Below are 56,814 nucleotides of genomic sequence, written 5' to 3'. Positions count from 1 at the left end.
TCGCGACGGACCTGATCCGGTTCGCGGCCATGGCGACGATCCCGGTCGGGTACGCCCTCGGCCGGCTCGGCTTCGTCCACCTGCTCGTGGTCTCGGTCGTGATCGCCGCGGCCAAGATCGCGTTCGGCGCGGCCGGCGGGGCCTACCTCAAGGCGCTGGTGCGGCCGGAGGACCTGCTCGTGGCCAACGCGCGGTTCGAGTCCACGAACTGGAGCTCCATCGCGATCGGGCCGCCGCTGGGCGGGGCGGCGATCGGCTGGTTCGGGCCGGTCACCACCGTGGTGGCCGACGCGCTCAGCTACCTGCTGTCCGCGCTGGGCATCGCCGCGATCCGCGGCCGGGAGGAGGCGCCGGTCCGGGCCGGCGGGAGCCCGGGGTCGACCGGCGGGAGCGCGGCGCCGACCGGCGGGAGCGCGGTCCGGGCCGGCGCGGTGTTCGACGGCTGGCGGCACATCCTGGGCGACCCCGGTCTGCGGGCGCTCTACCTCAACAACATGCTCGTCGCCGGTCTGATCATGGCCACCGAGCCGGTGCTCGCCGTGCTCATGCTGCGCCAACTCCACTTCGCCCCTTGGCAGTACGGCCTCGCCTTCGCCGCCCCCTGCCTCGGCGGGCTGATCGGCTCCCGGCTGGCCCGGCGGGTCGTGGAGCGCCACGGCCGGGACCGGGTCCTCCGGACCGTCGGCACCCTGCGCGCCGTCTGGCTGATCGGCCTGGCCTTCGTCCGCCCGGGCGTGGTCGGCCTCGTCACCGTGATGGCCGTCGAGCTGGCGATCATCATCAACATGAGCCTGTTCAACCCGGTGCTCGCCACCTACCGGCTCGAACGCACGCCCAGGCACCTCGTGGCCCGCACCCTGTCGGCCTGGTCGATCGGGCAGCAGGCGTCCATCGCCGTCTGCACCGCGCTCGGCGGGCTGCTCGCCGGCGTCACCGGCCCGCGCACCGTCCTCACGGTCGCGGGACTGCTCATCCTCGCCACCCCGCTGCTGCTTCCCCGGCCGGACCGGACGCGGCCGGGCGCCGTACCGGGCACCCCGCCGGCCGCACCACCGGTACGGAGGACACCCGCATGAGTGCCGCCGCCACCGCCGCCACCGCCGCCACCGCCGCCACCGCCGCCACCGCCGCCACCGCCGCCACCGGCGCCGGGCCGGGTGCCCGGCTCCGGAGCGACTGAGCGGGCGCCACGCACCGGGCCCGGGGCGGGGGTTCGTCGAAGTGGCCGAGATCGATCTGGTTGCCGAGTGCGTCCGGCTGGTATCCGGCGGGCGGAGCCGGTCGGCGGAGGCGCGCACCGGGCGACGGCCCCGCTCGGCTCGGCCCGGTCCTGTTCGGTCCCGCTCGGCTCGACCCCGTCGCCCGAAGACAGCCGACGGCCGCAGGTCGGTCGACCTGCGGCCGTCGTGTCCTGCCCGGGTGCGCCGGGTGCGCCGGGTGTCCCGGAGGTGGCGGTGGATCAGCGGCGGTTGGCGAGGTCCTCCAGGGCGGGGACCAGGGCGGCCGGGCTGGGCAGGGCCGCGTTCTGGGCCTGCAGTCGGCGGGCGGCGTCGCGCAGCTCGGCGTCGCCGAGGAGGCGGGAGAGCAGCTCGGTGTCGACGGCGTCGGAGGCGGAGCGCAGGGCGGCGCCGGTGGCGGTGATGGCCTCGGCGTTCAGGAAGTGGTCCGCGCCCTGGGGAAGCAGCAGTTGGGGCAGACCGGCTTGGAGGGCGGTCAGCATGGTGCCCGAGCCGCCGTGGTGGATCAGCGCGTCGGCACGGCCGAGCAGCTCGTTGAGCGGGACCCAGGGCAGGGCACGGACGTTGGCGGGCAGGGTGCCGAGCGGGGCGAGGTCGGCGCCGCCGACCGCGAGCAGGAAGTCGGCGTCGACCTCGGCCGCCGCCTCGACCAGGCGGACCACCGCTCGGACGCCGTCGAGCTCGGCGAGCACGGTGCCCAGGGTGACGACGGCGCGCGGGCGGTCGGGCTTGCGGAGGAACTCGGCCGGGACGACGCCGCCGCCGTTGTACGGGACGTAGCGCATCGCCAGGCCGTCCGGGTCGCCGCCGAGCGGGCCGAGGTTGAGCACCGCGGCGATGTCCGGGCCGCTCAGGCCGCGCTCCTCGTACAGGTCGGACACGTGCGAGGCCACCTGCTCGGCCATGGAACGGCCCGGGCTGGCGCCGAAGTTCTGCACCACCGAAGGGATCTTGAGCTGGGCGGCGACCAGCGGTGCGGGGGAGTGGAAGGAGTCGTGGACGATCAGGTCGGCGCCCCAGTCGGTGGCGGCCGCCAGCAGGCCGTCCAGGTCGGGCCGCGACGAGTACGCGAACATGGCGGCCGCCATGTCGAAGATCTCGTCCTGGGTCTTGTCCTGGTTGACGTACTCGACCTTGCCGCCGAGACGCTCCTCGATGATCTCCCGCAGGCTCCGGCCGTCACCGATCTCGACGACCGGGAAGCCCGCGGAGCGGATCAGGTCGACCGGCTGTCCGACGGCGAACAGGACCTCGTGCCCGACGGCGCGCAGCGCCTGGGCGGTGGGAACCATCGGGTAGAGGTGACCGGCCGCGGTGGGGCCGGTGAAGAGTATGCGCATGGTGATCTCCTTGCGGATGTCGCTAACAAGGCAGTCTCACCTTCGGAGTTGACGTTCAGTCAATTTGATTTGAATCACCATGTGCGGTAATCGGCCGTTCTGGAGCGGGCCTTGTCTCGCGGGCGACGGTGTGCTCCACGCGCCGGAGGCCCCGGCCGGTGCGACCCCCGTCCGCACCGTCCGCGCGCCGTCGTCCGCGCCGTCCTGTCGGTCGGTCAGGCGGCGGCGAGGAAGTCCCGGACGGTGTCGGTGAACGCCCCGGTCTCCTCGGCGATCACGATGTGGCCGGTGTCGAACTCGGCGTAGGCGCTGCCGGGCAGGGCGGTGTGCAGCCGGCGGGCGTTCCCCACCGGGACGGTGGCGTCCTGGGTGCAGCCGATCACCAGGGCGGGGGCCTGGACGCGCGGGAGCAGCGGGCCGAGGTCCAGTCCGAGGTTGAGGGCGATGTGCCGCAGGGTGCCCGGAGTCGGTTGCATGTAGGCGGTGTTGGCCTGGACGGCGGCGCGCCCGATCCGGTCGAGGAAGCCCGGGCTGAAGGCGGTGAGGGTGGCGTAGCCGCCGAACGCGGCGGGGTGGTCGGCGAGGGAGAGCCAGGTGGCCATGGAGAGCCGCAGGTACTCGTCCTGTTCGGCGCTGATCCAGCCGGCGGCGGCGACCAGCCGGTGGACCCGTTCGGGGTGCAGGGCGGCGGTCGCGGTGGCGACGACGGCGCCGAGCGAGAAGCCGAGGATGTCGGCGGGGCCGCGGCCGGCGCTCTCGATCACGGCGGCGACCTGGCCGGCCAGGGCCTCCAGGGTGAGCGGCGCGCCGTCGTCCTCGGCGGCCTCGCTGCCGGAGAGGTCGGGGAGCAGCACGGTGTAGCGGTCGGTGAAGGAGCCCAGCAGGTCGTCCCACATGGCCGAACCGGGGCCGGTGCCGTGCACCAGGACGAGGGTGTCGGGGCCGTCGCCGACGACGCGGTAGGGGATGCGGGCGGTGCCGACGGTGATGACGGGCATGGCGGGTCCTTTCGAAAGGGGTCGGACGGCGGGTCGGACGGCGGGTCGGAGGGCTTTCCGTGGACGGCCGGTCGGCGGTCTCCGTCCGGCCGGTCGGCGTGAGAAGTAAACTACACGGTGCAGATCAGTGGTTCAACTGCACCGTGCAGTGCACTTCGAAGGTGAGGGAACGGTGAGGGAGGGAACCGGGAGGGGAACTGCCCGTACCCGCCCGCCGTCCAAGCAGTGACGGAATGCCTGCCCGGGTTGAACACCGGGAGGAGTACGGAGGGGCCCTGTGCAGTCAGGTGGTGCCGAACTGAACGTCGGACGCCCGGGCGGTGGTCCCGGAAGCGCGGGGGCCGCGCGGGTCCGGCGGTCGGGGTCCGGGGCGGAGCCGGGGGTGGCGGTCGATCAACTCGACGCCGCCGAGCGCTGCGAGACGCTGCTCCAGGACACCCTGGACGCCGTCCGGCCGGCGCCGGTCTGGCAGGGGGCGCCCGCCCGGGCGGGGGCGCGACTGCCGCTGCCGGGGCGCGAGTCGGAGCTGCTCTGGTACGTCACCCGGGGCCGGGACCTGCTCACCGTCGTCTCGCTGCCCCGACGGGCGGTGCTGGCCGACGTGGTGGAGCGGCACTGGCGGCGCTGCGGCTGGACGATCACCTCGCTGAACGCCGGTCGGGAGTGTCCGGGCGTCGCCGCCACCACTCCGGACGGCTACCGGCTGGCACTGCGCTTCGGCGAGTCGGGCGAGGTCGGGCTGACCGCGAGTTCGCCCGGCGTGGCCCGCTCGGAGCGGGGCCCGGTGCTGTCCGGGAGCGTCGACCAGTGCGCGCCGCCGCTGCCGTACGTCCGCTGTCCGTACTGGAGCGCCCTGGCGTAGGCGCCGGAGAGCGCCGGAGAAGCCGGACGCTCTGTCGGAGGAGACCGGGGGAGGCGTGGAGCGAGTCCCCCCGGACCCGCTCCACGCCGCCTCGTCGCGCGGCTTCGGCGCTGCCGCTCCCCCCGACACCCCGGCAAACCCGCCGTCCCCCTGGCCACACCCTCCGGCGAGAGCGGTCCGCACAGGCCCCGGCGAGCCCCCACCCCGGGGACGTCGTTGATCTCAAACTAACAAACCGCGTGGTTGGTTTGTCAATAGCGGAATCCACGAAACGTCCACATTGTGACGGGGCCCTCGGTGAGCGTCGAGAAGGCCCGGGACCAGGGGTTTGGGGTCGCGTCAGGGCGTCGGCGCCCCGAGCCGACCTCGCCGGGACGTCGGAGTCCGGAGGCGGAGACCGGCCCGGAATCCGACATTCCGAGCATCATGGCAGCACGCAGTGACACCGGGTGGACGCCCAGCGCAGCCGAACGAGGGGAGCGGGCCGGCTCAGCGCAGCAGCCGGCGCTCCTTCGCCACCGCCACCGCGCCCGCCCGGGTGTCCACGCCCAACTTGTCGTAGATCCGGCCGAGGTGCGTCTTCACCGTGGCCTCGCTGATGAACAGCGCCCGGGCGATCTCCCGGTTGCCCAGCCCCTGCGCCAGCTGTTCGAGGATGTCCTGCTCGCGTTCGGTCAGCTGTGGCGCGGGCGCCCGCATCTGCGCCATCACCCGGGAGGCGACCGGTGGCGAGAGCACCGTGCGGCCCTGCGCGGCCGCGTGCACGGCGGCGAACAGTTCCTCCGGCCGCTCGGCCTTCAGCAGGTAGCCGGTGGCGCCGGCGGCGATGGCCCGGGTGATGTCGGCGTCGGTGTCGTAGGTGGTGAGCACCAGGACGTGCGGCCCGCCCGGGACGGCGGAGATCCGCCGGGTGGCCTCCACCCCGTCGATGCCGTCGCCGAGCTGGAGGTCCATCAGCACGACCTGCGGCGCCAGCCGGGCGGCCAGCGCGACGGCCTCCTCACCGGTGCTCGCCTCCCCGACCACCTCGATGTCGCCGGCGCTGGCCAGCAACGCCAGCAGCCCGGCCCGCACCACGGCGTGGTCGTCGCAGACCAGCAGGCGGACGGGAGCCGTCCGGACGGGAGTCGTGCTCATTTCCGCTCCAAGGTCGTTTCCGCTCCGGGTCGTCGGTGGCCCCGACTCACCGGCGCCCCGGGCCATCAGTGTTCCCGACCCACCGCTGCGCCAGGGGGATCGCGGCGGAGACGACGGCGCCCTCGCCGGGAGCGCTCTCCACGGTCAGCCTGCCACCCAGCTGCCGCAGCCGGGCCCGCATCGCCGGCAGGCCGTACCCGCGCCCGCCTCCGGGTCCGGTCGCCTCCGGGTCGAAGCCCTGTCCGTCGTCGGCGATGTCCAGCACGGCCTGGTCGCCGAGGAAGGACAGCGTGATCGCGGCGGCCGAAGCCCCGGCGTGCTCGCGGACGTTGGCCAGCGCACCCTGGGCGATCCGCAGCAGCGCGGACTGCGCGGCCGTGGGCAGCGGTACCGGCGTGCCGTCCAGGTGGAAGCGGACCGGCAGTCCGCTCTCGGCGGACTCCCGTTCGGCCAGCGACCGCAGCGCCCGGTCGAGGGTGCGGCCGTCGGACAGCTCCGCCGGGGCGAGGTCGTGGACGAAGCGGCGGGCCTCGGCCAGGTTCCGGGCGGCCACCTCGGCGGCGGTACGGACGTGGGTGCGGGCGGTCGCCGGGTGGGTGTCCCAGGTGCGCTCGGCGGCCTGGAGCAGCATCTGCTGGCTGGACAGGCCCTGCGCCAGGGTGTCGTGGATCTCCATCGCCAGCCGCTCGCGCTCGGCCAGGGTGCCCTCCCGCCGTTCGGTGGCGGCGAGTTCGCGCCGGGTGCGGACCAGATCGGCGATCAGCGCGCGCTGCCGGGCGGCCTGCCGGGCCATGAAGAGGAAGACCCCGGTGGCGAGTCCGGCCACCGCGGGCGGCAGCAGGACGAGCGTGGCGTCGGCGCCGCCGGGCAGCCGGATCTCGGCGATCACCACCAGCAGGGTCAGCGCGCCGACCAGCGGGATGGCCGCCCGCGCGGGCAGCGCCCGCAGCACGGTGTAGATCAGCGGGACGGCGCACCACGCGAAGCTCGGCGCGAGCAGCACCAGCACCACCCAGAGGACCACCACCAGGGCCAGTGGCCACCGGCGGGGCCGGCCCGGGGCGAGCGGGTGGCGGTGGTCGAGCCAGGACCCGGCCGGCTGGGCGACGGCGAGGGCCGCGCTCAGCCCGATCACCCAGGGCGCCTGCGCGTTGCCGGAGTGGTGGGTGAGGTAGCGGTTGAGCGAGGCGGCGAGCAGCACCAGGAAGGCGGAGTCCAGCAGTAGTGCCAACCGGCCCGCGTCCGGGTCGCCGGTGTCGCGGCCGGCGGTCGGGCGGGGCTGCTGCACGGGTGGCTCCTGGCTGAACGGGTGGTGCGGGCGCGGTCGGCTCCGGCTGGTACCGGCCCGCTCCGGCGGGTGGACGGGCCCGCTCCGGCGGGTGGACGGGCCCGCTCCGGCGGGTGGACGGGCCCGCTCCGGCGGGCACCGGCCCGTACCGGCTCGTACCGGCCCGTTCGGTCCGTACCGACACCGACCTGCGTCGATCCCTCGATGGTGACCCGTCCGGCCCGGGCCCGCATCAGCCGATCGGTTGACGCCGCCGTCCACCATCATGCCCGGACGTCCGCGCCGGACCGTCGATGTGGCGGCCCCTTCCCCGGGCGGAGGATCGAAGCACGCCGCCGGGCGATCCCCCCAACGGTCCGGCGGCCCCCGAACCCCCCCGCCCCGTCCCACCCCACCCCGCAGATCCGTTGAGGAGCCCGACCATGAAGAAGACCTCCGTGCGCACCCGGGTGCTGACCGGCACCGTCGTCGCCGCCGCGCTCGCCGCCGCCACCGTGGGCGCCGTCTCGGCCAGCGCCGAGTCCACCGACACCCCGGCCGTCCCGGTCGCGGCGAAGGCCGACACCCAGAACAAGAACCTGGCCCAGAGCAGCGGCCTGACCATCGACGCCGCCACCCGCGCCGCCCAGGCCGCCCTGGACGCGGCCACCAAGGCCGGCCAGCACGTGTCGGTCGCGGTCGTCGACCGCGACGGTGTCACCCGGGTGCTGCTGAAGGGCGACGGCGCCGGCCCGCAGGCCCCGGTCTCGGCCGAGCGCAAGGCCTTCACCGCGGTGTCCTGGAACGCCCCGACCTCGGAGCTGGCCAAGCGGCTGGCCCAGGCCCCGAACCTGAAGGACATCCCGGGCACCCTGTTCCTGGCCGGCGGTGCCCCGATCCAGTCGAAGGGCGCGCCGATCGCGGCCGTCGGTGTCGCGGGCGCGCCCAGCGGCGACCTGGACGAGCAGTTCGCGCAGGCCGGCGTCGCCGAGCTGGCGAAGTGACGCGAGCCCGGCCGGTCGGCCCCTCCCTGTGACCGGGGCGGGGCCGGGCGGCCGGGCATGGTCTCGTTCGGGTGAACGCAGGGAGGGTCGCCGCAGAACACGGGATGACCCTTCGAAAAGCCGGTGCCGCTGTCAGTGGCGCGTGGCAGGCTTCCCGGTATGACGGCGTGGACCCTCAACGACATCGAACGTGCGATCCGCTCCTCCTGGGGTGTCGACACCTGTGCGCCCGAGGATCTGGCCCACTGGCGTCCCGACAATCCCGCCCGCGGCCAGTGCGGGGTGACGGCGATGGTGCTGCACGACCTGCTCGGCGGCGAGCTCATGATGGGCGAGGTGTACATCGACGGGGTGCGGACGGACCTCCACTGGTGGAACCGTTTCGCCACCGGCTTCGAGATCGACCTCACCCGTGAGCAGTTCGGGCCGGAGGAACTGGTCGGCCCCGGCCGCCCGGTGGCGCGGCCGGCCCGGCCCGGCCGGCTCCAGGCCCAGTACGAGCTGCTGCGCGGGCGGGTGGTCGCCGAGTTGGAGCGCGGCGCGGCCGCCGACGGCCCCCGGATGCCGGCCCGCGCCTGCGCGTGAGCCGCCGCCCGCTCGCGGGTGCGCCGCCCGGTTCACCGGTGGTCCGCCGACCGGTCTGCCGACCCGTCCAGTGGCCGGTTCACCGGCCGGCCCGCCGGACGATCTGACGTACAGTCGGGCGCACGCGAGCAGGTGCGGCGACGGGAGTGCGGCGGATGACCGGGCGGACGATCGGCTTCGTGGGGCTTGGTGCGATGGGGCGCGGCATGGCCGGCAGCCTGTTGCGGGCCGGCCACACCGTACGGGTCTGGAACCGTTCGCCCGAGCCGGTGGCCGCCCTGGTGGCCGAGGGCGCGGAGGCGGCCGACTCGCTCGCCGACGTGTTCGCCGCCGACACGGTGGTCTCCATGCTCGCCAACGACACGGCGGTCGAGCGGATGCTCGACCCCGAGCTGCTGGCCGGTGCCGCGGCGACCCTGCACGTCAACATGGCCACCGTCTCGCTCGCCCTCGCCGAGCGGGCCGAGGCGCGGTACGCCGAGCACGGCATCGGCTACGTCGCCGCGCCCGTCCTCGGCCGTCCGCCGGTCGCGGCGGCGGGGCGGCTGAACATCCTGGTAGCGGGCGCGCCCGAGCTACTGGAGCGGGCCCAGCCGCTGTTCGCCGCGATGGGCGAGCGCACCTGGCACTTCGGTGAGAGCCCCCGGCAGGCCAACACGGCCAAGATCAGCACCAACTTCCTGATCGCCTGCGCGATCGAGTCCATGGCCGAGGCGTGCAGCCTGGCGGAGGCGCACGGCGTACGGCCGACCGACCTGGTCGAGATGCTCAGCGGCACGCTCTTCCCCGGGCCGATCCACAGCGGCTACGGCTCGATGGTGGCCGAGCGCCGCTACGAGCCGGCCGGGTTCCGGCTGCCGCTCGGGCTCAAGGACGTCGGCCTCGCGCTGGAGGCGGGGACCGCGCGCAACGTCCCGCTGCCGTTCGGCAGCATCCTGCGGGACGCCTTCCTGGACGCGCTGGCGCACGGCGACGGGGACAAGGACTGGGCGGCGGTCGCGGCCGTCGCCCGCCGCCGCGCCGGACTGCCCGACTGACCGTCGGCCCTGGCTGCCCGGTTGACCCGGTTGACCCGGTCGGAGCGGAATAAACCGGCGTTCGGCGGCGGCTCACTCCTGCGTCCGCACCGCACCCACGACGGAGGAGTCCTGATGGCCGACCAGACGTCCGGCACCGAGGCGCCGCGTCGTTTCCTGTTCCTGGACGCCAGCGCGCGCACCGACGGCAACTCGGTTCGGCTCGCCCGGCTGGCCGCCGAGTCGAGCCTGCCGCCCGGGGCCGAGCAGCGCTGGCTGCGGCTGGACGAGCACCCGTTGCCGCCCTTCCGGGACCTGCGGCACACCGGCGACGGCGGCTACCCCGAGCCGACCGGCCACGAGCGGACGCTGCTGGACGCCACCCTGGCGGCCACCGACCTGGTCTTCGTCGCGCCCCTGTACTGGTACTCGCTGCCGACCAGCGCCAAGCTCTACCTCGACCACTGGTCGGCCTGGATGCGGGTGCCCGGGGTGGACTTCCGGGCCCGGCTGGGCGGCGGCACGATCTGGGGCGTCACCGCCCTCGCCACCGGGGACGACAAGGCGGAGCCGCTGATCGGCACCCTCCGGTTGACCGCCGAGTACATGGGGATGCGCTGGGGCGGGGTGCTGCTCGGCAACGGCAGCCGCCCGGGCGAGGTGCTGGACGACGAGCGCGCGGTGATCGCGGCCAAGTCCTTCTTCGCCGGCTGATCGGCTGAACGGCTGAACGGCTGATCGGCTGAGTGGCCGAAGGGTTGAGTGGCCGAGCGACTGGGTAGTCGAGCGGCTGAGCGGCAGAGCCCACCGGGGGCCGTGCGTCCCCGTCCCCGGGCGTGGACCCGTGATGCGGGGCCCGGCGGTCGGCTCGGCGGGTGGAGTGCAAAAGCCTTATGAGTGCCCAGAGTTGGATGATTCGGGCACCCCTTCCCTGAGACCGGGTAGTAACGTGCCACCCGCCTTCCGGACCGGTCGGATCGTTCGGTACTCTCCGTCGGACTTTCAGCTTCGCGGGGGGTACGCGGCGCGTCTGCGGCCGCCCCCTCGCGCCCGGGCCTCGCCCGGACACTTCCGTGAGGTCTCCTTGTCCATACGTCGCACTCTTGCCCTTGCCGGAGCCGTCGCGCTCACGTCCTCGCTCGTGCTGGCCGGCGCCCAGGGCGCCATGGCCGTCGGTGCCACCGGCACCCCGTCCGCCGTCGCGCAGCCGGCCGACAAGGCGTCGCACGCGAGCCTCGACCTCTCGCTGAACGGCGTGCCCGGCACCTTCATCGCCGGCGGTGACGCCCGCGAGTTCACGTTCAAGATCGACAACCGGACGAAGCACGACTTCGTCTTCATCCCGCTGCTCAAGTTCAAGAACAAGGCGGGCTCGCTCCAGGCGAAGGACCTCAAGGTCCAGTACCGCCTCCCCGGTGGCGAGTGGCAGACCGCCGTGGTCGCCCCCGACAAGAGCGGCGAGAAGAACAGCTCCGTCCTGATGATGCTCGGCACCCTCGATGCGGAGGGCAACCCGGTCGCCGACGACCTGCTCGGGGTGAACCGCGGCAAGAACGTCCCGATCAAGGTCCGGGCGTCCTTCGCCGACGGTGCCCCGCTCGGCCGGGCCGGCGTCGTCCCGGTCGTCTTCGCCGCCCAGCTCGACGACTCCGACCACCAGCCGGTCGACAACGGCCACCTCAGCTGCGACGGCGGCGTGGGCTTCGTCATCAAGGCGCCCGGCGGCAAGCCGACCCCGACGCCCACCTCGTCGCAGACGGGCAAGCCCAGCCCGACCCCGACCCAGACGGGCAAGCCCAGCCCGACCGCGAGCAGCTCCCCGTCGGCCACCACCACCGCCACGCCGACCGAGAAGCCGACCGAGACGCCCACCGGCAAGCCGAGCGGGACCCCGACCGAGAAGCCCACCGAGAAGCCCACCGAGAAGCCGACCACTCCGGCCACCGGTGAGCCCTCCGGCTCGGCCACCGCCCCGGCCCCGGCCGAGAGCAGCGGCGACACCGCGGGCCCGATCGGCTTCCCGGTGGAGCCCCCGGTCATCACCCCGCCGCCGCTGACCCCGGCCGCCGTCGACAAGGCCAAGGCCGCCGCGGACGGCAACGACAAGGCCCTGGCCCAGACCGGTGGCAGCGGCAACACCACCGCCATCGCGGCCACCGGCGGCGCCGTCCTGGTGGCCGGTGTCGGCACCCTCGTGGTGCTGCGCCGCCGCAAGTCCGCCCAGCAGGGCTGACCGGAAGCGCACCGATCGGAGCGCACCGAACCCGAGGGGGCGCTGCCCGGGAGGGCCGGGCCACGGCTGACGTCGGCCCGGCCCTCCCGGCGTTCCCTCCCGGCGTTCCGCGCCGCCCGCGCCGTCCCGTCGGGCGGGCCCGCGGGCGGCACGGACGGTTCTCCTCCGTCACATAGGATGTCCGGCCGGAGGGGGGCGGAACGGCGGGGAGAGGACAGGTGCGGGTAGCACGCACGGCACGGGCCACCACCGACTACGAGGCGGCGACCGGGCGGATAGCCGGACTGCCGCTCCGCAGGCACCACGTCCTGCTGACCGCCTGGACGGTCCTCTGGTTCCTCCTGGTCGAGCCCAGCGGCGGCTTCTCCTGGCACTACCTGCGCCAGGGCGAGCAGCTGCTCTTCAGCGACCAGCCCGACGGCGGCCTGTCGCTCTACGCCCACCACCCGGAGCTCCAGATCGGCCCGGTGAGCCTGGCCGCGGCCAGGCTCACCGCCCCGTTCGCACCGCACACCGGCGAGCTGATCGCCGAGGCGGTGAGCGCCGGGCTGGGCCTGGTGATGCTGGTCGTGATCGGCCGCACCGCCGCCCTGTACTACCTCGGCACCGGGATCAACCACCGACGGCTCCAGCAGCGGCTGCTGATCGCAGGACTGGCCTTCATCCCGATGTGGGTCGAGGTCTCGGTCCGCTTCGCGCACCTGGACGACGTCCTCGCCCTGTTCTTCACCACCCTCGCCGCGCACGCCCTGGCCCGCGGCAAGCCCACCCAGGTGGCGGTCTTCCTGGCGCTGGCGGTGGACTCCAAACCCTGGGCGATCGCCTTCGCCCCGCTGATCCTGGCGTTGCCCCGGCGCACCTGGCTGCGCGCCGGACTCTGGTTCTGCGCCCTGGTGGCGATCGCCTGGCTGCCGTTCTACCTGGGCAACCTGGACACCATGGCGGCCGCCAAGTTCACCATCCCGAACCAGCCCGCCTCCGCGCTGCGCTGGTTCGGGGTCACCGACCCGTCCACCCCCTGGTGGGACCGCCCCACCCAGTTCGCGCTCGGGATCGGGCTCGGCTGCGTCGCCGTCTGGCGCGGCCGCTGGCCGGCCGTGGTGCTGCTGGGCGCGGACGCCCGCGTCCTGCTCGACCCGAGCGTCTACACCTACTACACGGCCTCGATCCTGCTCGGCACCCTGCTCTGGGACACGGTGGGGCAGAAGCGGCTCGTCCCGTGGTGGAGCTGGATCGCGCTGGTCGCGCTGTACGGCGGGACGCTGTTCCTCCCGTCCGACGCGGCCCGCGGCTTCGTCCGGCTCGCCTTCGTGGTGGTGTCCGCCGCGTACGTGCTGTTCTGGCCCGCCCAGCGGTCCCGTCGGCAGCGGCCGGGTGCCCCGGGCGTCGGCGAGGGCGGTGCCGTCGGCCGCCGGGGCGGTCGGCGGCGCGAGCGGGTGGCGGCCGGCGCCGGGGTCTGAGTCCGGAACGGGAGCGCCCCGCGCCCGTTCGCCGCTCGAACACCCGCCGTCGTTCGCCGCTTGACCCTCACGCGACGTGAGAGCCGAGGGTGGTGGTCAGCACCAGGGAGGAACTCCGATGACCAGTGAGGGCTACTCGGTCGGCGCCGTGGCGAAGATCGCCAGGGTGACCGTCCGCACCCTGCACCACTACGACGAGATCGGCCTGCTGTCCCCGGCCGGCCGTACCCGCGCCGGCTACCGCCGGTACGTGGACGCCGATCTCGACCGGCTGCAGCAGATCCTCTTCTACCGAGAACTCGGCTTCCCCCTGGAGGAGATCGCGGCGATCCTGGACGACGAATCGGTCAGTCCGACCGAACACCTCCGGCGGCAGCACCGACTGCTCACCGACCGGATCAGTCACCTCCAGGAACTCGCCTCAGCCGTCGAACACGCCATGGAGGCACGGAGAATGGGCATTCAGCTGACCCCGGAGGAGAAGTTCGAGATCTTCGGCGAGGGCTACCAGGAGGAGTGGGAGCAGGAGGCGGAGCAGCGCTGGGGCGACACCGCGGCCTGGGCCGAGTCGCAGCGCCGCACCGGCGGCTACTCCAAGGCCGACTGGCAGCGCGTCCAGGCCGAGATGACCGCGCTCAACGACCGCCTGGCCGAGGCGATCACCGCCGGTGAGCCCGCCGACGGTCCGGTGGCCACGGAGCTCGCCGAGGAGCACCGGCAGCACATCTGCCGGAACTTCTACGACTGCACGTACACCATCCACCGCGGCCTGGCCGGCCTGTACGTCTCCGACCCGCGCTGGACCGACACCTACGAGAAGATCGCGCCGGGCCTGGCCCAGTGGCTGCACGACGCCATCGTCGCCAATGCGGACCGCCGCGAGCAGGAGCAGTAGCAGGAGCGCGAGCAGTGGCGCGAGGCGCAGGAGCCCGCGCGCTCAGGCCACCCCGCGCCCGAAGGAGCGCCGGTAGGCGGTCGGGGAGGTGCGCATCACCCGGCCGAAGTGGTGGCGGAAGGTCGCGGCGCTCTCGAAGCCGACCGCCGTGGCGATCTCCTCCACCGACCCCTCCGGCGACTCCAGCAGCACCAGACTGGCCGCGATGCGCTGGGTGACGACCCAGCGCATCGGGCTGGTCCCGTTGCGGGCGGTGAAGTGCCGCAGGTACGAGCGGTCCGACATCCGGGCGGCGGCGGCCAGTTGCGAGATGGTCAGCGGGAAGGACAGGTGGTCCAGCGCCCACTGCATGCTGCGGGCGATCCCGTCGTCCTCCTCCTCGACCGGGCGGACCGCCGCCTCGATGAACTGGGACTGCCCGCCGTCGCGGTGCGGCGCCACCACGAAGCGCCGGGCCACCGTGTTGGCCACCTTGGCGCCGTGGTCCCGCCGGACCAGGTGCAGGCAGAGGTCGATGCCGGCCGCGCTGCCCGCGCTGGTCAGCACGTCGCCGTTGTCCACGTACAGCACGTCCGGGTCGACCCGCACCGCCGGGTAGCGCTGCTGGAGCAGCTCCGCGTACCGCCAGTGGGTGGTCGCCCCCCGGCCGTCCAGCAGCCCGGCGGCGGCCAGGGCGAAGGCGCCCGAGCAGATCGACACGATCCGGGCGCCGCGCCCGTGCGCGGTGCGTAGCGCCTCGACCAGGGCGGGGGAGACCACGCCGCCGAACGCGTTCGGCACCCCGGGGACCACCACGGTGTCGGCCGCCGCCAGCTCGTCCAGCCCGTGCCGGGCGGTCAGCGTGAAGCCGCCCACCGCGTCGAGCGCCGTCCCGGGCCGGTCGGCGCACACCTTCAGCCCGTACCAGGGCGCCGCCAGCAGGCCGGTCAGTTCGGGCCGCGCCAGCCCGAACACCTCGACCACCACGCCGAGCTCGAACGGCGCCATGCCCGGGAAGGCGTACACCGCGACGTCGTGCACGGGCTCCGGGCGCCGGCCGATGGTGACGGGCACCGGTCGCGAGACGGTACCGGGCCGGTCCTCGACGTTCTGCTCGGCCATGCGAACCCCCTGCTCACGGGTGGCGGAATGCCGGTGAGTGTAGCCGTCCCGGCCCCTTCGGAACTTTCTTCGAACCCGCCTGCAACCTTCACCTCCGTCACACGTCCTTTGGTACGGGGGGCGGGAGGAACCCGGCATGAGGGCAGCTGGAATGATCCCCCCGATCACGATCTTGATCAGGTGACCTGACGGAACGGCCGGCGCCGTCACCGTCCCGGGGGAAAGCGGAATCGCACATGTCCATGGCCATCGGGCCGACCGTCGGGCAGGCAGGGGGGCGTGGCTTCTCCGTCCGCGGAGTGGTCGCGGCACTGTTCGGCGCGCAGGAAGCCGGCGAGCCGCTCGCCGGCGTCACCGAGCAGGAGGCGAAGCAGCGTCGCTCCGGCTTCCGGCTGCTGCGCGGCGGCCGCAAGCCCGCCGAGGACCGGCCCACGCTGACCGACCTCTACCACGCCCACCGGCTGGGCCTGGTCCGGATGGCCGTCCTGCTGGTCGACCACCAGGACCTGGCCGAGGACGTCGTCCAGGACGCCTTCACCCAGCTCTACCAGCGCTACGGCGAGCAGCTGGACGACCTCGACAACGCCCTCGGCTACCTGCGCACCTCGGTGGTCAACGGCGCCCGCTCGATGCTGCGCCGCCGCAAGACCGCCCGCGAGTACGTGCCGCCGCACGTGGCCGACGCCCCGTCCGCCGAGGACCACGCGGTGCTCAACGACGAACACCGCCGGGTGCTGGTGGCCCTGCAGGAGTTGACTCCCCGCCAGCGCGAGGTGCTGGTGCTGCGCTACTGGTCCGACATGTCGGAGGCGCAGATAGCCGAGACCCTGGGACTGTCCCGGGGTGCCGTGAAGTCCACCGCCAGCCGCGCTCTGGACGCCTTGGAAAAGCACCTGGAGAAGGTTCGATGACCGACAAGCTCCCCCGCCGCACCGGCGGCGACGGCGACGGGCCGGACGAGACACCGATGGAACGGCTGCTCCGCGAGGCGATGACGGCCCGGGCCTCCCTGGTCACGGCGGACGGCCTGCGACCGGCGGCTCCCCCGAAGAACCGGGTCCGCCGGCTGCGCCCGGTGTACGCCGTCACCGTGCCGCTCGGCCTGGCCGCCGCCATGGCGCTCGGCGTGCTCACCTTCCACGGCGAGCCGGTCGCCCAGGACCAGGTCCCACCGCCGCCGGCCGCCACCCTGACCGCCGCGCCGAGTCCGACGCCCGAGCCGACGGGCACCCCCAGCCCGACGGCCTCCCCCACCGCCCAGGGCGCCCCCACCAGCGACGCCGAGCCCGAGGTCCCGCTCGCCGACGACGTGCCGTCCACCAACCCGTCCACCGCCAACACGGCCGGTGGCACCGCGAGTTCGTACACCTTCCGGGGCGTCAAGTTCAAGGTCCCGGCCGGCTGGAAGGCCGTGCCGGCCTCGGACAGCCAGGTCTGCGTCCTGAGCCCGGGCGCGCCGACGGAGCCGCAGCAGGGCTGGACGGCGGCGAAGTGCGAGCCGTACGGCGTCCTGGTCGTGGCGTACAACAGCCCGAGCGAACTCGAAGGCGGCGCCTGGCCGACGATGGCCGACCTGACCGCGGAAGGGGGCTGGGGCCACCAGCCGAACTGCCCGATCTGGGGCCGGCCGTACTTCCCCGACAACGGCTACTCGTCGATCGGCGCCCCCGTGCGGACCAAGCCCACCGTGGCCGGCAAGACGGTCGACAAGACCCAGTGGAGCGTCACCTGCAAACCCGGGGACACCTTCACGGCCCAGCTGTGGGGGATGGGGACGGACCAGGTCTTCGTGGTGGCGAACGGGCTCAAGAGCGACTACCAGTCGGGCCTGACGGCGATCGTCAACAGCCTGGACGTGAGCGGCCACAAGTCGCCGGGCCTGTCCTCGGCCGAACAGGCCGCGAAGGACCTCACCATCACGGTCGACGGCATCGGCGCCGGGCAGAAGGTGTCCAACGACGGCACCCCGGTCACCTTCACGGTGACCTACCGCAACTCCGGCCAGAAGACCTACGCGCAGCTCGCGCCGCTGGTCTACACGAAGGAGTACGCCGGGACGCCGCCGAGCGAGGTGCTCCTGATGAACAAGGGCAAGCTGGAGCGCCAGGACGGCGGCACCTGGACGGAGGCCATGCTCTCGATGGGCGGCGGCACGGACTACGCCATGGTGAACTCCAAGGCCTGGTTCTCGCTCGCGCCGGGTGAGTCCAGGAAGGTGACCTACCGGATGGCCCTGGACCCGGTGGACGGGCCCGGGACGATGCCGGTGGCCGTTCAGCTGACGCTGCCGTACCCCGCCACCGCGCCGCTGGTGGTCCTGAAGGAGCAGACCGTCCCGGTGACGGTCGTGAAGTAGCCGTCCGAGCGGGCCGTCGAGGCGCCGTGACCGGGGATCTCCCCTGGTCACGGCGCCTTTCGGTGTTCCGGGGGAGTCCGCGGAAAAAACTTCGAACCCGCCTGCAACCCCCCGCCGGGATGGACGTCTATCAGGGTGAGAGGCGGGGAGAGCGAGCCGGCGGAGCCGGGGGGCTCGGGCCGGCTCCTCGGGGCGCGACATCGGGCGCCCGCTCATCCGATCACCATCACCATCACCACGTGTCCTTGGGGGACTGTCACATGAACGCGTCCGTTATCGCCCGTATTGCGAAGATCATCCCCCTGGCCATCGTGGCCGCCGTCGGTGTCGCGGCCTGCGGCCCGACCAACGGCGGGGCGTCCGTCGCCGCCTCCACTCCCTCCGCCACTCCGCTGGCCACCTCCTCGGCCACCCCCGGCGCGGGCGCCGTCCCGACCACCCCCGCCCCGGCCGCGCCGACCACCGAGGCGGCCCCGGCCGCCACCACGCCGGCCGCCGAGGCTCCCGCGGCCCCCGGCCCCGCCGCCCCCGCCCCCGCGGCCGCCGGGACGGGGGCCAAGCCCGCCGTGAAGGCCCCGGCCAAGCCGACCGCCGCCAAGCCGGCGCCCGCCAAGCCCGGCGGCATCGGCATCACCTTCAACGGCCTGCGCGAGAACCAGAAGATCCAGGTCGGCGAGAAGGTCTCGTTCTCGGTGACCTGGAGGAACAACGACGCCTCGGGCAGCCGCGCGGTGGCGCCGGTGGTGGCGACCCAGCAGTACGAGGGCGCGCCGTGCCAGGTGATGCTGTCGATGGCGAAGGGCACCCTGGAGCGCAAGGACGCCTCGGGCTGGAAGGCCCTGCCGTCCCTGAGCCAGGGCGGCGGGATGGACTACGCGGGCACGGGCGACGACGCCGCCTTCACCCTGGCCGCGGGCGAGAGCCGGACGGTCGAGTACCGGATGTCGCTCGCCGTGGACAACCGCCCGGGCAGCCTCGCCGTCGAGGCGGACGCCCCGACCCCGCACTCCAGGTCGTACCTGAACATGCCGAAGAGCGTGGTGACCGCCAAGGTCGTCGACGCCCACCGTCCGGTGGTGAAGTCGGTCTCCGAGCCGTCCCTGCTGGTCTACGGCGGTGCCCCGACCGAGTTCTCCTACAAGCTCACCTCGCCGGACGGCGTCACCCGGATGCACCCGTCGGTGTTCCTGTCCGGCCGGAACAGCGAGGGGTTGTCCGAGTCGGACGTCACGGTGCAGGCGAAGGTCGGCAACGAGTGGAAGACCCTCACGACGGTCCAGGACTGCAACGGCCGGCTCGGGGCGGAGCCGGCCGAGCTGGCGGACCTCCTCCCGGGCAGCTCGGTCTCGTACACCTTCCGGGTCGCGGTGGCGCGGCACGCCGGACCGATGGCCATCGAGGTCGGCGGGGTGGCCGCCGGCCACCACAGCGCGGACTCCCTGGTCCAGCCCTACAGCCAGGGCTGAGCCCGCACCGAAGCCGAAGGGCCCGGCCTCCCACTGCTCGGGAGGCCGGGCCCTTCACCGTGACGCGGCCCGGGTGCGGCCCGGGCGTGGTTCGGGCGTGGCTCAGGCGTGGTTCGGGCGTGGCTCAGGCGAGCGAGGCCATCCAGGCCTCGACGTCCTCGGCGCTGCGGGGCAGGCCGGCCGAGAGGTTCTCGTTGCCGTCGGCGGTGACCAGGATGTCGTCCTCGATCCGGACGCCGATGCCGCGGTACTCCTCCGGCACGGTCAGGTCGTCCTGCTGGAAGTACAGGCCGGGCTCGACGGTCAGCACCATGCCGGGGACCAGCAGCGCGTCGACGTGCTCCTCGCGGCGCGAGTGGGCGCAGTCGTGGACGTCCAGGCCGAGCATGTGGCCGGTGCCGTGCAGGGTCCAGCGGCGCTGGAGGCCGAGCTCCAGGACCTTCTCGACGTCGTACGCCGAGGCGTCCAGCAGGCCCCAGGCGAGCAGCCGCTCGGCGAGGACGCGCTGCGAGGCCTCGTGGAAGTCGCGGAACCGGGCGCCGGGCTTCACCGCGGCGATGCCGGCCTCCTGGGCGTCGTACACGGCGTCGTAGATCCGGCGCTGGAGATCCGTGAAGCGGCCGTCGATCGGCAGGCTGCGGGTGACGTCGGCGGTGTAGAGGGTGTGGGTCTCCACGCCCGCGTCCAGCAGCAGCAGCTCGCCGGGGCGCACGTCGCCGTCGTTGCGCACCCAGTGCAGGGTGGTGGCGTGGGGGCCGGCGGCGGCGATGGTGCCGTAGCCGACGTCGTTGCCCTCGACCCGGGCGCGGCGCCAGAAGGTGCCCTCGATCCAGCGCTCCGAGGTGGCGACGGCCTGGCCCAGCTCGCGGACCACGTCGGTGAAGCCCTTGACGGTGGCGTCGCAGGCGGCGCGCAGCTCGCCGATCTCCCACTCGTCCTTGACCAGCCGCAGGCCGCTCAGGAACTCCTTGAGCGCGGCGTCCTCGTCCTCGTCCAGGGCGTCGGCGAGCGCGGTCTCCAGACCGGCGTCGTAGCCGCGCACGATCCGGGTCGGCACGGCGGAGTCCGCGGCCTTCGCGGCCAGCTCCTCGGCGGCCTGGCGCACGTCGCGGGCGGGCAGGCCGAGCAGCTGCTCCTGCTCGCTCAGGCTGTGCCGGCGGCCGACCCACAGCTCGCCGTGGCCGTCCAGCCAGAACTCGCCGTTCTCGCGGTTCGAGCGGGGCAGCAGGTAGAGCAGGAACTCGTGGCCGGCCTCGCCGGTCGGCTCGGCGACCAGCACCGCGTCCTCGGTCTGGTCACCGGTGAGGTGGACGTACTCGCTGGAGGCGCGGAAGGCGTAGTCGGTGTCGTTGGAGCGGACCCGCAGGTTGCCGGCCGGGACGACCAGGCGCTCGCCGGGGAAGGCGGCGGACAGCTTGGCGCGGCGCTCGGCGGCGTACGGGGCCTGGGCGACCGGGGTGAGGCCGTGCAGCTCGGTGTCGGCCCAGCCGGACTGCATCGAGGCGGCCAGCGCGTCGGAGATCTCGCCGTAGAGACCGTTCTTGCGGCCCTTGGGCTGCTCAGGCTCCTCGCCGCCGTCGGCCTCGGGGTTCTCGGCCACCGCGGGGGTACGGTCCTCGGTCACGTGCAACGCCTCCTTGGGGGGTGGTACCGCCGCCCCTCGGGGGAGGTGTCGGATCGCGACACGCGCGGGCGGCCGTGCGTCCATGGTACGGACGCCCGGCCGCCCGTCCTCCCCCAGCCTTCGGCCGGGAGGGACCCCCACGGGCTCGAACCGTCACTCGAAGCGGGCCGCCAGCAGCATCAGGTCGTCGGTGGCCGTGCCCGTGGTGTCCGGGGCGGGGCACACGGACAGCAGGTGGGCGCAGAGCCGGTCCGGGTCGATCCGCACGTCGCGCGGGGCGTCGGCGGCGGCCCGGCGCAGGTTGGCCTGCCCGGCGTGCAGGGTCGGGCCGCAGCGGCGGGCCAGGCCCTCGGTGTAGAGCAGCAGGGTGTCGCCGCGCTCGGCGGTGAACTCCACCCCGGGGGCCTCCCAGCAGGTCAGCATGCCGAGCGGGGCGGAGAGCGAGGTCTCGACGAACTCGGCGCCGTGCCGGCCGACCAGGACCGGCGGGCAGTGCCCGGCGCCGGCCAGGGTGATCCGGCGCTCCTCGGGCTCGACCCAGGCGTAGACGGCGGTGGCGCTGCGGGTCGGCTCGGTGGTCTTGAGCAGCAGCTCCAGGTCCCCCAGGACGGACACCGGGTCCTCGCCCTCCAGCACCGCGTACGCCCGCAGCGCGGCCCGCACCCGGCCCATCGCGGCGGCCGCGCCGGGGGCGGAGCCGGGGCCCGCGCCGGGGCCGTCGCCGGAGACGGAGCCGACGGTGAGGCCGATGGTGCCGTCCGGCAGCGGGATCGCGTCGTACCAGTCGCTGCCCGCGGAGCGCTCCAGCCCGGCGGGGACGAGCCGGGCGGCCAGCCGCAGTCCGGCGGCCTGGGGGAGGCGGTCCGGCAGCAGGCCGCGGCGCAGCGCCTCGGTGGTGCGCGAGATCCGGTCCGCCTCCAGCTGCTTGGCGAGCAGCGGGGCGGCGATCTCGCAGTAGTGGCGGGCTAGTTCGCGCTGGCACCCGGTCGGTTCGGCGGGCTCGTCGTAGAACCAGAGGGCGGCGGCGAGCGGGCCGTCCTCGGCGGTGGCGAGCGGCAGGCCGTAGGCGCCGCCGAGGCCGAAGTGGACGGCGAGTTCGCGCAGCCGGGCGCCGATGGCCGGGTCCTCGGCGAGGTCGCGGGAGTGCAGCTGTGCGGGCCGGTCCCGTTCGCGCAGCAGCCGGGCCAGCAGGCTCTGTTCGGTCGGGACGGTCTCCAGGGCGCCGAGGCTGGCGCGGTCGAGGCCGAAGCCGACCGGCTGTCCGGGCCCGCCACCGGGCCGCCTGGTCACCAGCACGCCGCGCCGGGCGCCGAGCAGGGCGGCGCCGGAGGCCAGGACGGTGTCCAGGGTGGCCGCCAGGCCGCGGGTGCGGGCGAGCCGCTCGGTGTGCTCGTGCAGGCTGGTGATTTCGGACAGGCGTCCGGCCAAACGGTCCTGCACGGCGGCGGACGGCGCCGTGCGGGCGGCGTCCACGGCCCCGTCGAGGGCGTCGACGGGGCCGGTCAGGTCCGGCAGGTCGAGGACGGTGAGCCCGCCTGCGCAGCCGGGTTCGCCCGGCTCGGCGGTCGTCGCCGACGGGAGGGCCGCCGACGGGTGGGACTCGTTCATGCCGTCACTCCTGACGCGGTGCTACGTGCCATGCGAAACCCCCAGGTACGGCCAATGTGGAGCGAGCACGGCCTTAGGGCGCGTTTCGCCTCGATTCGCTACTACTCGTCATTGATCGACAGCAATGCCACCACTTCTACACAGGCCATTCGGGGCATGTCCAGATCCAGGACGACGCGGTGGCCCGTTCCACATCGATCGCGACCCGGTCGGGGGGCGTGCGGGGTCGGTGCGCGCGCCGCTCGGGCCGGGAGGCATGGAGCGGGCCGCGAACGGGCAGAACCGGGAGGACGGCCCGGGCGGCCGTCCGGATCGTATGTCCGTGCCGCCCGTGAGCCGGGCTGGCCGGAACTCTCTCACTCGTACGGTGGAACCAAGCGTGCCCGGGCGGCGTCAATCCGTCGCGTACGGGATTCTCGTTCCAAGGGCTGTGCCGGTGCGCGGCCCTTTCATGTCGTGCTCCACACCTGCTCCACGTCGTAGCCGCGCCGTCCGCCTTCGCCGCCCGCCCCGCGCCGCGCCGCCCGGGGGCCGTGCCGCGGCGGGCCCGCGCCGAGGATCCCGACGGACGCCGGCGGGGCGGAGCGAACCGAGCGGTCAGGGAAAGGAACGAGCGCCATGCGTGAGAACCCGAAGAGCCGGTCGGAGGAGCGTTCCGCGCGGCTGGCCGCGGCCCTGGCGGCCGCCGTCGACCACCGCTGGCCCGTGGTGCCGGGCACCGTGCTGCGCGACGGCCGCTGCTCCTGCGGCGACCTGGACTGCACCGTCCCCGGCGCGCACCCCCACGACCCCTCGCTGCTGGCCGCCACCACGGACGCCCGGATGGTGCGCTGGTGGTGGGAGCGGCAGAGCCCGGACGCGCCGGTGCTGGCCGCCACCGGTTCCACGGTCTCGGCGGTCAGCCTGCCCGCGGCGGCCGGTGCCCGGGCGCTGGTCTACCTGAGCGCGCTGCGGCTGCCGCTCGGGCCGGTGCTGGCGATGCCGGGCCGCTACGCGCTGCTGGTGGCCCCGTACTCACTGGATGTTCTCGGCGAGATGCTCGCCCAACTCCCTTGGGTGCCGGGCTCGTTGCGCTACCACGGGCCGGGCGGCTTCCTGGCGCTGCCGCCCGGCGGCGCGGCCGGACGGGTGCGCTGGGTGCTGGCGCCGCGACCGGGCGTCGGCGGCGGGGTCTGGCTGCCGCAGGTCGGGCCGCTGCTGGGGGAGTTGGTGGAGGCGACGGTCCGGCTGGACAGCGGCCGTTCGGCCTACTGAGGACCGCCGGGGCCCGGGGCCTTCGCGGGGGCCCGCGCAGGGGTCCACGCCGGGGCCTTCGCGGGGGTCTTCACCGGGGCACTCCGGAAAAACAAAAGATCCGGCCGCTGGCGACGGGGGATGCACCAGCGGCCGGACTCTTTAGACAGTAACAAGGATCCGCGCCCGCGCCAATTTCCAAGACGCCCTCCACGCCCGGAAATTGCGCGTTCACCGCGACAATGTGACGCGTATCACGCGGATCCTGCGCGCTTTAGTTCAGGGTGACCTGACGGTTCACCAGGTTCGCGCGGGCGCGCCGCTCCTCGGCGGTCAGCGGGGTCCCGTCGGCGAGCACGGCGGCGAGCCGCTCGGCGAACTCGGCGGCCGGCTTCTCGCAGTCGGCGGCGGTCATCGCGAGCGGGAGGTCCCACACCGGCACGGTCAGGCCGTGCGCGCGGAACGAGCCGACCAGGCGGGTGTCCGTGCCGAGCGAGGCCTCGCCGGCCGCGTCCAGCCGGGCCAGCGCGTCCAGCAGCTGCTCCTCGGGCACGGTCATCACCCAGCGCAGGTGGTTCTTGTCCGGCGTGCCGCACCAGTAGGCGGAGTCCACGCCGGCGAGCTTCTCGGTCGGGATGGCCGAGGCGTTGGCGCGCTCCAGGGAGGCGGCGACCTCGCCGGTGGCGGCCTCCGCGTCCTCCAGCCAGAACTCGAAGCCGGCGTGCACGGTGGGCGTGAACGCGGCGGTGGTGTCCAGCAGGTCCTGCAGGCGGCGCCCGCCCGGGACGGTCCGGCGGGCCGGCACCGGGCTGCCCGGCTCGGTGGCCAGGGCCAGCTCCAGGGCGTCCGCCAGGTCGCGGCTGAGGTCGCCGGAGGCGGACTGGGTCTGCAGGCCGAGCAGGATCGAGCCGTCCTGGCGGCGCAGGGCCGGCCAGGCCAGCGGCAGCACGGTGGCCAGGGTGACCGACGGGACGTCACCGGTGGCGCCCTCGGCCACGCCGGCGGCCAGCGTCAGCGGAACCGTGGCGGCGGGCACCAGCTCGCGCAGCGCCACCCAGTCGGCCTCGCCGGGCAGACCCTCGAACGGGCGGTGCACCAGCTCCTGCACCGCGTGCGAGGCCTCCCGGCCGTGACACGCCTTGTACCGGCGGCCGGAGCCGCAGGGGCAGTCCTCGCGGGCTCCGACGACGGGGATCTCACCCGTGACGACGGTGGTGGACTGGCGCTGCGGCGCCTTCTTGGCGGCCTTCTTGCCCATGCTGCGGCTCTCCCGGGAACGGTGGTCCTGTGTTCCCGGGAAGCCTAACGACACATTCCCCGCGCCCGGCTCACGCGCTACGGGCATCGCCTCCGGTGCGCCGGGCGTGCCGGGCCCGGGCGGGCAGCGCCGCCCAGACCGTGACCTCGCCGGGGGCGTCGCGCACGCCCCAGTCGCTGGCCAACTGGTCGACGATGCTCAGGCCGCGGCCGCCGCGCGAGGTCAGCGAGGGACTCGCGGGCAGTGGCCGGGTGGCCGCCCCGCCGTCCGTGACCTCCAGGGTGAGCACCCCGTCGGCGTGCATCTGCCAGCGGACCAGCACCCCGCCGTCCGGCTCGCCGGAGCCCTCGGCGGACTCCCGGCCGCCCCGCGCGGCGTGCGTCCCGGAGGGGACGCCGACCAGCACCTGCCCGAGCACCTCGGCCCGGGCGCTGCGGCCCAGGGCCGGCAGCGGGCCGAGCGGACGGGCGTACCGACAGGCGTTGCTCAACAGCTCGGAAAGGATCAGAACAGCATCATCGATGACCGGTTCCGGTATCTGCCGGTCACCCAGATCTCGACGCAGTCGGCGCCGTGCGACCCCGACACTCGCTGGGCCGTGCGGCACTGCCATGGTCGATGAAGTCGGCACTTCACGCGCCACCATCAACGCCACCCCCGGACCTCCTTCAGCGTATGCCGAGGGAGAGATGCCCCTTGGTAATGCGTCGGAAACGAGCACCGGACGATCCCGCGGGGCCATTTCGAGTGCGGCGACCGACGGTCGACATCAGGTCATTCCGTGCTCACCCTCCGTCGCCCGGATGCAAGAATTCCGGCAATTTCGAGCAAGGAAGGTTTGACTGCCGACCAGAGTGATCGGATCGGAGTGATCGAAACGGGGCGATCGAAACGGGCGATCGGAACGGCGACGGGCGCGGCCTCCGGTGCGTCGGCGGATCACCGGCCGAGCTGCGCCAGCACCTCCGCGGGCCGGTTGGTGATGATCGCGGACACCCCGAGCTCCAGGCAGAGCTCGACGTCGGCCGGCTCGTCCACCGTCCACACGTGCACCTCGTGGCCGAGCTCCCGCAGCCTGGTCACCAGCTGCGGGCGGGCCCGCACCAGCTCGATGCCCGGGCCGGCGATCCGCGCCCCGCCCGGCAGCGGCGAACCCTCGCGCAGCCGGCCGAGCAGGGGCAGGGTCCGCTCGAACAGGAAGACCCGGCGGTACTGCGGCGCCGCGGCCGCCACCCGGTTCAGCGCGACCGAGGAGAAGCTCATGATCCGGGCGGACGGGCGGTCGCCGTCCCGGGTCGCGCCGATCCCGAACCGCTCCAGCGTCCGCAGCAGCTGGGCCTCCACCCGGCCGCGGAAGCGCACCGGGTGCTTGGTCTCGATCGCCAGGTCCACCGGGCGGCCGCACTCCACCACCAGCTCCAGCAGCCGGTCCAGCCGCAGCACGCCGCGCAGCTCCGGGTCCACGCTGGGGCGGCCCGTCTTCCAGGCGCCGAAGTCGTGGGCCTCCAACTCGGCGAGGGTCATCGCCGAGACGGTGCCCCGGCCGTCGGAGACCCGGCCGATCCGGCGGTCGTGCACGCAGACCAGCACGCCGTCGGCGGTGACCCGGACGTCGCACTCCAGCGCGTCCGCGCCCTCCTCGAGCGCGCGCCGGTAGGCCGCGAGGGTGTGCTCGGGCAGGGCGTGGGAGGAACCGCGGTGGGCGATCACCTGGACGGGCGGCACGGTGCGCGCCGTCGGCGAGGACAGGTCTGGGCTGGTCACGGGCCCAACGATAGGCGGCGCAGGTGAAGCACGGACAAAGACGGCCCCAACCCGTGGGGCCGTCTCCGGTCCGCGGGGCCGTCCCGGCGCCGGTTCCTCCGGCGCGGGAGGGCGGGTCCGCTCAGTGCCGGACGGCGCGCCGGGAGAGCGGGGCGAGCGCCCAGGTGACCAGGGCGGGCACCAGGAAGGCGAACAGCGAGGCGGAGGTCCACTCCTGCGGGGTGAAGTGCAGCGACTCCTGGGCGGAGGTCCAGAAGTCCGTCCACCAGTCGGCCACCTTGGTCGGCGCGATGAACTGGTAGACCGCGAAGCCCAGCGCCCACGGCAGCAGCATCAGCCAGCGGGAGGGGGCGTCGGCGGAGAGGTTCCAGCCGCGCCGGCCGGCGCCGAGGAAGTAGTCCACCGCGAGCACCGCCAGCAGCGGCACGAACACCGAGCCGATCAGGCCGAGGAAGCCGTAGTACGTGTCGGTGAACTCGTCGATCTGCAGCGCCAGCACGGTGGTCAGCGCGCCGATCGCGCCGGAGAGCACCCGGCGGTCCACCTTCGGCAGCAGGTTCTGCACCGACATCGCCGTGGAGTACACGTTGGCGAAGGACTGGTCCGTCTCGCGCAGCACCAGCACCAGCAGGAACAGCCAGCCGGCCCAGACCCCGAGGAAGGAGTCGAAGATCCGGGTCGGGTCGCCGTCCGACTGCAGCAGCGCCATCAGGCCGAGCACGTAGCACCAGACCTGGGCGATGGTGTAGCCGGAGAAGCTGCCCCAGAACGCCGAGCGCGGGGTGCGCGAGTGCCGGGTGTAGTCGGCGGCCAGCGGGACGAAGGAGACCGACACGGCGATCATCGCGTCGGTGGCGCCCAGGAAGCCGTGCCAGTTGCCCGCCCCCGGGTCCGGCACGCCCTGGCGGCCCAGCTGGACGGTGAAGTACACCATCGCCACCGCGACCGCCCCGGCCACGAAGCGGCGCAGCACCGCGATCGAGCCCAGCGGCCAGATCGTCAGCGCGGTGGTCAGCGCGCCCGCGAGCAGGACGAACAGCCAGCGGTAGCCGGTGGTGTGCGCGACGGTCTGCGCGCCCGCCGAGATGGTCAGCAGCTCGAACACGCCCCAGCCGATGCACTGCACGATGTTCAGCACCGTCGGCAGGTACGACAGCCGGGTGCCGAACAGCCCGCGCAGGTTCGCCATCGCGGGGGCGCCGGTGCGGGCGCCGATCAGCGAGGCCACGCCGAGCATGGCGGTGCCGACCGCCGTACCGACGGTGATCGCGGTCACCGCGGCGGCCAGCGACAGCTCGCTGCCGGGGGCTCCGAGCACGGTGGCGGCGGTGGAGAAGCCGATCAGGCTGACGCCCAGGTTCATCCAGAGCGCGAAGTGGTCCCGGAACCGCAGCGTGCGCGGCGGCTCGGTGTCCAGGACCAGGGGTGCTTCGACGTGGTCGGGGCGTTCCAGGACGGCGGTCGCGCCCGAAGAAGAGGATGGCGAAGCAGGCGGCATGGCCGATACTCCCTACGCCGGCATTACCCGGACAGGTTCCGGCGGTCAGCGCCCCCTCGAACGTCCGTCACTCGTGTGGCGTACGGTCGACATGCGCACTCTCAGCCTGGTGGGTCCAAGCTCCCGCGTGTCAGTTTGGAGCGACAGGCTAACCGGCACGGGGCCGAACGCCCAAGGCCGAGGGCGTGCGGTCCGCATCGCGGGACGCCCGGCGGGGGAGGGGAGCCTCGGCCGTCGGTACCGGCGTCGGTGCAGGTGCAGGAGCCGGTTCGCTGCCGGTGCGGTGTCGGTGTCGGTGCCGGCTAAGGATTCTTATGAGTTCTTCAGAGGGGTCCTTACGGCAATCGAATCGTCAGTGCGAAAAACTATGGTCCTTGGTTCTGCCAGCTATGGAGGTCGTCCGTGAGCACCGAGCGCGAGGTTGGGCCCACCGGGCCGCAGGGGGAGCAGCCCGCGGGCCTGGGGGCGGCCGAGTCCGCTTCCGAGGGCCCCGCTCAGGGCGGGCACAAGCCGACCATGGCCTTCCGTCGGGTGCCCGAGCCGGAGTCGGGCGCCGTCGAGGCCGCTGTCGTCGAGGCGGCGCCGCCCGTCGACGCCGTCGCGGCCGAGGGTGTCGCGGCTGAGGGCGTCGTGGCCGGGGGCGTTCCGGCCGAGGGCGGGCACAAGCCCACCGTCGCCTTCACCAAGGTGCCCGCACCGGAGGCCCCCGCCGCGCCCGTGGCGCCCGCCACGCCGGCCGCCGAGGAGCCGGCCGTCGACCCGGCCACCGGCTACATCGACGCGCCGCCGCCGGTCCTGCCGCCCGCCCCGCAGGCTCCGGTGGCCCCGGCCGCCGCGCCCGCCGCCCCGGCCCTGCCGCCGGCCGGCAACCCGTACACCACCCCCACCCACGGCGTCCCGGCCGCCGGTGCGCACGAGGGGTACGGCGCCGCTCCGGCCGTGCCCGCCGCCCCCGCCGCCCACGGCCACCACCCCTTCGGGGCCGGCCAGCCGCTCGGCGGCTGGGGCCCCGCCCACGACTCCACCTCCGGCGGCGCGGGCTACCCCGGTGGCCCGGCGGGCCCGCTCGGCTACCCGGCGGACCACTCCGGCGGTCCGGCCGGCCCCGGCGGCCCGCGCAAGAAGCGCGGCGGCCTGGTCGCCCTGATCGCGGCCGTCGCGCTGGTCGCCGGTGTGGCCGGCGGCGCGCTCGGCGTGAGCGTCGCCGACCGCGCCGAGAGCAGCAGCTCCGCGAACGACCACCGCAGCACCACCGTGCAGGCCAGCGACACCCAGAAGAACGAGCCCGCCCCCGGCTCGATCGCCGCCATCGCGCAGAAGGCGCTGCCCAGCGTCGTCACCATCAAGGCGCAGGGCAACGGCGAGTCGGGCACCGGCACGGGCTTCGTCTTCGACACCGAGGGCCACATCCTCACCAACAACCACGTGGTCGCGCCCGCCCTCAGCGGCGGCAAACTGACCGTCAAGTTCGCCGACGGCACCTCCTACGGCGCCTCGGTGCTGGGCCACGCCGAGGGCTACGACGTCGCCGTGGTCAAGATCGACAACCCGCCGAAGAGCAAGCTGGCCCCGCTGCCGCTGGCCGACTCCGACAAGGTCAACGTCGGTGACGCCACCGTCGCGATCGGCGCGCCGTACGGCCTGGAGTCCACCGTCACCAGCGGCATCATCAGCGCCAAGGACCGCCCGGTGGCCTCCGGCGACGAGACCGGCTCGCAGGCCTCGTACATGAACGCCCTGCAGACCGACGCCTCGATCAACCCCGGAAACTCCGGCGGCCCGCTGCTCGACTCCGGCGGCGCGGTGATCGGCATCAACTCGGCGATCCAGTCCAACGCCTCCGCCAACGGCCGGGCCGGCAGCATCGGCCTGGGCTTCGCCATCCCGATCAACCAGGCCAAGTGGGTCGCGGACACCCTGATCAAGACCGGCAAGCCGGTCTACGCCAAGCTCGACGTGCTGCGCAACGACGACTACAAGGGTGACGGCGCGCAGATCCAGACCAAGGACATCCAGGGCCAGCCCGCCGTCACCCCCGGCGGCGCGGCCGACAAGGCCGGCCTCAAGCCGGGCGACGTCATCACCAAGCTCGGCGGCGTGCCGATCGACAACGGCCCGGCCCTGGTCAGCCGGATCTGGACGCACAAGCCCGGCGAGACCGTCGACGTCGAGTACACCCGCAACGGCCAGACCTTCAACACCAAGGTCACCCTCGGCCAGCGCGAGGGCGACCAGGCGTGACCCCCCGGGCGCGCGGAAACGTGTGCACCGAACCCCGCCGGACCCGTTAGGCTGACCTCCGCCTGGAGAGCTGCCCGAGCGGCCTAAGGGAACAGTCTTGAAAACTGTCGTGGCGTGACCCGTCACCGTGGGTTCGAATCCCACGCTCTCCGCTGGTGAGGAACACCCAGCTCAGGGCGGGTATCGGCAACAAGCCGATACCCGCCCTTTTCGATTCCGTCCCGGGCTGTCCCACCTGTGTGCCGGGTCTGGTCAGCATGTGTGGGCCAGCCGTGGGCCAGATGCGCGGCCTACTCGCCGCCGTACTCCTGGTCGAGGAACCGCTCGATCAGGCTGTTGGAGCGGTCCTTCCGGCCGTCGAGCACCTTGGCGTAGAACTTGAAGAGCACTGTGATGCTGTGGCCGGCCCGGTGAGCGACTTCCGCCGGGTCGACGCCGGCCGCCAGCCACCCGGACACGCAGGTGGCCCGGAGGCTGTACGGCACCTCGGCGAACGGCGTGTCCACCTGCGCGGGGCTTAGCGCCAGCGCCCTGGCCTTCTTCCAGACTTCCGAGGTCTCCTTGGTGCTGACCAACCCGCCCTCGGCGGCCTGGAACAGGCGCCCGTCGAGGCCCAGCCCGAACTCGTCCACGTGCTCCCGCAGCAGCCCGACGAACACCGGCGGGATCGGGATCTCCCGGGTGGCCTTACGGGGCCGGTGCTTCAGACCGCGTTCTTCATGGGACTGTCCGTCGTCAGTCCACCGCGACCCGACCCGGGGCGAGCTGCCGGGGGCCACGATCAGGCCCCACCCCGTCTTCGGGAGCGTGCAGTCTGCCAAGCGGAGGTGAGCAACCTCGGCCGGCCGCATGGCGGCCCAGTTGATGCAGCCGTAGTACGTGGCCAGATGACGCCCGCGTAGGCCGAGCGCCCGGACCGCTTCGATCAGCTCGCGTGCCTGCCGCGGTGCCGGAACATATCGGAAGTCGATCTCGTCGTCCGTCTCCGGCGGCTCCCACTTCACGGACTTCAAGGGGTTCGCCGTGAGGAGCTTCCGCTCGATCGCGTACCCGATCGCGCCGCTGAGGGTGGAGTACTTGCGCCTGATCGTGTTGTCCGCCGCCCGCTTGCCGTCCAGCTTGAGGGTGATGGCCGTCAGGGCCTCCCGGAGGGTGTCCGAGTCCTCCAACTGCGAGACGGGCGCCGACTTCCGGGCGATCCAGCCGAGCGCGTCCGCGAACCTCTCCGGGATCTCGCCCTGGTGGTCGGAGAAGTTGAACGCCCAGCACGAAAGGGCCGTCCGCAACACGGCCGCCGGCGGTGCCCCTCGGTGGTCCGTCACGAGCGCCGGAGTGATCGTGGCGAGCCCATCGGCCCGCGCGGCACGCTCCTTCGCGGACGATCCCGACCACGTGACCTTGGCGTACTTCTTGGCGTGGTCGAACCAGGATTCTTGCTTCTGCTGTCGCGTCAGCTCGCGCAGTTCGGACGCGGGCAAGCCGGTCTCGACGTCGAACTGCTCGCCATCCTTCATCGCGGTTCGGAGTTCGGCCAGCCTTCCGGTGGCGAGGGTCTTGGTGACGTAGCTCTTCGAGTGGGGCTTCGGCCCGACCTTCCAGCGCAGCTCGAACGGCTTTTTCCGGTTGGGCCGTTGACGGATGGTGTACAGCTTCACGTCGTACGTCAGCACATGCTCTCCAAACGACGGAGCCCCGGCACTGGCCGGGGCTCCTGGGTACTACTTCGGCGGTCGGTTCAGGCGGCGGAGGACTGCTCCTGAGCGGCCCACCAGGCGTCGAGGGCGCTGCGTCGAATACGGAGTTGGCCGTTGGGCAACTTCATGGTCTTGGGGCCTTTCCCCAGGGCGACCATCCGGTAGTACGCGGATCGGGACATGTCGATCTCTTCGAGGACGGCGGAGAGCTTGAGCTTCGGGTCCTTCACGGGCATGCCGGTTCCTCCAGGTTCGGCAGGCGGGGCGGGGGCGTCGATGCTGACGAGAGCGAGGCGGGGGCTTCTCGCGGTGCGCGTGTGTCCGAGGTGGGGATTTCTGCGTCATTGCGTCATCAGCGTCATGCGGTGGCCGTGACCTGGGGTTTCGCATGACGCAGGGGTTGGGGGCTGCGTCATGGGTGCGTCATGGGCTGCGTCATGGATGACGCTGGCCATGTCGCACATGACGCAGGATGACGCAGCGGCCGTCGTCTGCGTCATGGTCTTTCATGCAGGTCAGGAGCCGTTTTTCGGCTCTCATGACGCACATGACGCAGGGTCTTCCTATCTAGGAAAAAAGGAGGGCGGTGTCTGTAGTAGTTGGCGCTCGCCGCGAAGCGAAATGAGGAGCCGCTTCGCGGCACGTCCTTCGGGCGGCTTCGCCGAACAGCAAGAAGAGCACCCGGTTGGGCGGAGCGCCCGGGTGCTCTTCTTGCTTGTCCGCGCGGTCAGTTGATCCGGAGCTGTTCGTGCGAGGGTGCGGGGACGGGCCGGGCCATTTCGAGGTAGCGACCCTCGAAGGTGCGGCCGGTGTCGATGAGGACGCCCCGGGCCGCAAGGGTGGGCTGGAGGCGCTTGAGCCGGTCGGACAGCACCTTTCCGGTGGTCGGCCAGCCCTTGGGCAGGGGGCGCGCTTCGTCGCCGCTGTAGAGGCGGCCCAGGCACGCCAGCCACTCGGTGGACGTCATACGCTGGGCGCCGCCGGGTTCGATCGTCTCGGCGTGCCGCAGGACGGTCTGCGCCAGCAGATCGCCTTCGATGACGTCATCGTTCAGGTCGTCCAGGCTGGCCCGGTAGGCGGCCAGCGCCCCGAACCCGGTCGCGGTGTCCAGCTGCGCGCACAGGTGGGCGAAGTCGGCCATGCGCAGGTCGGTCGGGGTCTCCGCCTCGGCCGCGCGGACCTTGACCGTGAGGTCGAGCAGGGACCCGAGGACGACGGGCAGCACCTCGGCGTACTCCGCCCACAGCTCCGCCTCGGTGCGGCGGACGCGGGGCCGCTCCAGGTGTAGCGGCAGGAGGCGTTCGGCGAGGTCGGGCCGGATGACGCCGACGTCGATGCCGGTCAGGAGCAGGGGCCGGCGGTAGGAGGATCGGTGCACGTCCCCGTCGGTGAACAGGGCGCGCTTGACGCTCTCGGCTCCGGTGACGATGCAGCACATGGCGTCGGACAGGTCCGGGCCCATGTGGCTCAGGTTGTCGAGGGCCGTGACCCATCCGGCCGCCACCGCCGAGATCAAGTCCTCCTCGCCCTTCGGGGCCCGGCGCAGGTCACCGCTCATGCCCTCGATGATCCGCACGAGCATCCGGCCGCCGGTGGACTTGCCGGCACCCTGCGGCCCGGTGAGGAACGGCGCGGGCACGGGCACGCCCGGCGAGAGGCAACCGACCAGCCAGGCAAGGGCCAGGCACTCGGTCTGGGCGGTGGCGAAGTTCGTCAGCCGCAGCAGCAGATCGATGCCCTTGCCGTCGGTGTCCTTGGCCGGCACCGGCAGTTCGCCGGTGAGCTGGGTACGCCGCCAGCACACCTCACGCGGGTCCGGGGTGAGGATGTCCCAGCCGGTGGGGTGGATGCGCACGGACAGGCCGTCGGAGCGGCCCAGGTCCAGCCAGGTGGCCCCGTCGAACCCGGGGGCGACGCGGATGTGCACGGGCTGCACCTCCTCGGAGAGGGCGAGCGCCTCGATCAAGTCCAACGCCTCCTTGAGGGCGGTTCCGTTGAAGACTCCGCGGCCGTCCTTGTACAGGCCGACCATGAGTTCTTGGCGGTGGCTGCCGGTCGTGCCCTGGGAGCGGATCGGACGGGCCACCGGGTGGCCGATGCGCTGTGCGTAAACGGCGCCGTCGGCGGTGCGGAAGTACCGGAAGTGCGCCTGCGCGTAGTCGGCGATGATCTCGCGCGCCGGGTTCTTCTCGTCGTCGGCCACGGCTACAGCCCCAACCGGGTCAGGGCGTTGGTCCACGCGTCGGCGCAGTGGCGGGGCGATTCGCCCTTGGCCTGCGCGGCGGTGAACAGCCGGGCGGTGTGCGCCTCGGTCAGGCACCCGCACCGGCCGTGCGTCGAGAGCACCGCGAGGAACGTCGCGAACACGGTGGCGTGCACGGCGGCGGCGGCCTCGGTGATGCGCTGCTCGGCCATGGCGATGCCACGGGCGAGGTAGGTCGGGGTGCGGTGGGGGCACTTCCCGCCCGACGTCGGCGCGGGCACCGTGACAGCCGCCGGGCGGACAGCCGCGGGCTTCTGCACGACCCGGGCGCGGACCATTTCCGGCAGAGCCGTCATAGTGCCGGTGCCGGGACCGAGCCAACGGGCGTAGGCCATAGACGACTTGATGTCCACGCCGGGCCGCACCGCGTTGGCGGAGGTCATGGCACCCCGGTAGAGCCAGTGCTCACCCCGGGTGGTGCGCACGGTCCGGGTGGCGGGCAGGGCCTCGCGCGCCCACGCGATGGCGTCCGCGTTGTCGAGGTCCACGACGGTTACCCCGGCGCCGCCGGGGTGGTAGGCCACCGCCGCCGCCTCGCACCACGCCCGGGACCACTCCGGCGAGTTGACGACGGTGGGGTCGGTGGTGGCGGCGGCCCAGCCGTGGCAGGGGGCCGGGCAGGCGCAGGGGCCCGGGGTCTTCATGTTCGGCCGGCCGCCGCACTCGTTGTGCTCGCAGGACCGGCAGTTGCCGAACGGGACCTTCCCGGCTCGCAGTGGCAGCACGGGCACGCCGGCGGCGGCGAGGGCGAGGGCGGTGGCCAGGTGCTCTCCCCGGGCGGGGGGCATATGGGTCATGCTTGAGACCTCCAGTTCTGTGCTGGATCGGCGGCGGCCCAACTTCTTGGCGGGAGGGGGCCGCCGTTGTTGTCTGCTGCGGTCTCGGCGCAGACCTTGTGCGAAGGCCTGCGCTGGTCGTCGCGCAGTGGGGTGGGGCGACCGCACCAGCGGCACGGGCGGTCGCCGGTGCGGTCGAAGTGCCGGGCGTCGCGCCAGTCCAGAAGCACGATGCGCCGGTCGGGTCAGGCGGCGCGGCGGGCGGCGGGGAGCTGGTGGATGGTGGCGAGCCGGATCGCCGGGGCGGTGGCGACGGGGGCGGGGACGGGCTCGCCGCCGTCGGGCGGGGCCGCGTCGGTGGTGGTGGTGGTGCGGGCGGCGCGGTCGGCGGCCGAGGCGGCGAGGGCCCGACGGACGACAGCGCTGTCGGCGGCGGCGCCGCGCTGCGAGGCCACGATCGGGAGGCTGAGGAGCGCGCCGGGGCCGATGAGGACGGCGGCGGTGATCAGGTCGCTGGTGGTGCTCATCGGGGGCCTCCCGAGGCGGTGTGGGCGAGGACGTCGAGCAGGTCGGTGCCGAGCGCGGCGAGGCGGCGTTCGATGGCCTGCCAGGAGTCGGGGTCGATGTGCATGAGGGCGGCGAGGGCGGTGGCGGGCTTGCGGTCGGCGGCGGCCTGGAGGGCCTCGCGCAGGTGGGTCGCGGCGAGCGGGCGGATGGTGTGCGGGGGCATGGCAGGGCCTCCCTTCCGGGTCTGGGGCGTGGGCGGCGCGGGGTGTCAGGGACAGGTGTCAGCGGGTGTCAGCGCCACTGTCAGGGGCCCCTGACACCCGCGTCTGCCTAGGGGAATGGGTGTCAGGGGGTGTCAGGCGTCAGGGGGTGTCAGACCAGCGCCGGGGCGGGCACGATCCGGTAGCGGCCCTTCTGCGCGGAGGGCACCAGGCGCCCCTCTTCGATCAGGCGGCGGAACTCCCCGCTCACCCACTGGCGGGTCCGGCCGAATCGCTCGGCGTGCTCCATGACGTCCTTGGGACCGATCACCATCGTCCCGTTCTGCTCGAACTCGGAGACGATCGAGTCCATCGCGGCCCGGGCCTCCTCGGGGGTGAACACCGGGACGCTCGACTCGGCACCGAAGGCGATGCCAGCCAGCACCTCGGAGACCGGGGGGAGTTCGGCCTGCGGGTCCAGGCCCTCGTCCTCCGGGTCCACCCGCCGCTCGACACCACCGTCGTCGGTCCCGCTGCCGTCGCCGTCCGCGTACACGCTGTCCCCGTCCTCGTCGGTGGCGTCGTGGGTGTGGCGTTCGATGTAGGCCTTGCCGACGGTGGCGGCGGCGGCCTTCGCGGTGACGGGGTCGACCTTGGCGCCGTGGCGCACGGCCCACGCGGCCAGCTGTTCCATGACGCGGGCGGCCTGGCCGGTGAAGCGGAAGGTCCGGCCCGGGCTGGAGTAGCGCTGTTCCTCGACGCCGGGGGTGACGAGGTAGCAGTAGCCGGGGCGGCGGTTGCCCCAGGCTCCGGGGTGGGCGCCTGCGTCGATGACCGGGCCGGGCAGGGCCATGCCCTCGTCCTTGGCGTCCAGGCCGAAGGTCAGCACGGACGGCAGCGAGGCCCGGGTGCTGGTGGACAGCTGGTCGTGGCTGGGCCGCTGGAGGCTGATGACCAGGGAGATACCGGCGGATCGGGCTTCCTGGGCGGCGCCGGTGAACGCGCTGTCGCCCATGAACCGCAGGGTGTTCGCGGCTTCCTCGAACCAGGCGACGAGGAAGGGCATGCCCTCGCAGCCGCAGGCGCGGCCCTTCTGGCAGGAGTGCGCGGGGTCGCTCTGCTGCTCGGCGGCGGCCGGCGTCCACTGCCGGTAGCCGTGGGCGCCGAGCCAGCGGGTCCGGGCGGGGATGACGGCCTGGAGGGCGGTGACCATGGTCTCGGTGTCGGCGCCGCCTTCCACGGCCCAGTCCAGGCCGGGCCGCAGCGGCCCGAAGTCCTGGAAGGCCTTGGGGTCGGACAGCCAGACGATGACGTCGCGGCGGCCCATGATCTCGGTGAGGATGTTGAGCGCGCCGTCGCCCTTGCCGGAGCCGGAGATGCCGCAGATCAGCAGGTGCGTGCTGTTGCGGCCGGCCTGCGGGTCGCCGGGCAGCCAGAGCATGAGCGGGAAGCCGTCGTCGTAGCGGCCGACGACCAGCGGATCGGCGATCGATCCGCCCACGCCGGTCGGCATCTCCCACTCGACCACCTCGGCGAGCATGTCCCGGGGCACCACGACCAGCTCGCCGCGCCGGGCGGAGTCGGGGTCGGGCATGTAGCGCACGGCGGTCTTCGCGACGTCGAGGCCGGAGGCGATGTTCGGCAGCGCCTTCGCCACGTCGTCGTTGGTCAACTCCCCGGCCGGGAGGGTGAGTTCGGCGGTGACCCGGTTCGGCTCCACCTCGGCTCGCCGGATCTTGGCTCCGGCCAGCTTCACCTTCTCCAGCAGCGACGCGTCCGCGTTGTCTCCGGCGGCCTGGACGGCGTCGGGGTTCCGGCGCAGTATCTGCCGCACGTTCCAGGACAGGGCGAGGATGCTGCCACCGAGCCAGTACGCGCCGAACGTGAAGTCCGTCCAGCCGGCCAGCGCGACGCTGGTGAACCAGCCGGAGGCGGCGGCGACGGTCACGGCCGAGTGGAGGCGGCGCTGCGGCGAGGTGGTCTTGCCCGCCCACGCGGTCGCCGCGGTGAGGCCGACCGAGCCGAGGGTCAGGCCGACCGCGTATCCGGCGGAGTCGTGGGCGGGCACCCACGCCAGCGTGCCGGCGACGCCGGTCGCGGCAACGGTGATCCACGGCGGGGTGTAGGGCTTGGCACGGTGGGCCAGCCACGCGGCCACGCCCTTGCCGGTGCTGGCGCCTTCCAGGTTCTCCCGGTGCTGGACCTCCGGGTCGGTGTCCTTCTTCGGCACGGTGGTGCTCCTCTCAGAACTGGAACGGACGGTGCTGCTGGACCGGGCGGGGGGCCATGACGTCGGCGTACTCGCGCTCGAAGGCGGCCCACGCGGCGGCGGCGTCCTTCGCCGCGTCGGTCAGGGCGTCGGCGGCCTTGGAGAGTTTCTGGGCCACGGCGCGGGCCCTCCGCTTGCGCTGGAACAGGTGGTCGCCCGGAGCGCCCGGGGCCTGCTCCAGCGCGGCCCGGAGGATCTCGGCCGCCACCTCCACCTCGATCGCGGCATAGGCGCCGAACGCGCGCAGGGCCTCGCAGTAGGAGCGCACGTCGCCGGTGGAGTAGAACGCGGGCTCCGGCAGGGCCAGCGCGCTGCTGCGGCTCATGCCGGTGCCGGGGTTCGCGGCCGCGCCCATCTGCGGGGAACCGAGCCCACCGGCGCCACCGGAGGTGGTGTTCTTGTTGACGTTGATGTTGAGCCCCGGGGCGAACGTCGCCCCGGACCCGAAGCCGTTACGGGTGCGGCTGCTGCTGGTGCTGCTCGCGCCGTTGCCCGGCGTGGCGTCCATGGTCATCGCAGGCCTCCTGGTGGGCCGGGGCTGTCCCGACTCCCTGTCCCCGCCCGACCCACGAAGGGCCGGGCGGGGACAGGCAATCGTCAGCGCCGGTCAGGCGGAGGCGATCAGCGCGGCGCAGGTCTCGGCGGCGTGGTGCCACGCCTGGTCGAGGGCGTAGGCGCCGTTCATGCCGTGGTCGGCCAGGCGCACGAAGTTGCCCTTGCCGGTGGCGTCCGCGAGGCGCCGCAGGGGCTCGCGCCGGTCGGCGACGTAGTGCGTGACGGCCGAGAGGGCGAGCGCGACAGCGACGGGACCGGGCCGCAGGCGAACGCCGAGCAGACGCGACCCGGCGAGCAGGGCCGCGGCCTGCGTGGCGGTGTAGGAGGCGACGTGCGCGGCGCACGCCTTGCGGCCGGCCGCGCTGGACTGCCCGTCGCTGTGGTCGTGGTGGCCCTTGATACGGGCCTGGTGGTCGGTCTGGATCCAGTGGTCCGCCACGTCACCGGCGGCCCGGAACAGGGCGTAGGCGGCGGCGAAGCGGGCAGCGCGGACGCTGGTCATGAAGCACTCCAAGTCGATTGGTGTGGAGCGAAGTTGGGGGATTTCAGGCCGCGAGTCCCATGACCTCGGAGCAGGGCAGGCAGGTGCCGAGGTGCGCGGGCAGGACGTACCCGGCGTCCCTGCCGCAAGCGGGGCAGGTGCGGCGGGCGGTGTTCGCGGCGGCCAGCGCCCGGCGGCGCCCCTCGGTCATGGGGCGGACGGGCGCGGCGAGGGTGAGGCGGTAGAGGTAGGCGACCCGCACGCCCGTGGTGGAGCGGCGGGAACGCCACATGATCTGCGCGGCGACGTCCTGCCCGTTGGGGCGCAGACCCTTGGCGCGGAGCTGTCGGCGGGTGAGCAGGCCGGCCGGGGCCATCCTCCACGGGTAGGTGGGGATGCCCCCGAACCGGTCGCCCTCCGGGTCCCAGAACCGGGGCCGGGCCACGACTACTCGCCGGTGGTGGTGCGGGGGTCGTGATAGCCGACCAGCCGCAGCGGCACGCCGGCGTAGGTGGTGATGGCTTCGAGCCAGCCGAGGGTGCCCGACTTAGTGGTGCTGGACTTGGTGGTGTCGTGGTCGATGGCGGCCGGGTCGATGCCGAGGGCCTGGCGCCACTGCTCGAAGTAGTCGAGGCTGCGGTGCAGGGCGATGCTCAGCCCCCACACGAAGTCGTGCGTGCCAGGCACCTTCAGCTCCTCCAGCCGGACCGCCGGCGCGGGCAGGGTGGCGTGGGCGGTGAGGAGGGACATCAGCGCACCGGCCGCGCTGATCTGGGTGCCGGCGATGCTGTGGGTGGCGGTGGTGGTCACGACAGGGTCCTTCCGGTGTTGTAGCCGGACGCGATCAGCTCGGCGGCCTCGGCCCGGCGCGTCGATGCGGTGGCCGGGGAGACGTCGAGAGTCTCGGCGATGGACTGGAGGGTGACGGCCTCGGGGTTGCCGCCGGCGGCGAGGATCATCCGGGCAACGCGGCGGGTGGCGCGGGCGGCGGGCGTCAGCTTCGCCGCGTCCTCCGCTTCAACCGCGCGCAGCTCCATTTCAGCGGCACGCTCACGCGCTTCAGCGGCGCGCAGCCGGGCCGTGCGCTCGTGCTGCTCGTGCTCGGCCTGGGCGCGCTTGGCGGCGGCCGTGTCGCGGTCGGCTTCGGCCTTGCGCTTGGCCGCTTCAGCGGCGGCCTCCTCCGTTTCAGCCGCGTGCTTGGCCGTTTCAGCCGCGCTCAGGCGAGCCGCCTGGATGGCCTTCTGGTCCTCGACCTTGGCCTTCTCGGCGGCCTCCGCAGCCCGCGCCGTTTCAGCGGCGCGGCGGCGCGTTTCAGCGGCAACCTTCTCCGTTTCGGCGGCGGCCTTGTCGGTTTCAGCAGCACGCAGACGGGCTTCGGCAGCCTCCTGCTCGGCGGCCGCGGCGGCCAGTTCCTCCTCCGCCTGATCGACGCGCTCGGCCGCTTCGGCCTCCCGGCCGGCGGCCACGGTTCGGGCGTGGGCGTGGGCCTTGGCGGTGGCGGTCTCGGCGCCGACCTCGTACCCGGCGGCCTCCACCCGGCCCGCTGTGCGGAGCTTGGAGATCTCCAGCTCGGCGGCGCGGACCTCGGCGCGGGCGGTGAGCTCGGCCTCGAACGCCTCCGCGCGTTCAGCCCGCAGCCTGGCCTGCTCGTCGGCCTCGGCGGGCAGGGCCAGCGCCTCGTCCACGGACAGGCCAAAGCGCTCCATGGTGAGCGGAAGCCGCTGGTCAGCAGGGGCCTTGTGCCAGTCACCGTCGTGGTCGCGCTCCAGCATCACCCGGTAGACGAGCCGCTCGCGTTCCAGCTCGACCGCCCGGTCGTAGGAGGCGATGCCGTTCAGGCGCATCCGCCGGTACATCCGGAAGGACGGCCAGGGGGCGAGGATCCAGCGGTGCAGCGGCACCCCGTCCCGGCCGTGGCCGGCTTCGATCCGGGTGATCCGGATGACCAGGCGCCGCCCGGCCTCCACCGCCGCGACGAACATCACCGGGATCACGGCGTGCATCGCCGTACCGGTCGGATCCTTCAGCAGCGGCCCGGCCGAGGCGGCGTTGAAATAGATCGTCGCGGCGGTGAAACTGTGGGCCAGCAGCCGCAGCATCGGCCACGGGTTGCGCTTGCGGATCAGGTACAGGTCCATGGCCAGCAGCACCACGATCCCGGCGTCCACACCGACCGGGAACGCGTAGCTGAAATCCCCGAAGCTGTGCCTGAAACCCAGGTCCTTCAGCGCGTTGTAGGAGCCGCTGAAGCCGATCCCGGCGAGCACCGCGCCGCCGATTCCGGCGAGGATCGCCACACCCAGCATGAGCCGGTTCGAGGCCTCCGCCCGCGTCGTTGAGGCGGCGGGCCGTGGGGTTGAAGCGGCGGCGGTCGGGGTCGTAACGGCCGTCGGTGCGGCCATGGTGGTCACGCGGCGATCCGCTCGACGCTGGCGGTGCGGCGGATGACGGCCGGGCGCCGCAGCGGCACCGGCACGATGCTCAGCAGGCGCTCGGCGTAGGCGGCGAGCTCCGGGTCCTCCCGGCGCAGGTCCGTCAGGATGTCGTCCGCGGCGTCCATCCGGGCCTCGCGCTCGACCGCGCTCTCACCGGGCACGCCGGTGAACAGCCGGGTGAACTCCGAGTCGCCGACGAAGCCGAGCGCCAGTTCGGCGAACTCGTCCTCGTTCAAGGCCATCTGGCCTGCAACAATCGACCTCACGGGTCTACCTCTTCTCTAGATGGGGGGTGGGCCCGAGGGCCGCCGCGCGATCCTTGGCCGGGAGCGCGGCGGCCCGACTTATGCGGGCCCAGCTACTCGTCCGTCACGAGAAGCCATGGGCCCCGACCCGCGCCCGCAGTCATGGATGCGGGGCGGATCGGGGACCAAAGACACTCGGAACGCTGGGCTTCACCGAGCCGTCGTTGCCACGCCGGCCGGTCCCGAGCCCGTGATCGGGCGCGCCATGGTCACTGCTCTGGCGCCAGCAGGGCGACGCGCACCGGGTGGCACCCCGCGAACGAGGTGTTCTCCAGAGCCGGTGCGACAGGAAGTGGTCGCCGGGGGCGGACATCTCCCGGTCCGCAGCGGGGACGAGGGAAGACCCCTCGTCGCGATAGTCACTCTGTGGAGTTCTTAAGGATCAAGCGCTGCCTTCGGGGGGATGTCACCCCACCCCTCCGGGCTTGTTTGTGCAGGTCAGAGAAGCGAGAAGCTCCCCGCCAAATTGCTTAGGGGGGCTTTCGCGCTTGCCTGATACCCAAGGTAGGCAGTGGCCGTCTGGGCGTCAAGTCCCCCTCGCGGTATCCTTGCTTCGCCCCCCTAGGCAGCGAAGGGATGACCATGCACGAGGAACTGGAACGGGTGGCCAACGTCGCGGTCCCGATCGCGCGGGCCAAAGCGGCAATCTCGCTGATGGCCGACTATCAGAACCGGGTGGTCGAGCTGTCCCGTGTCCGCCGCGAGGCCATCGAAGAGGCGTCGGCGTCGGGCATGTCGCAGACGGAGATCGCAGCCCTGCTCGGTGTCAGCCGTGGGCGTGTCGGCCAGCTCGCGTCCGCCGGTCCCGCCCCGGAGCGCGCGTTCTTCGGCTTGGGCCCGATGACGGTGGCGCTCGGCGGCAAGTACGAGGCCGGGAAGTCGCAGGACGAGAACCCCAGCGAGGTCGTGACCAGGGAAGACCTCGGCAACTACGAGCATCTGCGCAAGCTGTTCGCCAGCCTGAAGCTCGACTCCGACTCAGAGGTGATCCCGCCGTCCGGCATCGTGAACCTGAACCGCGACCACCTGGTGGTCATCTGCGGGCCGCGGTTGTCGCCGATCGTGGCGCAGGTGCTCGAAGGGGATGACAACCTGCGGTTCCGCAAGGATCGTGCCTGGCATCTCGTGGATCTGCGTACCGATACCGAGTACCGCTCGCCGCTCGACGAGGACGGAACGGCCGGCGACGTCGGCTACCTGGCCCGGTTGCCCCGACTCGACGGCAAGGGCACGTTCCTGTACATCGCCGGTGTCCACGCGATCGGTGCGAACGGCGTCGTCCACTACCTGGAGAACCACCTCGGCGAGCTGTACCGCGAGGTGAGGACGAAGCGCTTTTCCACGCTCATCTCGTGCCGCTACGACCCGAAGACCCTTGAGGTTCTGGAAAGCAGCAGGGTTACTCCGATCTACCGACACGAGGCCTGACATGCGCGTCTCTCTTGCCACCGCGCCCGGCGGTTTGAGTCCTAACGAGGACTGGGTGGGTGCCACCCCGTCGCTGGCCATCGTTCTGGACGGGCTCAGCACGGTCGGACTCGACACCGGCTGCGAGCACGGCGTCCCCTGGTACGTCGCCCAACTTGGTGGCCACCTGATGGCCGCGTTGGCCGACGCTGAGCGTCCGCTGGCCGATGGGCTTGCCCAAGCTCTGGAGCAGGTGGCGGCGCTGCACCCCACCTGCGATCTGGCCAACCCGGGGACGCCGTCGGCGACGGTCTCGATCCTCCGGTGTGGTGGCAAGCAACTCGATTACCTGGTGCTCGCCGACTCGCCGATCGTCTTCGAGCAGAACGACGAGTACCTGGTGAAGACGGATCTGCGGGTGAACACCGTCGTGCCGGAACTCCGGGCTGAGACTGAGCGCTTCGCCACTGGAACGCCGGAGCACACGGAGAGTGTGCGCCGCATGGTCGCGGCACAAAGACTCACGCGCAACACGGCGGATGGCTACTGGGTAGCAGCGTCCAACAGCGAGGCGGCCGGCCGCGCCTTCACGGGGGCGGTGCCGGCTACCGGCGTCAGCGCGGTCGCGGTCATGTCGGACGGCGCCTCCAGGCTGGTGACCGACTACGGCACGGCTTCCTGGCCAGAGGTTTTCGCGACTCTGAGGGCGGCCGGTGCCGATGGGCTGATCTCCGCTGTGCGTGATGTCGAGGCTACGGACCCGGACGGCGTTCGCTGGCCGCGCTACAAGAGAGGCGACGACGCGGCGGTCGCATTCTGCCAGATCTCTTGAGCGCGGCCCCTCTCGCCGGCGGGGGCAAAGCATGAGTGCCTCGCGCCAGGCGAGAGGGCATTTCCAACGACATGGGGCCGGATGCTACGGTGCCCGGCCTTAAACAGAGTTCTAGATTACCTCTTGCTGTCCCTGGAATGGTTGATCTAGCTGTTGCTCTCGCATTCTCTGGTCGGCGCGCAGGCCTTCTACTGTGGCTGCGAAGTTCCCCAGATTCGTTGCCTCATCATGCGTATATGGTGCAATGCCCAGATCAAGCGCGGTCGAGTGCTGCTCGATGCTGTCAGCAGTCTGTTGAAGATTGAAGGCCCGCTCGCGGGGCTTAAAGTAGCCTGTCGCTCCGGTGACGACCGTAACAATGAATCCTAGGGCGATCAGGACCCCTTTGCCAGGCTGAGGGGGGTCATACCATGCAGTGACGGCGGTAATGGATGCCGAGCTGATGAAGACTAGCCACTGCATCAGCAGATGTACGCGCCGGTAGTGGCGCGACTCCTTGCGCAGGCGAGCCACTTCGCCGGGGAGGCGCTCCTTGTACGAGGCCTGGCGATTTAGCGTTTCCGGAGTCGAGCTTCTGGCCTCAAGGACCCTGCGTTCCTCTGCAAGCTCCAGATCAAGCCTAAGTTTCCTTATCGACGTCCCGCGATCTTTCCAAATCGCATGCACCTCATGAAATTCGGCCGCCACCTGCAGGCCTGTTGCGCCAGCTAGCAATGCCGAGATTATGAAGAATGCGAGATGAACCTCTTTGGGGGTATTGGAGTTGATCCACAGGAAATTGCTGGTGAGCACCCAGGTGGAAAATATGGCCAAAAGCAGGATCGGAGTGCCGTAGAGGCCTGCAACCTGGAGTCGCCGATTCTTGATTCGCTGCTTGAGGTCTTCGACCTCTTGGCGATATTGAATCAACATCTCGGTGGTGTTTGTAGGGCTAGCCATGAACTTTGCCACTCCTGGCTCATGAACGACGCACCTGCGCAGCCAGCGGCAGCGCCTTCCCCTCATCTTGGCGCCGAAACTACACCAGTGGGTCCTGTAGTGAGTCCAGCATGCCTGAAGTGCGGTACGACTGGCTGGCGCCGGGTAGGCGCCGCCTTTCTCGCGTCAACCCGATGCTCCGCGCAGAGATGGCCTGCGGGCACCAGCGAGGCTGGTGGGGCGGCTGGCATGGGCCAGTCGTGGGCCATAGCTAACCCGTCGAAGCGTTGATACGGTGTTGTGCCTGGTCAGGGGCAGTGTCAACGGCGCGACGGAATTGTTCTTGAAAACTGTCGTGGCGTGACCCGTCACCGTGGGTTCGAATCCCACGCTCTCCGCCGGTAGGAGAACCACCTGCTCAGGGCGGGTGCCGAGAACGCTCGGCACCCGCCCTCGGTGTTTTCCCGGGTGGTCGAGGGCGGTCGCGGGCGCCGGCCGCGGAACCGCCGGGGAACGGACGCGGTCGGCCGGGTTGACCCTGACACGGTGGCAGGGGATGGAGTGGTCGCACCATGTTGAACATCGGAGACTTCGCCAGCCACGGCCGGGTGTCGGTGCGGATGCTGCGCCACTACGACGCGATCGGACTGCTGCGGCCCGCCCGGGTGGACCCGGTCAGCGGGTACCGCTTCTACGAGGCGTCCCAACTCGCCCGGCTCAACCGGGTGATCGCGCTCAAGGAGCTCGGCTTCACGTTGCAGCAGGTGCGGGCCGTCCTGGACGAACAGGTGGACGTGGCCGAACTGCGCGGGATGCTGCGGCTGCGGCGCGCCCAGCTCGCCGAGGCGATCGCCGCCGACGAGCTGCGGCTGGCCCGGGTGGAGGCGAGACTCCGGACGATCGAGAGTGAGGGGACCATGTCCGCACACGATGTCGTGGTGAAGCCGGTGCCGTCCGTCCGGGCGGCCCAACTGACCGGTGTGGCCGCGAGTTACGAGCCGGAGGACATCGGGCCGGTGATCGGTCCGCTCTTCGCCGAGCTGTGCCGGAGGCTGGCGGAGGCCGGGGTCGAGGCGACCGGCCCGTCCGTCGCCCGCTACCAGGACGCGCCGGAGGGCAACGGCTCGGTGCTGGTCCTGGTGGCCGTCCCGGTCGGCCCGTCGGTGCGGCCCGGCGAGCACGGCGTCGAGGTGCTCGACCTGCCGCCGATCGAGGAGGCGGCGACGATCGTGCACCGCGGCCCGATGGACGACGTGCTCGGCACCAGCCAGGAACTGGCCCGCTTCATCGAGGAGAACGGCTACCGCTCGGCCGGCTACGCCCGCGAGTTGTACCTGGAGTGCCCGGAGGACCAGGCCGGGTGGGTCACCGAGCTGCAGGAGCCGGTGGTCCGGCGGTAGCCGCGCTTGCCCTCGACCGGGTCGAGGGTCCTAGCGTCGCCCGGCATGACCACCACCGCCGGCGCGCCGACCCCGGCCGCGCCGACCCCGCCGCCACCGAAGCAGACCGCGCCGACGCAGACCGCATCGAGGCGGACCCCACCGACGCCGGCCGCGCTGCCCCGGACGTACCTGCTGTGGCTGGCCGGTGTCCAGGCCGGACTGCTGGGCGACGCCGCGCTGTACTTCGCCCTCGGCTGGGCCGCCTCCGCGCACGGCGGCGGCGCGGCCGGGCTGGTCCTGACGGCGATCACGGTGCCGCGCACCGCACTGGTCCTGCTGGGCGGCGCGGTCGCGGACCGCTTCGGCGCCCGCCGGGTGATGCTCGCCGGTGACACGGTGATGCTGGTCGCGACCGCCGTGCTGGCGCTGGTCGCGTCCGAGCGGGGGACCTCGCTGTGGCTGCTGGTCACGGCGGCGGCCGTGATCGGGACGGTCGACGCCTTCCACCTCCCGGCGAGCGGTTCGATGCCGCGCCGGCTGGTACCCGCCGACCGGCTGGCCCGGGCACTCGCCCTGCGGCAGGCCGGCGGGCAGAGCGCCGTCCTGCTCGGGGCGCCGCTGGGCGGCCTGCTGGTCGCGGTCGGCGGGCTGTCCGGCGCGGCACTGGCGGACGCGGTGAGTTTCGGGGTCGTGCTGCTGGTCCTGCTGCGGGTGCGGCCCCCGGAGGACGGGCCGGCCGGTCCGCGGGCCGGGCTGCTGCGCGAGGCGGCGTCCGGCGTCCGGCTCTCCCTGGCCGACCCGCTGTTGCGGGCCGCGCTGCTGCTCACCGGTGCGGCGGCCGGGGCGCTGCTGCCGGTGGTGTCGCTGCTCGGCCCGCTGCTCGCCCGGGCACACGGCTGGGCCGCCGGGACGGCGGGACTGGTGAGCGGCGGCCAGGCGGCCGGGGTGCTGGCGGTGGCCGCTCTGGTCGCCCGGCGTGGCGCGCTGCCCCGGGCCGGCGTGGGGGCGGCGGCCGGGCTCTGTACGGCTTCGGCGGGGATCGCGCTGCTGGCGTCGGCCGCGGGGCCGGTGGCGGCGGTGGCCGGCAGCGCGGTGGCGGGCCTCGGGTCGGGGCTGTTCGCCTGCCACCTCGGCCCGTTGGTGCTGAGCGGCGCGCCGCCGACCCATCTCTCCCGGGTCCAGGCGCTGCTGACGCTCGTGCAGAGCCTGGCCCTGGTGCTCTCCAACGCCCTGCTGGGCCTGCTCGCGGACGCGGCGGGCGCGGCCCTGCCCACCCTCCTCTGCGCCCTGGCCACCGCCGCCGCGGGCCTCGCCGCCCTGGCCACCCCGGCCCTCCGCCGCGCCTGAGCCACCCGCCCGCCGCAGCCGGGGCCGGCCGGCCCACCGCCGGCACCCCGGCTTACCGCCCGCACCCGGCCGGGCCGTCCGCGCCACCCGCCCGCTCCCTGGCGCATGCGTCACGGCCCATGCGTCACAGCCCATGCGCCACGGCCCATGCCGTCCGGGCGGCGTCCCTTGCCCGCCTGTGCGCCTCCCGCTGTCCCTCGGCCCGCTTGCCGAGGCTTCTCCCGTCCGGGCGGCGCTCCTTCCCGCACCTGTCCGTCCCTTCTCCCCGTCCGTCCCTCGGCCCACTTGCCCGGTCCATGCCGTCCGGGCAGAGTGCGGAGGTGGAGGCGGGCGGCGAGTGGAGGCGGCGATGAGTGATCTGACGGACCGACTGGCGCAGGGCCTCCCGGACGGGGCCGTCGTGGTGGACCCGGACGTGACCGCCGCGTACCGCCACGACATGGCGGGCTTCTGCGCGGCCGGGCAGCCCGCGGCGGTGGTGTTCCCGGAGACGGTCGAGCAGGTGCGGCACGTGCTGCGCACCGCGACCGAGCTGCGTGTCCCGGTGGTGCCGCAGGGAGCCCGGACCGGGCTGTCGGGCGCGGCGAACGCGGTGGACGGCTGCATCGTGCTGTCGCTGGTGAAGCTGAACCGGATCCTGGAGATCGACCCGGTGAACCGGATCGCGGTGGTCGAGCCCGGCGTGGTGAACGCCGAACTCTCCCGAGCCGTCGAGGAGTTGGGGCTCTCGTATCCGCCGGACCCGTCCAGCTGGGAGTCCTGCACGATCGGCGGCAACATCGGCACCGGGGCGGGCGGGCTCTGCTGCGTGAAGTACGGCGTGACCAGCGAGTACGTGCTCGGGCTGGACGTGGTGCTGGCGGACGGGCGGCTGCTGTCCACCGGTCGCCGGACGGCGAAGGGCGTGGCCGGGTACGACCTGACCAGGCTGTTCGTCGGCTCGGAGGGGACGCTCGGGGTGGTGGTCCGGGCGGTCCTGTCGCTGCGGCCGGCGCCCGCTCCGCAGTTGGCACTGGCGGCGGAGTTCCCGAGCGCGGACACGGCCGGGGCGGCGGTCTGCGAGGTGATGGCGCGGGGTCTGACCCCGTCGCTGATGGAGCTGATGGACGCGGTCTCGGTGCGGGCCGTCAACGAGTTGGGGCGGATCGGCCTGCCGGAGTCCACCCAGGCGCTGCTGCTGGTGGCCTTCGACGGGCCGGACCGGGTGGCCGAGCTGGCGCGGGTCGCGGAGCTGTGCCGGGCCGCCGGGGCGACCGAGGTGGTGCCGGCCGACAGCGAGGCGGAGTCCGAGATGCTGCTGGGCGCCCGGCGGATGGCGCTGCCCGCGCTGGACCGGCTGGGCACCACGATGATCGACGACGTGGCCGTGCCGCGTTCCCGGCTGGCGGAGATGCTCAACGGTGTCGCGGTGATCGCCGAGCGGCACGGGCTGACCATCGGGGTGGTCAGTCACGCCGGGGACGGCAACACCCATCCGATCGTCATCTTCGACGCCTCGGACGAGGAGCAGACGGCCCGCGCCCAGCGCTCCTTCGACGAGATCATGGCGCTCGGCCTGGAGCTGGGCGGCACGATCACCGGGGAGCACGGGGTGGGGCTGCTGAAGCGGGACTGGTTGGCCCGTGAGCTGGGTCCGGTGGCGCTGGACCTGCAGCGGCAGCTGAAGGCGGTCTTCGATCCGCTGGGAATCCTGAATCCCGGCAAGATGATCTGATTTCCACTGAGCCATTTCGTCGGATCCGGCGAGGCTTTCACGCCGCCGCCACGGTGTGACGTTCCGATGGTCCGTGAATGACCGGAAAAGTCGACATGGAAGGGTGATCGAACCTTTCAGAGGCGCATTCACGGGTTCGTGCGCGCCGGGGTGGTGCGACCGGCGGATCGTGTGACGCCGTCGCGCCGCCCCTCGGGGCACCATGATCGCTGACTGTCCGGATGAAGTCCCAGCTCAGGTGGGATGGGTCGACGCGCTGTCCCGTTTCCCGGGCGCCATGCGCGGCTCGGCTGGATATCACGCTAACGGGGGAAATCCACCGCGTGAGCTGGTGCTTTGTCGATTTGTTGCGGAAGGCTGTCTTCCGGCGTCGCAGCCCGCAGGTGTTCGTCCGGTCGACGAACCTTGCCCACCCTGATCGACCACTGCACGATGAACAGCTCTTCGGAGGCATTCATGGCTCGCATCCACACCCGGCGAACAGCCGGGCTCCTGTTCGCCGGCCCACTCGCGGCCGGACTGCTGCTGGCCGGTGCCGGTGTCGCCGCCGCCGACGACGGGGCGGGTGCCGAGGGCGGCTCCAACGCCGGAGTGGTCTCCGACACCGGTACGGGCAACGTGTTCGGCGGGGTCGACGGCAACCACGTCTCCACGCAGCAGACCGCCACCGGTTCCGGCGGTTCGAACCAGGACAACACCATCGCGGTGAAGGACAACGCGGGGAACGTCCAGGGCGGTCAGGGCAACAAGGACGTCAACGTCGTCGTCGCCCCGACCTTCAACTGACCGGCCGATCGACCGGCCGATCGACCGGCCGCACGGCCGGGAGACGGCACCGGGCACCACGGAAGGCGGGGGCGCCGGACGTGGGTGACCGCGGCTGAGCTGAGCAGTCGCGGACGGGCCCGGACCGGGCCGGAGCGGTCGGAACCGATACCGACGCACCACAGCACCACCGCAGCACATCGGAGGGAACAACGCACACCGGCAGGCGGAAAGGGTCACCGCGAAACCGGTCTCGTGGGCGGTGCCGTCATCGGCACCGCCCACGAGTGTGTCCGGCGCCGGAGCGCCCGGCGCCTGCTCCGGAACCGCCCGCCGACCGGCCCGTTCCGTCCCGCGCGACGACCCCGGAACCGTCCGCCGACCGGCCCGGATCCGTCCACCGAGGGCCCGCGCCCGGAGCCGTCGGTGGACGGCGGTACGGTTGCGCTCCGACAGCGCACCACGTGCCCGGGCCCGGAAGGGCCGGCCCGGCCGGGGTGGCGACCGCGGCAATCGGAAGGAAGGGTGCGCGATGGCGGCGGAGGAGGAGGGCCTGACGGGCCGGGACGAGGCCGGGCCCGCACCGGAGCCCGGGTCGGAGCCCGCCGCGCACGCGGCGAACGCGGCGAACGCGCGTCCGGAGCCGTCCCCCGAGCCGCTCCACGAGCACCGGTCCGGTCCCAGTTCCGTCCCCGAGCTGTTGCTCGGCCGTCCGCCGATGGCCCGCCCGCTGCCCTCCTTCGACCACGAGGCCGCCCCCGCCGAGCCCGGCCCGTTGTTCGTGGACTGGCTCGCCACCGCGCTGCACGCCGGCGTGCTGGACCCGCAGGCCTTCACCCTCTCGACCGTCGACGCCGACGGCATGCCGGACGCGCGGGTGCTGGTGCTGCGCGACGTCGACGCGACCGGCACCGGCTGGAACTTCTCCGCGGCCGCCGACAGCCCCAAGGGCCGCCAGCTCGCCGGCCACCCGGCCGCCGCGCTGACCGTCTACTGGCCGCAGCTGGGCCGCCAGGTCCGGGTGCGCGGCACCGTCGAGCGGGCCGCCGACCTGGTCGCCGCCGCCGAGTTCGCCACCCGCTCGCCCGCCGCCCGGGTCGGTGCGCTGGTCGGGCGGCAGAGCGAGCCGCTGGGCTCCTTCGACGAGTACGACGAGGCGGTGGCGGTGGCCCGCCGCCGACTGGAGACCCACCCGGACGCGGTCGCGCCCGGGCACGCGGTCTACACCCTGTGGGCGCACGAGGTGGAGTTCTGGCAGGGCGACGCCCAGCGCCGGCACATCCGGCTGCGCTACACCCGGACCGGCCCGGTCAGCTCCCCGGACTGGTCGCGCACCCTGCTCTGGCCGTAAGGCGTCCGCCGCGCGGGCGGCCCCGGGCAGGTGCGCCCGGGAACAGGCGCCCCGGGCCCCGACCCAGTGCCCCGGGCCCCGACCCAGTGCCCCGGGCCCCGGCCAGTGCCCCGGCCCCGCGCGGCTATCGCCGCCCGGTCAGCGTGGCGCCCACGCTGGCCGCGACCACGCAGCCGATCCCGGCCAGCTGCGGCACGCCCAGCAGCTGGCCCAGCACCACCAGCCCGACCAGCGCGCTGACCGCCGGCTCCAGGCTGACCAGCACGCTGAACACCCGCTGCGGCATCCGTCGCAGCGCGGTCATCTCCAGCGCGTACGGGATCACCGGCAGCAGCAGCGACACCCCGGCCACCGCGGCGAGCAGCGCCGGCGGCGAGGCGCCGGGCGCGGTCAGCCCGTCCCAGGCCTGGCCGAGCCCGAACGGCGCCAGCGCCAGCGCGCCGACCGTCATCGACACCGCCAGGCCCTGGAAGCCCTGGAAGGTCGCGCCGACCTTGTCGGTGAACAGGATGTACAGGGCGTAGCAGGCGGCCGCCCCGAAGGCGTACAGCAGGCCGACCGGGTCGAGCGACCCGCCGCCGTCCCCCTCGCCGAGCAGGGTCAGCAGCACCACGCCCGCGGCCGCGAGCAGCGCCCAGAGCAGGTGGCTGGCGCGCCGGGCGAAGACCAGGGCGACCGCGAGCGGGCCGAGGAACTCGATGGTGGCGGCGGTGCCCATCGGCAGCCGGTCGATCGCCCCGGCGAACAGGAAGGTCATCCCGGCCGAGGCCACGCCGAGCAGCGCCGCCGCGGCGAGGTCGCGCGGGCGCTTGTCGCGCAGCTTCGGCCGGGTGACGGCGAGCAGGATGACGGCGGCGAAGCCGAGCCGCAGGAAGGTCGTGCCGCTGACTCCGAGCGGGCCGAACAGCGGCTTGGACAGGGCGATGCCGGTCTGCACCAGGAACATCGCGGTCAGACAGAGAAGCGGCGCCGGGATCCTCTCCGGGCGCCGCAGGATCTTGCCGAACCGGCCGGTGGACCGGCCGGGGTGGACCTCGGGTGGCGCCGCGGGGCCGGACGCCCCACCTCGTCGCCAGCTTCCCCGCTCGCCGGCAGGCTCGCCCTTGGGGGCGGGCGGCATGGCAAGGGCCTCGGCGACGGCGGCGGCCGACGACGAGGCGGCGGGGGTTTCGCTGGTATGGGAGGTGGGCATAGTCGTGAGTTTGCCGTAAGGAGTGATGAACGGGCAAGCTCGTTACAAAAAACGGGACGGATGCGGACGGGTGCGTCCGAAAGGGTGGCCTCGCGCGGGCGCTGCGGCGTGGTTGCGGCGGGCGCCGGACGGTCCGTCAGTATCAAGGCGGGGTGCGCCATCTCCGCCCCGCCGCCATCCTCGCCGCCGCCCTCGCGCTCCTGTTGGCCACCGACGGGACGGGCGTGAACGCCGAAGCCGTCGTTCCGGCCGCCGTCGCCGCCCCGCGCATCCGGCCCGTCAAGCTGCCCGACCGGTCCGGCCCGCCCCGGGCCCGCGACACCTGGAGCGGCCCCGCCTTCGACGCCTGCACCGCGCCGTCGCTCGACACCCTGGAGGCGTGGCGCGACGCCTCCCCGTACGGGGCCGTCGGCATCTACACCAGCGGCTCCCAGCGCGGCTGCGACCAGCCCCGGCTCACCGCCGAGTGGGTGCGCCAGGCGCGGGCGCTGGGTTGGCGGTTCCTGCCGACGCACGTCGGACTGCAGGCGCCGTGCGCCGACCCGGGCCGCAAGCCCCGGCGGATCGACCCGGCGAAGGCCGCCGAGCAGGGCAGGGCGGAGGCGGGCGAGGCCGCCCGGGCCCTGCGCGCGCTCGGGCTCGCCAAGGGCAGCCCGGTCTACCTGGACATCGAGGCCTACCCGATGCGCGACCCGGCCTGCGGCCAGGCCGTGGTCGACTTCACCCTCGGCTGGACCGCGGGCCTGCACGCCGCCGGCTTCCGCTCGGGCTTCTACTCCAGCCTCGACTCCGGCATCGCGGACCTCGCCGCCGCCGCCCGGGCCGGCAGCTCCCCGATGCCCGACGCGCTCTGGTACGCCCGCTGGGACGACCAGGCCGACACCGACGGCTCCGGCGGCCTCGCCCCCGACCTCTGGAGCCGCCACCAGCGCGTCCACCAGTACCACGGGAACGTCGAGGAGACCTTCGGCGGCGCCACCCTCACCGTCGACCGCGACCACGTGGACGGCCCGACCGCCCGCTGAGGTCCGCCGGTAGGGTGACCCCTCGATCGAGCACGGGGGGAACGGCATGGCGAACGGTCAGGGGCACGGCGGCACCGGCGGGTACGGCGCGCCACCGCAGGTCCCGTACGGACAGGCGCCGTACGGGCGGAACCCGTACGGGGAGAACCCGTACGCGCGGCCGGTACCGCCGCCGCAGCCGTACCCGGCCCAGCCGCCCCACCCGGCCCACCCAGCCCAACCGCCCCACCCGGCCCAGCAGGCCACCCCCGCCCACCCCGCGCCCCGACCGCCGTACGGCGCCGCCCGCCCGGGAGGCTTCCCCGGCCCCGCGCCGCGCCGCAACCGGGCGGCCGTGCTGCTCCAGTTCCTCCTCCAGTGGATCTACGCCCCGCTCTGGGTCCTCGGCCTGGTGCTGCTCTTCGTCGTCCTGGTCTTCGCGGACTACAACGGGAGCGGCCCCAGCTCCGACGGCTGGCTGAAGGTCAACCGCAGCTTCGTCCCGCCGCGCCGGCTGCGGGCCGAGCTGTCCGGCCGGCCGGAGCACTGGGAGCGCTACGTCGCCCCGATCCTGGCGCGCCGGACCGCCGCCGCCGAGGCGGCCCACGCGGCCGGCGGCGGCGAGGTGCAGGCCGACCTCGGCCGGGTGGTGCAGGTCCGGCTCCCGCTGCGGCTCTACCGCGGGCTCGGCGCGGACGGCGTGGTCCGGCTCGCGGAGCGGCACGGCTGGCGCGGCGTGGCGTCCGGCACGGACGCCGGGCACGTCCGGCTCGCCCGCCACTTCCCCGCCCCGGCCACCCTGAACGCCCCGTCCCCGCAGGACCCGCCCGCCGCCCCGGGCAGCCCGTGGGGCCCGCAGCCGGTCCGCTTCGCGCCGCTGCTGCCGTTCGTCTTCCTGCTCCAGATCCTCTACGTCCCGGTGTACGGCCTGCTCACCTGTTGGGTGAGCCGCCCCGAGCCCGACCACTGGGAACGCTGGGGCGCCCGTTGGACCGTCGGCCCGCGCGCCTTCCGCGCGGAGTTCACCGACAGCCCCGCCGCCTGGGACCGCCACATCCGCCGCATCCTCGAACGCGACACCAACCGCATCCGCGCCGCCGCCACCCGCACCTCCGGCACCACCCCCGTGCACCGCATCCAGCTCAACCGCGCCACCTACCGCGGCGCCGGCGCCCACCGCGCCCTGCGCCTCGCCGCCGAACACGGCTGGACCCTCGACCCCGCCTACACCCCCGACCCCGCCAACTCCCTCCGCCTCACCCGCTCCGACCTCCCCTGACCTCCCGCCGCCGGGCCCCGGTGACCGTCGGGCCGCCGACGAATCCCCGCCCTCGCGGGCCCGGGGGCGGAACCGGGACGAATCCGTGATCCGTGCAACGGGGTCGGAGTGCTGACAGCGGGGGGTGGGGGCGGCACAATCGGGCACGTCCGCGTGCATTACCGCCCGGTAGGTGCCGCAGGAGCAGCCCCCAGTGCCGCCAGGTCGAGGAGGACCCGTGTTCAGCACGATGCAGGACGTACCGCTCACCGTCGCCCGGATCCTGGAGCACGGGTCCACGATCCACGGCCGCTCGACCGTGACCACCTGGGACGGCACCGGGCCGGTCGTGCGCAGTTACGCCGAGGTCGGCGCGCGGGCCGCGCGGCTCGCGTGCGCGCTGCGCGACGAGCTGGGGGTGACCGGGGACGACCGGGTCGCCACCCTGATGTGGAACAACACCGAGCACCTGGAGGCGTACCTCGCCGTCCCCGCGATGGGGTCCGTGCTGCACACGCTGAACCTGCGACTGCCCTCCCAGCAGCTGTCGTTCATCATCAACCACGCCGCCGACCGCGTGATCGTCGTCAACGGCACCGTCCTGCCGCTGCTCGCCGCCGTCCTCCCGGACCTCGCGCCGACCCTCAAGCACATCGTGGTGAGCGGCCCCGGCGACCGCTCGGTGCTGGCCGGCTTCGCGGGCGGCGTGCACGACTACGAGGAGCTGATCGCCGGGCGGCCCACCGAGTACCCGTGGCAGCGCGACATCGACGAGCGCCGGGCCGCCGTGCTCTGCTACACCTCCGGCACCACCGGGGACCCGAAGGGCGTGCTCTACAGCCACCGCTCGGTCTACCTGCACTGCCTCCAGGTCAACACCGGCGACAACTTCGCCTTCACCCCGCGCGACACCGCGCTGCCGGTGGTGCCGATGTTCCACGTCCAGGCCTGGGGCATCCCGCACGCGGCCTTCATGTCCGGCGCCAACCTGCTGATGCCGGACCGTTTCCTCCAGCCCAAGCCGATGGCCGAGATGATCGCCGCCGTCCGCCCGACCGTCAGCGCCGCCGTCCCCACCATCTGGGCCGGTCTGCTGGACGAACTCGACGCGGGCGACTACGACACCTCCAGCCTGCGCATGGTGGTCATCGGCGGCAGCGCCTGCCCGCCGTCGCTGATGAAGGCCTACCAGGAGCGCCACGGCATCCGGGTGCTGCACGCCTGGGGCATGACCGAGACCTCCCCGCTCGGCTCCTTCGCCCAGCCGCCGGGCGGCCTCACCCCCGAGCAGGAGTGGCCGTACCGGGTCACCCAGGGCGTCTTCCCGGCCTCCGTCGAGGCCCGGCTGATCGGCCCGGGCGGCGAGCGGATGCCGCACGACGGCGTCTCGGCGGGCGAGTTGGAGGTGCGCGGCCCGTGGATCGCCGGGGCGTACTACGGCGGGGCGGACCAGGACCCGGTCCGCCCGGACGACAAGTTCTCCGAGGACGGCTGGCTGCGCACCGGCGACGTCGGCACGATCACCGCCGACGGCTACCTGACCCTCACCGACCGGGCCAAGGACGTCATCAAGTCCGGCGGCGAGTGGATCTCCTCGGTCGAGCTGGAGAACGCCCTGATGGCGCACCCCGACGTGGCCGAGGCCGCCGTGGTCGCCGTCCCGGACGAGAAGTGGGGCGAGCGCCCGCTGGCCACCGTGGTGCTGCGCCCGGGCGCGAGCGTCGGTCTGAAGGAGCTGCGGGCCTTCCTGGGCGAGCGGATCGCCTCCTGGCAGCTGCCGGAGCGCTGGTCGATCGTGGAGTCGGTGCCGAAGACCTCGGTCGGCAAGTTCGACAAGAAGGTGATCCGGGCCAGCTATGCGGCGCAGGAGCTGGACGTCACGGTGCTCGGCCGGATCGGCGCGATGGGCGAGGCGGGCGTCGCCGCCGCGGGCTGACCCCACCGCGGACCGGCTCTCCGGCACGCACGTGGAAGG

Annotated in this window: 51 protein-coding genes, 1 tRNA gene and 1 riboswitch (1 of these 53 only partly in view); of the genes, 25 read left to right on the top strand and 27 right to left on the bottom strand. The window is 73.3% G+C overall.

Going from position 1 to position 56,814, the window contains the following annotated elements:
• A protein-coding gene (locus ABZ449_RS26870) for an MFS transporter (protein WP_360350854.1) crosses the window boundary here: on the top strand, positions 1–1,076 show its 3' portion. 235 nt of this gene lie to the left of the window's left edge; 1,076 of the gene's 1,311 nt are visible here — the last part of the coding sequence; the start codon falls outside the window, past its left edge; the stop codon is at positions 1,074–1,076.
• Between the two features lie 383 nt (positions 1,077–1,459).
• Here ABZ449_RS26870 and ABZ449_RS26865 read toward each other — a convergent pair whose 3' ends face one another.
• On the bottom strand, positions 1,460–2,578 hold the full coding sequence (locus ABZ449_RS26865; protein ID WP_360350851.1) for a nucleotide disphospho-sugar-binding domain-containing protein: 1,119 nt from the start codon (positions 2,576–2,578) through the stop codon (positions 1,460–1,462).
• A gap of 215 nt (positions 2,579–2,793) precedes the next feature.
• Entirely contained in the window at positions 2,794–3,576 is a 783-nt protein-coding gene (locus ABZ449_RS26860; protein WP_360350848.1) for an alpha/beta hydrolase, read from the bottom strand.
• A gap of 382 nt (positions 3,577–3,958) precedes the next feature.
• Here ABZ449_RS26860 and ABZ449_RS26855 point away from each other — a divergent pair, with 382 nt between their 5' ends.
• Positions 3,959–4,438: a hypothetical protein gene (locus tag ABZ449_RS26855; RefSeq protein ID WP_360350846.1), complete on the top strand. Its 480-nt coding sequence runs from the start codon at positions 3,959–3,961 to the stop codon at positions 4,436–4,438.
• Positions 4,439–4,927: 489 nt separating this feature from the next.
• Here ABZ449_RS26855 and ABZ449_RS26850 read toward each other — a convergent pair whose 3' ends face one another.
• Positions 4,928–5,575: a response regulator transcription factor gene (locus ABZ449_RS26850; RefSeq protein ID WP_360350843.1), complete on the bottom strand. Its 648-nt coding sequence runs from the start codon at positions 5,573–5,575 to the stop codon at positions 4,928–4,930.
• 46 nt (positions 5,576–5,621) lie between these two features.
• Positions 5,622–6,863 (bottom strand): sensor histidine kinase, encoded by a 1,242-nt coding sequence (locus tag ABZ449_RS26845; protein ID WP_360350840.1) that lies wholly within the window; start codon positions 6,861–6,863, stop codon positions 5,622–5,624.
• Positions 6,864–7,285: 422 nt separating this feature from the next.
• On the opposite strand from ABZ449_RS26845, the gene ABZ449_RS26840 reads away from it, so the two are divergent.
• The 7 genes from ABZ449_RS26840 (at position 7,286) to ABZ449_RS26810 (ending at position 14,035) form a co-directional block, all read left to right on the top strand.
• Positions 7,286–7,846 carry a heme-binding protein gene (locus ABZ449_RS26840; RefSeq protein ID WP_360350837.1) on the top strand — a complete coding sequence of 187 codons (561 nt, stop codon included), beginning with the start codon at positions 7,286–7,288 and terminating at the stop codon, positions 7,844–7,846.
• 159 nt (positions 7,847–8,005) lie between these two features.
• Positions 8,006–8,431 (top strand): hypothetical protein, encoded by a 426-nt coding sequence (locus ABZ449_RS26835; protein WP_360350835.1) that lies wholly within the window; start codon positions 8,006–8,008, stop codon positions 8,429–8,431.
• A gap of 146 nt (positions 8,432–8,577) precedes the next feature.
• Positions 8,578–9,468, top strand: coding sequence for an NAD(P)-dependent oxidoreductase (locus tag ABZ449_RS26830; protein ID WP_360350832.1), 891 nt, complete (start codon positions 8,578–8,580; stop codon positions 9,466–9,468).
• 114 nt (positions 9,469–9,582) lie between these two features.
• On the top strand, positions 9,583–10,161 hold the full coding sequence (locus tag ABZ449_RS26825; RefSeq protein WP_360350829.1) for an NAD(P)H-dependent oxidoreductase: 579 nt from the start codon (positions 9,583–9,585) through the stop codon (positions 10,159–10,161).
• A gap of 370 nt (positions 10,162–10,531) precedes the next feature.
• The gene (locus ABZ449_RS26820) at positions 10,532–11,680 is read left to right on the top strand and encodes an LPXTG cell wall anchor domain-containing protein (protein WP_360350826.1); all 1,149 of its coding nucleotides are present in this window, start codon (positions 10,532–10,534) and stop codon (positions 11,678–11,680) included.
• A gap of 218 nt (positions 11,681–11,898) precedes the next feature.
• On the top strand, positions 11,899–13,140 hold the full coding sequence (locus ABZ449_RS26815) for a hypothetical protein (RefSeq protein ID WP_360350823.1): 1,242 nt from the start codon (positions 11,899–11,901) through the stop codon (positions 13,138–13,140).
• Positions 13,141–13,258: 118 nt separating this feature from the next.
• Positions 13,259–14,035 carry a MerR family transcriptional regulator gene (locus ABZ449_RS26810; protein WP_360350820.1) on the top strand — a complete coding sequence of 259 codons (777 nt, stop codon included), beginning with the start codon at positions 13,259–13,261 and terminating at the stop codon, positions 14,033–14,035.
• 42 nt (positions 14,036–14,077) lie between these two features.
• Here the strand turns inward: ABZ449_RS26810 and ABZ449_RS26805 are convergent, their stop codons facing one another.
• Positions 14,078–15,136 (bottom strand): helix-turn-helix domain-containing protein, encoded by a 1,059-nt coding sequence (locus tag ABZ449_RS26805; protein ID WP_360350817.1) that lies wholly within the window; start codon positions 15,134–15,136, stop codon positions 14,078–14,080.
• A 236-nt stretch (positions 15,137–15,372) separates the two neighbouring features.
• Here ABZ449_RS26805 and ABZ449_RS26800 point away from each other — a divergent pair, with 236 nt between their 5' ends.
• From ABZ449_RS26800 to ABZ449_RS26790, 3 genes are all read left to right on the top strand, one after another.
• Positions 15,373–16,047, top strand: coding sequence for a SigE family RNA polymerase sigma factor (locus ABZ449_RS26800; protein ID WP_360350814.1), 675 nt, complete (start codon positions 15,373–15,375; stop codon positions 16,045–16,047).
• Positions 16,044–17,492 (top strand): hypothetical protein, encoded by a 1,449-nt coding sequence (locus tag ABZ449_RS26795; RefSeq protein ID WP_360350812.1) that lies wholly within the window; start codon positions 16,044–16,046, stop codon positions 17,490–17,492. The genes ABZ449_RS26800 and ABZ449_RS26795 overlap by 4 nt, the downstream gene beginning before the upstream one ends.
• Positions 17,493–17,752: 260 nt before the next feature.
• Positions 17,753–18,958: a hypothetical protein gene (locus ABZ449_RS26790; RefSeq protein WP_360350809.1), complete on the top strand. Its 1,206-nt coding sequence runs from the start codon at positions 17,753–17,755 to the stop codon at positions 18,956–18,958.
• A 124-nt stretch (positions 18,959–19,082) separates the two neighbouring features.
• Here the strand turns inward: ABZ449_RS26790 and ABZ449_RS26785 are convergent, their stop codons facing one another.
• Positions 19,083–20,582, bottom strand: coding sequence for an aminopeptidase P family protein (locus tag ABZ449_RS26785; RefSeq protein WP_360350806.1), 1,500 nt, complete (start codon positions 20,580–20,582; stop codon positions 19,083–19,085).
• Between the two features lie 153 nt (positions 20,583–20,735).
• A complete protein-coding gene (locus ABZ449_RS26780; RefSeq protein WP_360350803.1) occupies positions 20,736–22,190 on the bottom strand; it encodes a PP2C family protein-serine/threonine phosphatase in 1,455 nt (484 codons plus the stop codon).
• Positions 22,191–22,808: 618 nt separating this feature from the next.
• Here ABZ449_RS26780 and ABZ449_RS26775 point away from each other — a divergent pair.
• Positions 22,809–23,444 carry a bifunctional DNA primase/polymerase gene (locus ABZ449_RS26775; RefSeq protein ID WP_360350800.1) on the top strand — a complete coding sequence of 212 codons (636 nt, stop codon included), beginning with the start codon at positions 22,809–22,811 and terminating at the stop codon, positions 23,442–23,444.
• A gap of 253 nt (positions 23,445–23,697) precedes the next feature.
• Here the strand turns inward: ABZ449_RS26775 and ABZ449_RS26770 are convergent, their stop codons facing one another.
• From ABZ449_RS26770 to ABZ449_RS26755, 4 genes are all read right to left on the bottom strand, one after another.
• On the bottom strand, positions 23,698–24,681 hold the full coding sequence (locus ABZ449_RS26770) for a DUF5926 family protein (protein WP_360350797.1): 984 nt from the start codon (positions 24,679–24,681) through the stop codon (positions 23,698–23,700).
• 70 nt (positions 24,682–24,751) lie between these two features.
• A complete protein-coding gene (locus ABZ449_RS26765) occupies positions 24,752–25,171 on the bottom strand; it encodes an ATP-binding protein (RefSeq protein WP_360350794.1) in 420 nt (139 codons plus the stop codon).
• 449 nt (positions 25,172–25,620) lie between these two features.
• A complete protein-coding gene (locus ABZ449_RS26760; protein WP_360350792.1) occupies positions 25,621–26,445 on the bottom strand; it encodes a glycerophosphodiester phosphodiesterase family protein in 825 nt (274 codons plus the stop codon).
• Positions 26,446–26,566: 121 nt separating this feature from the next.
• Entirely contained in the window at positions 26,567–27,943 is a 1,377-nt protein-coding gene (locus ABZ449_RS26755) for a cytosine permease (protein ID WP_360350789.1), read from the bottom strand.
• Positions 27,936–28,080: riboswitch (TPP riboswitch) on the bottom strand. Its footprint overlaps the gene before it by 8 nt.
• Positions 28,081–28,345: 265 nt before the next feature.
• On the opposite strand from ABZ449_RS26755, the gene ABZ449_RS26750 reads away from it, so the two are divergent.
• Both ABZ449_RS26750 and ABZ449_RS26745 read left to right on the top strand, forming a co-directional pair.
• Positions 28,346–30,184, top strand: a complete 1,839-nt coding sequence (locus ABZ449_RS26750; RefSeq protein ID WP_360350786.1) for a trypsin-like peptidase domain-containing protein — start codon at positions 28,346–28,348, stop codon at positions 30,182–30,184.
• 64 nt (positions 30,185–30,248) lie between these two features.
• Positions 30,249–30,336, top strand: a tRNA-Ser gene (locus ABZ449_RS26745).
• 138 nt (positions 30,337–30,474) lie between these two features.
• On the opposite strand, the gene ABZ449_RS26740 is transcribed toward ABZ449_RS26745, so the two are convergent.
• From ABZ449_RS26740 to ABZ449_RS26680, 13 genes are all read right to left on the bottom strand, one after another.
• On the bottom strand, positions 30,475–31,854 hold the full coding sequence (locus tag ABZ449_RS26740) for a site-specific integrase (protein ID WP_360350783.1): 1,380 nt from the start codon (positions 31,852–31,854) through the stop codon (positions 30,475–30,477).
• A gap of 65 nt (positions 31,855–31,919) precedes the next feature.
• Positions 31,920–32,114: a helix-turn-helix domain-containing protein gene (locus ABZ449_RS26735; protein ID WP_360350781.1), complete on the bottom strand. Its 195-nt coding sequence runs from the start codon at positions 32,112–32,114 to the stop codon at positions 31,920–31,922.
• Between the two features lie 491 nt (positions 32,115–32,605).
• A complete protein-coding gene (locus ABZ449_RS26730; protein ID WP_360350778.1) occupies positions 32,606–34,081 on the bottom strand; it encodes an ATP-binding protein in 1,476 nt (491 codons plus the stop codon).
• A 2-nt stretch (positions 34,082–34,083) separates the two neighbouring features.
• Complete coding sequence (locus ABZ449_RS26725) at positions 34,084–34,938, bottom strand: bifunctional DNA primase/polymerase (protein WP_360350775.1); 855 nt, start codon at positions 34,936–34,938, stop codon at positions 34,084–34,086.
• A 224-nt stretch (positions 34,939–35,162) separates the two neighbouring features.
• A complete protein-coding gene (locus ABZ449_RS26720; RefSeq protein ID WP_360350772.1) occupies positions 35,163–35,444 on the bottom strand; it encodes a hypothetical protein in 282 nt (93 codons plus the stop codon).
• Positions 35,441–35,647 (bottom strand): hypothetical protein, encoded by a 207-nt coding sequence (locus tag ABZ449_RS26715; RefSeq protein ID WP_360350770.1) that lies wholly within the window; start codon positions 35,645–35,647, stop codon positions 35,441–35,443. Before ABZ449_RS26715 ends, ABZ449_RS26720 begins: the two co-directional genes overlap by 4 nt.
• A gap of 149 nt (positions 35,648–35,796) precedes the next feature.
• Positions 35,797–37,854, bottom strand: coding sequence for a plasmid transfer protein TraB (traB, locus tag ABZ449_RS26710; RefSeq protein ID WP_360350767.1), 2,058 nt, complete (start codon positions 37,852–37,854; stop codon positions 35,797–35,799).
• 13 nt (positions 37,855–37,867) lie between these two features.
• Complete coding sequence (gene traA / locus ABZ449_RS26705; RefSeq protein ID WP_360350764.1) at positions 37,868–38,407, bottom strand: plasmid transfer protein TraA; 540 nt, start codon at positions 38,405–38,407, stop codon at positions 37,868–37,870.
• Between the two features lie 93 nt (positions 38,408–38,500).
• The gene (locus ABZ449_RS26700; RefSeq protein ID WP_360350761.1) at positions 38,501–38,950 is read right to left on the bottom strand and encodes a hypothetical protein; all 450 of its coding nucleotides are present in this window, start codon (positions 38,948–38,950) and stop codon (positions 38,501–38,503) included.
• Between the two features lie 43 nt (positions 38,951–38,993).
• Positions 38,994–39,374, bottom strand: a complete 381-nt coding sequence (locus tag ABZ449_RS26695) for an RRQRL motif-containing zinc-binding protein (protein ID WP_360350758.1) — start codon at positions 39,372–39,374, stop codon at positions 38,994–38,996.
• A gap of 2 nt (positions 39,375–39,376) precedes the next feature.
• A complete protein-coding gene (locus tag ABZ449_RS26690) occupies positions 39,377–39,739 on the bottom strand; it encodes a hypothetical protein (protein WP_360350755.1) in 363 nt (120 codons plus the stop codon).
• Positions 39,736–41,235 carry a DUF2637 domain-containing protein gene (locus ABZ449_RS26685; RefSeq protein ID WP_360350753.1) on the bottom strand — a complete coding sequence of 500 codons (1,500 nt, stop codon included), beginning with the start codon at positions 41,233–41,235 and terminating at the stop codon, positions 39,736–39,738. The genes ABZ449_RS26690 and ABZ449_RS26685 overlap by 4 nt, the downstream gene beginning before the upstream one ends.
• A gap of 101 nt (positions 41,236–41,336) precedes the next feature.
• Entirely contained in the window at positions 41,337–41,606 is a 270-nt protein-coding gene (locus tag ABZ449_RS26680; protein WP_360350751.1) for a hypothetical protein, read from the bottom strand.
• A gap of 639 nt (positions 41,607–42,245) precedes the next feature.
• On the opposite strand from ABZ449_RS26680, the gene ABZ449_RS26675 reads away from it, so the two are divergent.
• Together ABZ449_RS26675 and ABZ449_RS26670 are read left to right on the top strand one after the other, a co-directional pair.
• A complete protein-coding gene (locus ABZ449_RS26675; protein WP_360350748.1) occupies positions 42,246–43,097 on the top strand; it encodes a sigma-70 family RNA polymerase sigma factor in 852 nt (283 codons plus the stop codon).
• Positions 43,098–43,152: 55 nt separating this feature from the next.
• Positions 43,153–43,908: a hypothetical protein gene (locus ABZ449_RS26670; RefSeq protein ID WP_360350745.1), complete on the top strand. Its 756-nt coding sequence runs from the start codon at positions 43,153–43,155 to the stop codon at positions 43,906–43,908.
• A 111-nt stretch (positions 43,909–44,019) separates the two neighbouring features.
• On the opposite strand, the gene ABZ449_RS26665 is transcribed toward ABZ449_RS26670, so the two are convergent.
• The gene (locus ABZ449_RS26665; RefSeq protein ID WP_360350743.1) at positions 44,020–44,859 is read right to left on the bottom strand and encodes an SLATT domain-containing protein; all 840 of its coding nucleotides are present in this window, start codon (positions 44,857–44,859) and stop codon (positions 44,020–44,022) included.
• A gap of 539 nt (positions 44,860–45,398) precedes the next feature.
• Here ABZ449_RS26665 and ABZ449_RS26660 point away from each other — a divergent pair.
• The 3 genes from ABZ449_RS26660 (at position 45,399) to ABZ449_RS26650 (ending at position 49,269) form a co-directional block, all read left to right on the top strand.
• Positions 45,399–46,226: a MerR family transcriptional regulator gene (locus ABZ449_RS26660; RefSeq protein WP_360350740.1), complete on the top strand. Its 828-nt coding sequence runs from the start codon at positions 45,399–45,401 to the stop codon at positions 46,224–46,226.
• 45 nt (positions 46,227–46,271) lie between these two features.
• Positions 46,272–47,555 carry an MFS transporter gene (locus ABZ449_RS26655; protein WP_360350737.1) on the top strand — a complete coding sequence of 428 codons (1,284 nt, stop codon included), beginning with the start codon at positions 46,272–46,274 and terminating at the stop codon, positions 47,553–47,555.
• A 349-nt stretch (positions 47,556–47,904) separates the two neighbouring features.
• Complete coding sequence (locus ABZ449_RS26650; RefSeq protein ID WP_360350734.1) at positions 47,905–49,269, top strand: FAD-linked oxidase C-terminal domain-containing protein; 1,365 nt, start codon at positions 47,905–47,907, stop codon at positions 49,267–49,269.
• A 302-nt stretch (positions 49,270–49,571) separates the two neighbouring features.
• Here the strand turns inward: ABZ449_RS26650 and ABZ449_RS26645 are convergent, their stop codons facing one another.
• The gene (locus ABZ449_RS26645; RefSeq protein WP_360350732.1) at positions 49,572–49,727 is read right to left on the bottom strand and encodes a hypothetical protein; all 156 of its coding nucleotides are present in this window, start codon (positions 49,725–49,727) and stop codon (positions 49,572–49,574) included.
• Between ABZ449_RS26645 and ABZ449_RS26640 the strand changes: the two genes are divergently transcribed.
• Entirely contained in the window at positions 49,726–50,055 is a 330-nt protein-coding gene (locus tag ABZ449_RS26640; protein WP_360350729.1) for a hypothetical protein, read from the top strand. The genes ABZ449_RS26645 and ABZ449_RS26640 overlap by 2 nt on opposite strands.
• Positions 50,056–50,566: 511 nt before the next feature.
• Positions 50,567–51,385 carry a pyridoxal 5'-phosphate synthase gene (locus tag ABZ449_RS26635; protein ID WP_360350726.1) on the top strand — a complete coding sequence of 273 codons (819 nt, stop codon included), beginning with the start codon at positions 50,567–50,569 and terminating at the stop codon, positions 51,383–51,385.
• Between the two features lie 124 nt (positions 51,386–51,509).
• On the opposite strand, the gene ABZ449_RS26630 is transcribed toward ABZ449_RS26635, so the two are convergent.
• Positions 51,510–52,577 (bottom strand): EamA family transporter, encoded by a 1,068-nt coding sequence (locus ABZ449_RS26630; protein ID WP_360350723.1) that lies wholly within the window; start codon positions 52,575–52,577, stop codon positions 51,510–51,512.
• A 152-nt stretch (positions 52,578–52,729) separates the two neighbouring features.
• Between ABZ449_RS26630 and ABZ449_RS26625 the strand changes: the two genes are divergently transcribed.
• From ABZ449_RS26625 to ABZ449_RS26615, 3 genes are all read left to right on the top strand, one after another.
• Positions 52,730–53,602: a glycoside hydrolase domain-containing protein gene (locus ABZ449_RS26625; protein ID WP_360350721.1), complete on the top strand. Its 873-nt coding sequence runs from the start codon at positions 52,730–52,732 to the stop codon at positions 53,600–53,602.
• Positions 53,603–53,648: 46 nt separating this feature from the next.
• Positions 53,649–54,860: a hypothetical protein gene (locus ABZ449_RS26620; protein WP_360350718.1), complete on the top strand. Its 1,212-nt coding sequence runs from the start codon at positions 53,649–53,651 to the stop codon at positions 54,858–54,860.
• Positions 54,861–55,077: 217 nt separating this feature from the next.
• Positions 55,078–56,775, top strand: coding sequence for a long-chain fatty acid--CoA ligase (locus tag ABZ449_RS26615; protein WP_360350715.1), 1,698 nt, complete (start codon positions 55,078–55,080; stop codon positions 56,773–56,775).
• Positions 56,776–56,814 lie beyond the last annotated feature (39 nt).

This window comes from Kitasatospora sp. NPDC005856 (assembly GCF_040629945.1).
GTDB lineage: Bacteria > Actinomycetota > Actinomycetes > Streptomycetales > Streptomycetaceae > Kitasatospora.
Note: the sequence above shows the minus strand (reverse complement) of the source record. Positions and strands in the feature narration are given on the sequence as shown.

Coding starts and splice junctions, on each gene's coding strand:
- ABZ449_RS26865 (WP_360350851.1), bottom strand. CDS start 2,578: ATGCGCATACTCTTCACCGGCCCCACCGCGGCCGGTCACCTCTACCCG.
- ABZ449_RS26860 (WP_360350848.1), bottom strand. CDS start 3,576: ATGCCCGTCATCACCGTCGGCACCGCCCGCATCCCCTACCGCGTCGTC.
- ABZ449_RS26850 (WP_360350843.1), bottom strand. CDS start 5,575: ATGAGCACGACTCCCGTCCGGACGGCTCCCGTCCGCCTGCTGGTCTGC.
- ABZ449_RS26840 (WP_360350837.1), top strand. CDS start 7,286: ATGAAGAAGACCTCCGTGCGCACCCGGGTGCTGACCGGCACCGTCGTC.
- ABZ449_RS26835 (WP_360350835.1), top strand. CDS start 8,006: ATGACGGCGTGGACCCTCAACGACATCGAACGTGCGATCCGCTCCTCC.
- ABZ449_RS26825 (WP_360350829.1), top strand. CDS start 9,583: ATGGCCGACCAGACGTCCGGCACCGAGGCGCCGCGTCGTTTCCTGTTC.
- ABZ449_RS26810 (WP_360350820.1), top strand. CDS start 13,259: ATGACCAGTGAGGGCTACTCGGTCGGCGCCGTGGCGAAGATCGCCAGG.
- ABZ449_RS26805 (WP_360350817.1), bottom strand. CDS start 15,136: ATGGCCGAGCAGAACGTCGAGGACCGGCCCGGTACCGTCTCGCGACCG.
- ABZ449_RS26800 (WP_360350814.1), top strand. CDS start 15,373: ATGTCCATGGCCATCGGGCCGACCGTCGGGCAGGCAGGGGGGCGTGGC.
- ABZ449_RS26795 (WP_360350812.1), top strand. CDS start 16,044: ATGACCGACAAGCTCCCCCGCCGCACCGGCGGCGACGGCGACGGGCCG.
- ABZ449_RS26790 (WP_360350809.1), top strand. CDS start 17,753: ATGAACGCGTCCGTTATCGCCCGTATTGCGAAGATCATCCCCCTGGCC.
- ABZ449_RS26780 (WP_360350803.1), bottom strand. CDS start 22,190: ATGAACGAGTCCCACCCGTCGGCGGCCCTCCCGTCGGCGACGACCGCC.
- ABZ449_RS26775 (WP_360350800.1), top strand. CDS start 22,809: ATGCGTGAGAACCCGAAGAGCCGGTCGGAGGAGCGTTCCGCGCGGCTG.
- ABZ449_RS26770 (WP_360350797.1), bottom strand. CDS start 24,681: ATGGGCAAGAAGGCCGCCAAGAAGGCGCCGCAGCGCCAGTCCACCACC.
- ABZ449_RS26755 (WP_360350789.1), bottom strand. CDS start 27,943: ATGCCGCCTGCTTCGCCATCCTCTTCTTCGGGCGCGACCGCCGTCCTG.
- ABZ449_RS26735 (WP_360350781.1), bottom strand. CDS start 32,114: ATGCCCGTGAAGGACCCGAAGCTCAAGCTCTCCGCCGTCCTCGAAGAG.
- ABZ449_RS26725 (WP_360350775.1), bottom strand. CDS start 34,938: ATGACCCATATGCCCCCCGCCCGGGGAGAGCACCTGGCCACCGCCCTC.
- ABZ449_RS26720 (WP_360350772.1), bottom strand. CDS start 35,444: ATGAGCACCACCAGCGACCTGATCACCGCCGCCGTCCTCATCGGCCCC.
- ABZ449_RS26715 (WP_360350770.1), bottom strand. CDS start 35,647: ATGCCCCCGCACACCATCCGCCCGCTCGCCGCGACCCACCTGCGCGAG.
- traA (WP_360350764.1), bottom strand. CDS start 38,407: ATGACCATGGACGCCACGCCGGGCAACGGCGCGAGCAGCACCAGCAGC.
- ABZ449_RS26700 (WP_360350761.1), bottom strand. CDS start 38,950: ATGACCAGCGTCCGCGCTGCCCGCTTCGCCGCCGCCTACGCCCTGTTC.
- ABZ449_RS26685 (WP_360350753.1), bottom strand. CDS start 41,235: ATGCTGGGTGTGGCGATCCTCGCCGGAATCGGCGGCGCGGTGCTCGCC.
- ABZ449_RS26680 (WP_360350751.1), bottom strand. CDS start 41,606: ATGGCCTTGAACGAGGACGAGTTCGCCGAACTGGCGCTCGGCTTCGTC.
- ABZ449_RS26675 (WP_360350748.1), top strand. CDS start 42,246: ATGACCATGCACGAGGAACTGGAACGGGTGGCCAACGTCGCGGTCCCG.
- ABZ449_RS26660 (WP_360350740.1), top strand. CDS start 45,399: ATGTTGAACATCGGAGACTTCGCCAGCCACGGCCGGGTGTCGGTGCGG.
- ABZ449_RS26655 (WP_360350737.1), top strand. CDS start 46,272: ATGACCACCACCGCCGGCGCGCCGACCCCGGCCGCGCCGACCCCGCCG.
- ABZ449_RS26650 (WP_360350734.1), top strand. CDS start 47,905: ATGAGTGATCTGACGGACCGACTGGCGCAGGGCCTCCCGGACGGGGCC.
- ABZ449_RS26640 (WP_360350729.1), top strand. CDS start 49,726: ATGGCTCGCATCCACACCCGGCGAACAGCCGGGCTCCTGTTCGCCGGC.
- ABZ449_RS26645 (WP_360350732.1), bottom strand. CDS start 49,727: ATGAATGCCTCCGAAGAGCTGTTCATCGTGCAGTGGTCGATCAGGGTG.
- ABZ449_RS26635 (WP_360350726.1), top strand. CDS start 50,567: ATGGCGGCGGAGGAGGAGGGCCTGACGGGCCGGGACGAGGCCGGGCCC.
- ABZ449_RS26630 (WP_360350723.1), bottom strand. CDS start 52,577: ATGCCCACCTCCCATACCAGCGAAACCCCCGCCGCCTCGTCGTCGGCC.
- ABZ449_RS26620 (WP_360350718.1), top strand. CDS start 53,649: ATGGCGAACGGTCAGGGGCACGGCGGCACCGGCGGGTACGGCGCGCCA.